This is a genomic window from Baaleninema sp. (genome assembly GCF_049974805.1).
Taxonomy (GTDB): Bacteria; Cyanobacteriota; Cyanobacteriia; order Cyanobacteriales; family Geitlerinemataceae; genus Baaleninema.
Window position 1 is genome coordinate 1 of record NZ_JBNGCO010000006.1, and the last position, 57671, is coordinate 57671.

At 50.6% G+C, this 57671-nt stretch carries 48 protein-coding genes (1 of these 48 running past the window's edge); 26 read left to right on the forward strand and 22 right to left on the reverse strand.

The window, feature by feature from the left end; all coding sequences use genetic code 11:
- Nucleotides 1-553: 553 nt before the first annotated feature.
- The 3 genes from ACP5D4_RS02310 to ACP5D4_RS02320 form a co-directional block, all read right to left on the reverse strand.
- A complete protein-coding gene (locus ACP5D4_RS02310) occupies nucleotides 554-955 on the reverse strand; it encodes a DUF1622 domain-containing protein (protein WP_428010006.1) in 402 nt (133 codons plus the stop codon).
- Nucleotides 946-4218, reverse strand: a complete 3273-nt coding sequence (locus ACP5D4_RS02315) for an efflux RND transporter permease subunit (RefSeq protein ID WP_428010007.1) — start codon at nucleotides 4216-4218, stop codon at nucleotides 946-948. The genes ACP5D4_RS02310 and ACP5D4_RS02315 overlap by 10 nt, the downstream gene beginning before the upstream one ends.
- Before the next feature lie 100 nt (nucleotides 4219-4318).
- Nucleotides 4319-5581 (reverse strand): efflux RND transporter periplasmic adaptor subunit, encoded by a 1263-nt coding sequence (locus tag ACP5D4_RS02320; protein ID WP_428010008.1) that lies wholly within the window; start codon nucleotides 5579-5581, stop codon nucleotides 4319-4321.
- 367 nt (nucleotides 5582-5948) lie between these two features.
- Between ACP5D4_RS02320 and ACP5D4_RS02325 the strand changes: the two genes are divergently transcribed.
- The 4 genes from ACP5D4_RS02325 to leuD all read left to right on the forward strand — a co-directional run bounded on the left by ACP5D4_RS02325 (nucleotide 5949) and on the right by leuD (nucleotide 10705).
- Nucleotides 5949-7250 carry a serine/threonine protein kinase gene (locus tag ACP5D4_RS02325; protein ID WP_428010009.1) on the forward strand — a complete coding sequence of 434 codons (1302 nt, stop codon included), beginning with the start codon at nucleotides 5949-5951 and terminating at the stop codon, nucleotides 7248-7250.
- Nucleotides 7251-7263: 13 nt separating this feature from the next.
- Nucleotides 7264-7794: a hypothetical protein gene (locus ACP5D4_RS02330; RefSeq protein WP_428010010.1), complete on the forward strand. Its 531-nt coding sequence runs from the start codon at nucleotides 7264-7266 to the stop codon at nucleotides 7792-7794.
- 827 nt (nucleotides 7795-8621) lie between these two features.
- The gene (leuC, locus tag ACP5D4_RS02335; RefSeq protein ID WP_428010011.1) at nucleotides 8622-10025 is read left to right on the forward strand and encodes a 3-isopropylmalate dehydratase large subunit; all 1404 of its coding nucleotides are present in this window, start codon (nucleotides 8622-8624) and stop codon (nucleotides 10023-10025) included.
- 89 nt (nucleotides 10026-10114) lie between these two features.
- On the forward strand, nucleotides 10115-10705 hold the full coding sequence (leuD, locus tag ACP5D4_RS02340; RefSeq protein WP_428010012.1) for a 3-isopropylmalate dehydratase small subunit: 591 nt from the start codon (nucleotides 10115-10117) through the stop codon (nucleotides 10703-10705).
- Between the two features lie 184 nt (nucleotides 10706-10889).
- Here leuD and ACP5D4_RS02345 read toward each other — a convergent pair whose 3' ends face one another.
- Nucleotides 10890-11786 carry a hypothetical protein gene (locus tag ACP5D4_RS02345; protein WP_428010013.1) on the reverse strand — a complete coding sequence of 299 codons (897 nt, stop codon included), beginning with the start codon at nucleotides 11784-11786 and terminating at the stop codon, nucleotides 10890-10892.
- Nucleotides 11787-12150: 364 nt separating this feature from the next.
- Here ACP5D4_RS02345 and ACP5D4_RS02350 point away from each other — a divergent pair, with 364 nt between their 5' ends.
- Both ACP5D4_RS02350 and ACP5D4_RS02355 read left to right on the forward strand, forming a co-directional pair.
- Nucleotides 12151-12957: an HAD-IIB family hydrolase gene (locus tag ACP5D4_RS02350; RefSeq protein ID WP_428010014.1), complete on the forward strand. Its 807-nt coding sequence runs from the start codon at nucleotides 12151-12153 to the stop codon at nucleotides 12955-12957.
- A 94-nt stretch (nucleotides 12958-13051) separates the two neighbouring features.
- A complete protein-coding gene (locus tag ACP5D4_RS02355; RefSeq protein WP_428010015.1) occupies nucleotides 13052-13606 on the forward strand; it encodes a cofactor assembly of complex C subunit B in 555 nt (184 codons plus the stop codon).
- Nucleotides 13607-13689: 83 nt separating this feature from the next.
- Here ACP5D4_RS02355 and ACP5D4_RS02360 read toward each other — a convergent pair whose 3' ends face one another.
- Nucleotides 13690-14004, reverse strand: coding sequence for a DUF3155 domain-containing protein (locus tag ACP5D4_RS02360; protein WP_026097869.1), 315 nt, complete (start codon nucleotides 14002-14004; stop codon nucleotides 13690-13692).
- 261 nt (nucleotides 14005-14265) lie between these two features.
- Here ACP5D4_RS02360 and ACP5D4_RS02365 point away from each other — a divergent pair, with 261 nt between their 5' ends.
- Nucleotides 14266-15612 (forward strand): GAF domain-containing sensor histidine kinase, encoded by a 1347-nt coding sequence (locus ACP5D4_RS02365; protein WP_428010016.1) that lies wholly within the window; start codon nucleotides 14266-14268, stop codon nucleotides 15610-15612.
- Here ACP5D4_RS02365 and ACP5D4_RS02370 read toward each other — a convergent pair.
- The 4 genes from ACP5D4_RS02370 to ACP5D4_RS02385 all read right to left on the reverse strand — a co-directional run bounded on the left by ACP5D4_RS02370 (nucleotide 15602) and on the right by ACP5D4_RS02385 (nucleotide 20561).
- Nucleotides 15602-16732: a CO2 hydration protein gene (locus tag ACP5D4_RS02370; RefSeq protein ID WP_428010017.1), complete on the reverse strand. Its 1131-nt coding sequence runs from the start codon at nucleotides 16730-16732 to the stop codon at nucleotides 15602-15604. The two genes, ACP5D4_RS02365 and ACP5D4_RS02370, sit on opposite strands and share 11 nt — an antisense overlap.
- Nucleotides 16733-16813: 81 nt before the next feature.
- The gene (locus ACP5D4_RS02375; protein WP_428010018.1) at nucleotides 16814-18331 is read right to left on the reverse strand and encodes an NADH-quinone oxidoreductase subunit M; all 1518 of its coding nucleotides are present in this window, start codon (nucleotides 18329-18331) and stop codon (nucleotides 16814-16816) included.
- A 188-nt stretch (nucleotides 18332-18519) separates the two neighbouring features.
- A complete protein-coding gene (locus tag ACP5D4_RS02380) occupies nucleotides 18520-20379 on the reverse strand; it encodes an NAD(P)H-quinone oxidoreductase subunit F (protein ID WP_428010019.1) in 1860 nt (619 codons plus the stop codon).
- 29 nt (nucleotides 20380-20408) lie between these two features.
- Nucleotides 20409-20561, reverse strand: coding sequence for a hypothetical protein (locus ACP5D4_RS02385; RefSeq protein ID WP_428010020.1), 153 nt, complete (start codon nucleotides 20559-20561; stop codon nucleotides 20409-20411).
- Nucleotides 20562-21002: 441 nt separating this feature from the next.
- Between ACP5D4_RS02385 and ACP5D4_RS02390 the strand changes: the two genes are divergently transcribed.
- From ACP5D4_RS02390 to ACP5D4_RS02440, 11 genes are all read left to right on the forward strand, one after another.
- A complete protein-coding gene (locus tag ACP5D4_RS02390; RefSeq protein WP_017662623.1) occupies nucleotides 21003-21314 on the forward strand; it encodes a carbon dioxide-concentrating mechanism protein CcmK in 312 nt (103 codons plus the stop codon).
- Nucleotides 21315-21448: 134 nt separating this feature from the next.
- Nucleotides 21449-21787 carry a carbon dioxide-concentrating mechanism protein CcmK gene (locus ACP5D4_RS02395; protein ID WP_428010021.1) on the forward strand — a complete coding sequence of 113 codons (339 nt, stop codon included), beginning with the start codon at nucleotides 21449-21451 and terminating at the stop codon, nucleotides 21785-21787.
- 16 nt (nucleotides 21788-21803) lie between these two features.
- The gene (locus ACP5D4_RS02400; RefSeq protein ID WP_428010022.1) at nucleotides 21804-22103 is read left to right on the forward strand and encodes a EutN/CcmL family microcompartment protein; all 300 of its coding nucleotides are present in this window, start codon (nucleotides 21804-21806) and stop codon (nucleotides 22101-22103) included.
- Between the two features lie 92 nt (nucleotides 22104-22195).
- Entirely contained in the window at nucleotides 22196-24208 is a 2013-nt protein-coding gene (locus tag ACP5D4_RS02405) for a ribulose bisphosphate carboxylase small subunit (protein WP_428010023.1), read from the forward strand.
- A gap of 136 nt (nucleotides 24209-24344) precedes the next feature.
- Nucleotides 24345-25103, forward strand: a complete 759-nt coding sequence (locus ACP5D4_RS02410; RefSeq protein WP_428010024.1) for a hypothetical protein — start codon at nucleotides 24345-24347, stop codon at nucleotides 25101-25103.
- A gap of 763 nt (nucleotides 25104-25866) precedes the next feature.
- The gene (locus ACP5D4_RS02415) at nucleotides 25867-27282 is read left to right on the forward strand and encodes a form I ribulose bisphosphate carboxylase large subunit (RefSeq protein WP_428010025.1); all 1416 of its coding nucleotides are present in this window, start codon (nucleotides 25867-25869) and stop codon (nucleotides 27280-27282) included.
- Nucleotides 27283-27381: 99 nt separating this feature from the next.
- Nucleotides 27382-27786, forward strand: a complete 405-nt coding sequence (gene rcbX, locus ACP5D4_RS02420) for a RuBisCO chaperone RbcX (RefSeq protein ID WP_428010026.1) — start codon at nucleotides 27382-27384, stop codon at nucleotides 27784-27786.
- A 31-nt stretch (nucleotides 27787-27817) separates the two neighbouring features.
- Nucleotides 27818-28159: a ribulose bisphosphate carboxylase small subunit gene (locus tag ACP5D4_RS02425; RefSeq protein WP_017662630.1), complete on the forward strand. Its 342-nt coding sequence runs from the start codon at nucleotides 27818-27820 to the stop codon at nucleotides 28157-28159.
- A 307-nt stretch (nucleotides 28160-28466) separates the two neighbouring features.
- Nucleotides 28467-29006: a filamentous hemagglutinin N-terminal domain-containing protein gene (locus ACP5D4_RS02430; RefSeq protein ID WP_428010027.1), complete on the forward strand. Its 540-nt coding sequence runs from the start codon at nucleotides 28467-28469 to the stop codon at nucleotides 29004-29006.
- A 69-nt stretch (nucleotides 29007-29075) separates the two neighbouring features.
- Nucleotides 29076-32294, forward strand: coding sequence for a beta strand repeat-containing protein (locus ACP5D4_RS02435; RefSeq protein ID WP_428010028.1), 3219 nt, complete (start codon nucleotides 29076-29078; stop codon nucleotides 32292-32294).
- A 46-nt stretch (nucleotides 32295-32340) separates the two neighbouring features.
- Entirely contained in the window at nucleotides 32341-34149 is a 1809-nt protein-coding gene (locus ACP5D4_RS02440) for a ShlB/FhaC/HecB family hemolysin secretion/activation protein (RefSeq protein ID WP_428010029.1), read from the forward strand.
- Between the two features lie 114 nt (nucleotides 34150-34263).
- On the opposite strand, the gene ACP5D4_RS02445 is transcribed toward ACP5D4_RS02440, so the two are convergent.
- Nucleotides 34264-34530, reverse strand: a complete 267-nt coding sequence (locus ACP5D4_RS02445) for a hypothetical protein (protein WP_063714508.1) — start codon at nucleotides 34528-34530, stop codon at nucleotides 34264-34266.
- Nucleotides 34531-35094: 564 nt separating this feature from the next.
- On the opposite strand from ACP5D4_RS02445, the gene ACP5D4_RS02450 reads away from it, so the two are divergent.
- Nucleotides 35095-37860: a CHAT domain-containing protein gene (locus tag ACP5D4_RS02450; protein WP_428010030.1), complete on the forward strand. Its 2766-nt coding sequence runs from the start codon at nucleotides 35095-35097 to the stop codon at nucleotides 37858-37860.
- Nucleotides 37861-37862: 2 nt separating this feature from the next.
- Here the strand turns inward: ACP5D4_RS02450 and ACP5D4_RS02455 are convergent, their stop codons facing one another.
- From ACP5D4_RS02455 to ACP5D4_RS02500, 10 genes are all read right to left on the reverse strand, one after another.
- Nucleotides 37863-38663, reverse strand: coding sequence for a DUF928 domain-containing protein (locus ACP5D4_RS02455; protein WP_428010031.1), 801 nt, complete (start codon nucleotides 38661-38663; stop codon nucleotides 37863-37865).
- A 39-nt stretch (nucleotides 38664-38702) separates the two neighbouring features.
- Nucleotides 38703-41192: a CHASE2 domain-containing protein gene (locus ACP5D4_RS02460; RefSeq protein WP_428010032.1), complete on the reverse strand. Its 2490-nt coding sequence runs from the start codon at nucleotides 41190-41192 to the stop codon at nucleotides 38703-38705.
- Nucleotides 41193-41258: 66 nt separating this feature from the next.
- On the reverse strand, nucleotides 41259-42710 hold the full coding sequence (locus ACP5D4_RS02465) for a DUF1822 family protein (RefSeq protein WP_428010033.1): 1452 nt from the start codon (nucleotides 42708-42710) through the stop codon (nucleotides 41259-41261).
- 45 nt (nucleotides 42711-42755) lie between these two features.
- Complete coding sequence (locus tag ACP5D4_RS02470) at nucleotides 42756-44567, reverse strand: hypothetical protein (protein ID WP_428010034.1); 1812 nt, start codon at nucleotides 44565-44567, stop codon at nucleotides 42756-42758.
- Nucleotides 44568-44786: 219 nt separating this feature from the next.
- Nucleotides 44787-45089 (reverse strand): glutaredoxin 3, encoded by a 303-nt coding sequence (gene grxC, locus ACP5D4_RS02475; RefSeq protein WP_428010035.1) that lies wholly within the window; start codon nucleotides 45087-45089, stop codon nucleotides 44787-44789.
- Between the two features lie 297 nt (nucleotides 45090-45386).
- Nucleotides 45387-46649, reverse strand: coding sequence for a SufS family cysteine desulfurase (locus ACP5D4_RS02480; protein WP_428010036.1), 1263 nt, complete (start codon nucleotides 46647-46649; stop codon nucleotides 45387-45389).
- 107 nt (nucleotides 46650-46756) lie between these two features.
- Nucleotides 46757-48091 carry a Fe-S cluster assembly protein SufD gene (gene sufD / locus ACP5D4_RS02485; RefSeq protein ID WP_428010037.1) on the reverse strand — a complete coding sequence of 445 codons (1335 nt, stop codon included), beginning with the start codon at nucleotides 48089-48091 and terminating at the stop codon, nucleotides 46757-46759.
- Nucleotides 48092-48877 carry a Fe-S cluster assembly ATPase SufC gene (gene sufC, locus ACP5D4_RS02490; RefSeq protein WP_428010038.1) on the reverse strand — a complete coding sequence of 262 codons (786 nt, stop codon included), beginning with the start codon at nucleotides 48875-48877 and terminating at the stop codon, nucleotides 48092-48094.
- A gap of 415 nt (nucleotides 48878-49292) precedes the next feature.
- Nucleotides 49293-50735, reverse strand: coding sequence for a Fe-S cluster assembly protein SufB (gene sufB / locus ACP5D4_RS02495; protein ID WP_428010039.1), 1443 nt, complete (start codon nucleotides 50733-50735; stop codon nucleotides 49293-49295).
- A gap of 147 nt (nucleotides 50736-50882) precedes the next feature.
- The gene (locus tag ACP5D4_RS02500) at nucleotides 50883-51251 is read right to left on the reverse strand and encodes a ferredoxin thioredoxin reductase catalytic beta subunit (protein WP_428010040.1); all 369 of its coding nucleotides are present in this window, start codon (nucleotides 51249-51251) and stop codon (nucleotides 50883-50885) included.
- 160 nt (nucleotides 51252-51411) lie between these two features.
- Between ACP5D4_RS02500 and sufR the strand changes: the two genes are divergently transcribed.
- Complete coding sequence (gene sufR / locus ACP5D4_RS02505; protein ID WP_428010041.1) at nucleotides 51412-52113, forward strand: iron-sulfur cluster biosynthesis transcriptional regulator SufR; 702 nt, start codon at nucleotides 51412-51414, stop codon at nucleotides 52111-52113.
- 111 nt (nucleotides 52114-52224) lie between these two features.
- On the opposite strand, the gene ACP5D4_RS02510 is transcribed toward sufR, so the two are convergent.
- Both ACP5D4_RS02510 and ACP5D4_RS02515 read right to left on the reverse strand, forming a co-directional pair.
- Nucleotides 52225-52461 (reverse strand): hypothetical protein, encoded by a 237-nt coding sequence (locus ACP5D4_RS02510; protein ID WP_428010042.1) that lies wholly within the window; start codon nucleotides 52459-52461, stop codon nucleotides 52225-52227.
- A gap of 76 nt (nucleotides 52462-52537) precedes the next feature.
- Complete coding sequence (locus ACP5D4_RS02515) at nucleotides 52538-52771, reverse strand: hypothetical protein (RefSeq protein WP_428010043.1); 234 nt, start codon at nucleotides 52769-52771, stop codon at nucleotides 52538-52540.
- A gap of 419 nt (nucleotides 52772-53190) precedes the next feature.
- Here ACP5D4_RS02515 and ACP5D4_RS02520 point away from each other — a divergent pair, with 419 nt between their 5' ends.
- The 6 genes from ACP5D4_RS02520 to ACP5D4_RS02545 all read left to right on the forward strand — a co-directional run.
- Nucleotides 53191-53583: a hypothetical protein gene (locus ACP5D4_RS02520; RefSeq protein WP_428010044.1), complete on the forward strand. Its 393-nt coding sequence runs from the start codon at nucleotides 53191-53193 to the stop codon at nucleotides 53581-53583.
- Nucleotides 53584-53821: 238 nt separating this feature from the next.
- Complete coding sequence (locus tag ACP5D4_RS02525; RefSeq protein ID WP_428010045.1) at nucleotides 53822-54901, forward strand: Fe(3+) ABC transporter substrate-binding protein; 1080 nt, start codon at nucleotides 53822-53824, stop codon at nucleotides 54899-54901.
- A 203-nt stretch (nucleotides 54902-55104) separates the two neighbouring features.
- Nucleotides 55105-56067, forward strand: coding sequence for a Sll0314/Alr1548 family TPR repeat-containing protein (locus tag ACP5D4_RS02530; RefSeq protein WP_428010046.1), 963 nt, complete (start codon nucleotides 55105-55107; stop codon nucleotides 56065-56067).
- Nucleotides 56068-56105: 38 nt separating this feature from the next.
- On the forward strand, nucleotides 56106-56555 hold the full coding sequence (locus ACP5D4_RS02535) for a DUF3531 family protein (RefSeq protein WP_428010069.1): 450 nt from the start codon (nucleotides 56106-56108) through the stop codon (nucleotides 56553-56555).
- Nucleotides 56556-56681: 126 nt separating this feature from the next.
- Complete coding sequence (locus ACP5D4_RS02540; protein ID WP_428010047.1) at nucleotides 56682-57110, forward strand: NUDIX hydrolase; 429 nt, start codon at nucleotides 56682-56684, stop codon at nucleotides 57108-57110.
- Nucleotides 57111-57413: 303 nt separating this feature from the next.
- Nucleotides 57414-57671 carry the beginning of an MFS transporter gene (locus ACP5D4_RS02545; protein ID WP_428010048.1) on the forward strand. The gene runs 960 nt beyond the window's last position, so only the first 258 of its 1218 coding nucleotides appear in the window; it begins with the start codon at nucleotides 57414-57416; its stop codon lies off the right edge, out of view.

Sequence of the window (57671 nt, forward strand, 5' to 3'; positions counted from 1 at the left end):
TCCTCTAAGCCTTACGCCGTAAGCTTTTCACTTCTTTTCAGCAAGCCCTATTTATGGAAGCTCGAACTATAGTCGATGCGCCTGGATTTGTAAACCCGTCGGTGTTGCATTGCATTTTTGAATCGACGGTTGTTATTCAACTTTAGTATAAGTCTGTAGCCTAGGATAAAAATAAATGACATTCGGATTCCCGACTTACTATGAAAGATATATTCTATTAGATAGAAAGCTCGAATTTCACGATCTTGTCAGGATACTGGAAGAGAGATTTTATGAGCTAAACCTGTCATTCTGCGGTAAATATAAAAACAAGCTAAAAGCAAAGAATGGTTTTAACACATGGTCTTTTGGAGAAAAAATAGAAGTCTCAATAATCGATACAAATAAATTGCATATTCGCAGCCAATGTGGGTTGGTAACACAGTGTTTTGACTGGGTAAAAAATGAAAAGAACGTTAACAGATTAACGCAAAAAATAAGGAGTAAACTGCGTTGATATAGTTCGACATAAATCACAAAAAATAAATTTATATCTGTTGATTATTTTCACAAATCAAATAGAATTGCTATATGACTGCGCCACCGACGCACTCACATCAGACTTCGACCGATCGATCGCCTGTAACAAAAGATAATTCAACAACGTCCGCACCGCAATAATCGCCGCCAAACGCGCGATGTCATCCCAACGACTCGAAATCATTGTCTTCAAAATCGTTGCGCCAATCAAAAAACTCAACGCCAAGGAAAACGAATATCCCATCACCAAACGGCTACGCTGAAACGCATCGGAAGTTTGAGGGCGAAACAAGGCATCTTTGAGGAAAATTGTCAAGGCTTTCGTCACGCCAATCGCAATCACAAACAACGCCAACAACTGACAAAAACTCGTCAAAATGCCGTTCAGCGAAATGACAAATTCTGAAATTTTGACCCCAACGACATCTAACGCCATCTTCTGAAAAATCCTCTCTCATCTCCCGTTCCCGTAGAAATCGCTTTTTCAACTCTCGAATTATCCCAACTTCGACGGGGAAAATTAGGCGTTCGCGGACGTTGGGAACGATGCAACAAGGTATAAAAACAGGGAACGATAAATAAAGTTAAAAATGTTGACAGTGACAAGCCCGAAAATACCACGATTCCCAACGGTTGTAAAAACTCCGAACCTTCGCCAACTTCCAACGCCAACGGTAACAGCCCCAACACCGTCGTCACTGTCGTCATCAAAATCGGACGCAACCGTTGCGGGGCGGCTTGTAACATGGCTTCGTAGGGACTCAACCGCTGCTTATCGCGAATTTGGTTGGCTAACTCGACTAATAAAATGGCGTTGTTTACCACAATTCCCACGAGTAAAACTGCCCCCACGATGGCTGTTGCACCGACGGCGGTATTGGTGACGTACAGCCCTAAAATCCCCCCAGCTAAGGCTAAAGGAACCGTCAAAATAATCGCCAACGGATCGAGAAGTGAGTTGTATTGAACGGCCATGACTACGAATACCAAAAACGTGGCTAAACCGCCGAGTATTTGCAGCGATCGCTGTAACTGTTCGTTGGTTTTCGCCACAGAACTGGGAATCCGCGTCACCCCTTCAGGAAGTTGCAACTCAGCCAAAATGGTATCCACTTCTTCGAGGGCGGCACTCAAACTCGCGCCTTCTACCAAACTGCCTTCAATTAAAACGATTTGACGCTGGTTGATTCGTTGAATTTCTCCGGGGGCGATTCCCGGTTCGATGTTGGCAATATCTCCTAATTTGATACGTTCGTTACCGTCGCCGAACAAGGGGATCGATCGCAACTGACTTTTTTGTTGTACCGTACCGATGGGTAAGCGCAACCGCACGTCAACCAAACGATCGTCCCGTTGCAGTTGCGTCACCACCGTTCCGTCTAACGCCGTCTGTACCGTATCCCCAATCGCTTGGGCAGATAGCCCCAAATCCGCCACCCGTTCCCAATCCGGACGAATTTGAACTTCCGGTTGCGGTTCGGCGGCGTCGGGTTGATAGCGGGCGAGGATAGCCCGTTCTTCCAACGCCTGTAACACCATGCGCCCCGCTTCCTCTAGCTTTTCCGTATCGGTTCCCTGTAACATCACGTCGATGTCGTCGCGGGTGGGAGAGTTGCTGAGAATTAAGCCCCGCACGGATTCCGGACGCATTCGGATGGAGGTATCCACCAACGGAATCTCTCGCTGAATCTGCTGGTTGACACGATCGACATACCCCGAAACGTTACTTCCGGGCCATAACGCAATGGTACTCGAGGCTCGCAGGGCGTTGGCACTGGTGGAACTGCCGAAAAGAAAGCCCCCAGCAGTACTGAAGGCGTATTGGGTTTCCGGTTGCGCCAAAAGAATTTCGTCGATGGCAGACATCACCCGGCGGTTGTCTTGCAACGGGGTACCGGGGGGAAACTGCGCCACCAGTCGCGCTTGTCCCGTGTCGATGCGGGGTAAAATCTCCTGGGGCAGTCGCGCCGCCATCCAAATGCTACTCCCGCCGAGGACGATGACGGCGAGGGCGATCGTCAGCAGGCGAACCCGCAACACCCCCGCCAGAACTTGCCGATAGAGGAGGGTGAGAAGCCGCACGAAGCGTCCGAACAGCCAAATTGGTGGAAAACGGTCAAAACGACTCGAGACCGGAATCGCGAGCAATTGGGCAGCTAAGGCGGGAACCACCGTCAGAGCGATCGCCATCGATGCGGCAACGGCGAAGCTAATCGTCAAAATCAGTTCGTTGAACAGCAGGGAAATAAAGCCCCCTAACATCAAAAACGGCAACACCGCCACCAAGTTGGTACTCGTGGAGGCTAACAACGCCGATTCCAACTCGCGGGCGGAGGTTTCCGCCTGTTCTCGTACCCGTCGGGCGAACTGTTGCTTTCGACTCGGTTTTGGAGGCGTTCCCGACGACGCCACCTCAGCGGTTTCGACGCCCTGGGCGATGTTCTCCAACATGACGATGGCGTTGTCTACCACAATCCCCACCCCCAACGCCAAACCGCCCAAGCTGAAGACGTTTAGCGACAGCCCGAACGATCCCATTAAAATCGTCGCCGTCAGGGTGGCCAGGGGAATCGCCAAGACGACGATGAGGGTTTGACGCAGAGACCCCAAAAACAGTAAAACGGCGATCGCCGCCAATCCCGAACCCGACAATCCCGCCGTCACCACGTTGCGAATGGAATTTTGAATAAATCGCGATTCGTCCAAGGTGGTTTCTAGCTGCATATCCTCCGAAATCAGCCCCGACGCCCGCAACGCCTCCAGTTTGGCCACGACGCCCTCGACGACTTCCACCGTATTGGCGTCCGGTTGTTTCTGAACGCTGACTTTGACGGCGGGTTGTCCGTTGAGGGTGACGAAAATGCGTTGTTCTTCCGTTCCGTCCACCACTTGGGCGACGTTTTCCACGTAGAGTTTACCCGTCGAACGGGTATCGTTGCGATCGCCGTCGTCGATGGCAACTCGCCGAATTTCTCCCACCTCCCGAAACCGTCCCGCCACCCGCGTTAACGCCTCGGACTCGCCACCGCGAATCAAGCCGCCAGAGGTGTCTTGGTTCCGTTCCCGCAGGGCGTCCCCCACATCGGAGACGTTCAGCCCCACCGCTTGCAACCGTTCCAAATCCAGGTTCACCCGCACTTCTTCTCGCACGCCCCCGGATACGTCCACGTTGGCGACGCCGGGAACCCGCGTCAGTTCTCGGGCGAGTTCTTCATCGGCGAAAATACGCAAATCCACCGGACGCAACGCCGTTGAGGTGAGGGCGATTTCGTAAACCGGGAGTTGGGAGGGGTCGAATTTGAACAGACGGGGGGTGTTCAGATTGTCGGGAAGGCGATCGCGGGCGCGGTTTAAGGCGGCGGTGGCGTCGTTAAGGGCGCGATCGATATCGTCGCCGGGACGAAAGAACAAGTCGATACTCAGTCGCCCTTCTCGGGTTTGCGAGAAAATCTGCACCACTCCTTCTGTGGCGGCGAGGGCTTCTTCCAAGGGGCGGGTAATGTCGTTGACGGCGACTTCGGGGACGATTCCCGGCGCGTCAACCCGCAAGCCAATGCGAGGATAGGTAATGCTGGGCAGCAAATCCACGGGCATTCGCGCCACGACGAACCCCCCCAAGACGATAACCGCCACGGTGAGAACCAGGGTTCCGATATGTCGCCGGATGGCGAGGGTGCTGAGGCTGAGGGGGGTTTGCATGAGGAGATGAGGAGATGATGAGGTGATGAGGTGATGAGGTGGGGAGATAAGGAGATGAGGGGGTGAGGAGAGAATTTCACATCATCCCATCATCACATCATCACTCTTCGCTGAGAAAACTTGGGCGCACCGTTTGTTCGTCGCGGAGGGGGCGATCGCTGCGAACTACGAATCGATCGCCCGGAACTAAGCCTTCGAGAATTTCCACTTTCCCGTCTTTGCGATCGCCAATTTGAACAGAACGGGCGCGAACGGCGGTTTCGGGTTGGCGATCGCCGATAATAAATAAGGTATTTTCCCCCTCCGCACTCACGTCTAAGGCACTGTCGGGAATCCAAACCGTCGATTTTGGCGGTGCGTTGAGGGTGACGCGGGCGAGAAGTCCGCTACCGATGGGTTCGTTGCCGAGTTCGGCGCTGCTGAGGACGATTTTCACGGGGATGAGTCGGGCGACGGGATCGGCGATGGGGAAAATCTGCGAGACTCGTCCGCTGAAGCTGCGACTGGGGAAGGCGTCGAGTTTGACTTCGACGGATTGTCCCAGGGAAATTCGTTCGCGATCGCGATCGGGGATTTCGATGCGAACTTCGATTTCGCTGAAATCTCCCAATTCGAGAATTGCGTCCCCAGTTTGTACGATGTCGCCCGGTTCGAGGAGGCGATCGAGGACGATTCCGCCAAACGGTGCTAAAACCTCAGTATAGGCGAGTCGTTGTTCGATGCCGTTGACGAGGGCTTGTTGGGCGTTGACGCGCTGTTGGGCTGCATCGATGGTTCGATCGCGAATTCGCACTTGTTCTTCGGCGGCGAGAAGCTGTTGTTCTAGGGTGCGAACGGTGGTTCGGGCAATTTCGGCGTCTTGTTGGGGAATCGCCCCTTCTGCGGCGAGACGGCTGAAACGGCGGGCGTCCGCTCTCGCCTGTTCCAATTCGGCGCGTATTTCTTCGACTCGCACTCGCGCCTCGCTGCTTTGGCTGCGGTAGACTTCCACTTCGGCTTGTCTCGCCCCCACTTCCGCTTCTGCGGCGGCGAGTTCCGACAGCAGCAGCGCATCTTCAATTTGGGCTAAAACCTGTCCTTGGAAAACGGGATCGCCTTCTTCGACGGTGAGATCGAGTAACTGTCCGTCGCTGCGGGCGCGAAGGGAGACGCCACGGGCGGGTTGCGTGGTTCCGCTATAGGTGAGTTCGTCGGTTTGCTGTTGCGCCTCCGCCACCGCCACATCGACGGTGACGGTGCGATCGCCCCGGCTGCGTTGGGGTTGGGCTTGGGCGGTTTCTTCGCGATCGGCGGCGCATCCCATAACGAGATACAAGCTACTGACGAGGAGCGCGATCGCCCCGGCTTTTTGAAGTCGTATCATCGGCTGTTAGTCTCGCTGGAGGAACGAACACGATCGAACGGCGAAGGTTGATTCGGGACGAGACTTGCCACGATTTCCCGATCCCTCGAGTCCTCTACATCTTAAAGATTCATAAAAAAAATCGCTACTGATTCAATAGAGATGGTAATAACAACCGCTTTGAGGGAGCGATCGAACCGAAGGGGAGATCGGGACTTTGCGGTAAAAAAAAGAATTTCGATCGCATTTTCGATCGTTTAAATCATGACAACTCGAGTCAAAAATACATTCAAAAACGCGATCGCTCCCAAATCTCCCAGTTTTCGCCCTTCCCGCCGTTCCCGATTGGAAAATGTCACAATAAAACCTAAGCACTCGTCTCCTCGTCATGAACCCGTTTCCCGACTTCCAGCCTCGCGGATACCGCATCCAACGCGAACTCGGCAGCAACCGCAGCGGCGGCCGCATCACCTACCTCGCCACAGAACTCGACACCCAACAGTCCGTGGTGTTGAAACAATTCCAATTCGCCTCAACCGCCGGATGGTCGGTTTACGACGCCTACCAACGGGAAATTCAAGTCTTGCGGGGACTCAACCACCCCGGAATCCCCCGCTATCTCGACTCCTTTGAAACCGACGACGGCTTCTGTCTGGTTCAAGAGTACAAAAACGCCCCCTCTCTCGCCGAACCTCGCAGTTTCGACCCGGAAGATGTCAAACAAATCGCCGTTTCCCTCCTCTCCATCCTCGTTTACCTACAAAACCGCATCCCCCCCGTCATCCACCGCGACATCAAACCGGAAAACGTCCTCGTCTCCGACGACTTACAAGTATATTTAGTGGATTTCGGCTTTGCCCGCATCGGCGACGGCGAAGTGGCGATGAGTAGCGTCGTCAAAGGAACCCTGGGATTTATGCCCCCAGAACAACTCTTCAACCGCCAACTGACAGAAGCCTCGGATTTATACGGCGTGGGGGCAACCCTGATTTGTCTGCTAACCGCAACGAAATCGGCAGATATCGGCGAGTTGATGGACGACAACTATCGCATCGACTTCAAATCTCGGATTCCCAAAGTCAGTTTGCCCTGGATGGCGTGGCTGGAAAAAATGGTACAACCGGTTCCCGCCAAACGCTACGCCAACGCCAGCGACGCCCTCGAAGCGTTGAAACCCATTTACGTCAACCGCGTTCCCACCGTCACCGCCAAACCCGAAACTCTGGAATTAGAGGCGACGAAGTTGGGGGAAACTCTGACGGCGACAGTGATGTTGAGTAATCGCGTCCCCGATACGGTGTTGGTGGGGCGTTGGGAGTTCGTTTCCCATCCCAAGGATTTGCCCAGCAAGCCGGAAAAACACCATTGGATTCGCATCAAACCCGATCGCATCGAGGGCAATCGCAGCCTATGTAAAATTAAAGTAGATACGGGAAAGTTACGGGCTAACGCCGTCTATCACCGTCAACTGAAGTTTTGCAGCAACGCCGAACCCGAAACCGTAACCGTCGATTTAACGGTGAAAACTGCCCCCGTCCCGATTCGCCTTCCCGTTCCCCCCTTGCGTCGGTTGTTGGTGTTGTTTGCGATGGCGACTCTGTTATCGTTCGGCGTGGATACCTGGTGGGGAACGACGCTGTTTGTAGCGCGATCGATCGCCCGTTCGATCGATAATCTTTGGTCGATGTAACCGCGAGGAACCGATGAAAACACCGCTTCCCCCCAAATCTCCCAACTCAGACAATTCCGATTTACAAAAATCCGAATCGCGAGAATTTCAACCGTTTCGCGACAAACAGCTTTGGCTGACGGTGGCGGTTCTGGTGGTAACGCCGATTGTCGTTACGGTTTTGGCGTTTAAATTTATCACCATCGCCCACATTCTCTTTAATTTCGCCCTTAAAGTTATGGCGTTTATCTTTCTCCTCGCCCTCATTGGCGTGGTGTTGCTGTTCGTTCCAGCCGTCTGTCTTTGGGGAATTGTCGAAACCTTTCGTTTTATGCACAAACGCGGCTTTAGCGACTTAGTGGCGACGGCGATGCCCTTGTCTGCGATCGCCTTTGGTATTGGGGTGGGTTCGCTGTTACGAGATGGGAGTTTTTACCCCGTCTGGCTGGCGGTTACGGGCGTCACGGCGGTGCCGCTGGTGGTGATGTTAGTCTATCAACCGATTCAGCGATCGCGACAGTTGAAAGAGTACCGAAAATCGGAACAAAATTTGATTCAACCCTAGGTGTTTAAGGTTTCGGGAATAGAGAGAATACGAATTGAAAATCAACGGTATTATACAAAATCTTGTTCTAATGAGGTTTGATTAGTGAGTCTTAACCACAGCGACACAGATCGGTTTTTGCTGCGTTCAAAGAAACCGCTGTTTTAGGATTAGTGCCATTTTTAAAATAGTTTAAATTCAATTTAAATTGATAATTTAAACCTCAAATTTTCCGAATAATTTAAACAATCGGTTCAATTCAATAAAATTTTGGACGTCGGGTTTCACTCCGTTTCACCCGACCTACAATTTATATTTTTATACTAACTTTTTCTATAATCTTTAATATTGAAATTCCCTCGTAGGTTGGGTGGAACGGAGTGGAACCCAACAGAGATAATTTTGTCTGAAAACAATGAATTCATAATTCACATTGAAGAATCCAAAATTTCAAATCCTTAAAATTAAAATATCAGTTTTAATTTTGTCTGAAAACAATGAATTCATAATTCACATTGAAGAATCCAAAATTTCAAATCCTTAAAATTAAAAATCAGCTTTGTATTTTGGGTGGAACGGAGTGAAACCTAACAGAAATAATTTCAAATCAAAACGCTAAATTAATGATTTTCAAACAGTTCATAAAAAATCAAAAAATTAATCAAAATAGAGTCTTATAACGGATTATTTTACCACAAAAATACTAAAACCGAGAACCGTTTGGGCGTTAAATTTCGTCCCTCAACCCCACCCACAAATTTACTCATCTCACCCATCAAAAATCCCATCCCTCAAATCTCCCCTCTCGCGATAAAATAGAAGACTACGCTAAACCAAGTCTGTGCGCGATGAGTAAGGGAACATTATTCGATAAAGTCTGGGAAGCCCATAGCGTGGGAACGCTGCCTTCCGGTCAAACGCAACTGTTTATCGGGTTGCACCTCATCCACGAAGTCACCAGCCCTCAAGCATTCGCCATGCTGCGGGAACGGGGTCTGAAAGTCCCCTATCCCCAACGAACCGTGGCCACCGTCGATCACATCGTCCCCACGGAAAACCAAGCCCGTCCCTTCGCCGATACCCTCGCCGAAGAGATGATTCAAGCCCTGGAAAACAACTGCAAAGAACACGGCATTCGCTTCTATAACGTCGGTTCCGGCCGTCAGGGAATCGTCCACGTCATCGCGCCGGAACAAGGACTGACCCTGCCGGGAACGACGATCGCGTGCGGTGACAGCCACACCTCCACCCACGGCGCGTTCGGCGCGATCGCCTTCGGTATCGGCACCAGCCAAGTACGGGACGTTCTGGCCTCCCAAACCCTGGCCATGAACAAACTCAAAGTTCGCCGCATCGAGGTAAACGGCGATTTGCGACCCGGTGTCTACGCTAAAGATGTCATCCTTCATATCATCCGCAAACTGGGCGTTAAAGGCGGCGTGGGCTATGCCTACGAGTACGCTGGCACCACCTTCGAGAAGATGTCGATGGAAGAACGGATGACCGTTTGCAATATGTCCATCGAAGGGGGCGCCCGCTGCGGTTACATCAACCCCGACGCCACCACTTACGATTACATCCAAGGTCGCGAATTCGCCCCCAAAGGCGAAGATTGGGAAAAAGCCGTTGCTTGGTGGAACAGTATTCGCAGCGACGCCAATGCGGAATACGACGATGTGGTGGTGTTCGATGCGGCGGACATCTCCCCGACGGTGACTTGGGGAATTACGCCGGGACAAGGGATCGGGATTGATGAATCGGTGCCGACGCCGGACAGTTTACCGGAGGGCGATCGATCCATTGCCGAGGAAGCCTACAAATATATGCAGCTGTCCCCCGGAACCCCTCTCAAAGGCACGAAAGTGGATGTCTGCTTCATCGGAAGTTGCACCAACGGACGCATCAGCGACTTGCGGGAAGCGGCGAAATTCGCCAAAGGTCATAAAGTCGCCGATGGGGTGAAAGCTTTTGTCGTCCCCGGTTCGGAAGAAGTGAAGAAACAAGCCGAAGCCGAAGGTTTGGATAAAGTCTTCCTCGAAGCCGGGTTTGAATGGCGCAACGCGGGCTGTTCCATGTGTTTGGCCATGAACCCGGATAAGTTGCAAGGGGATCAAATCAGCGCCTCGTCCTCCAACCGCAACTTTAAAGGCCGTCAAGGGTCTTCTTCGGGACGCACGCTGTTGATGAGTCCGGCGATGGTGGTGGCGGCTGCGGTGAACGGTTCTGTCGCCGACGTGCGCGAGTTGCTGTAGTCGCACCCACAACCTCCGTATTCCGGGCATCTTGCCGGTCTCTGAACCTGTTAGAGGGTTCGTAAGCCTACAACTCCAGTTTAGTCACCATGAGCCAAATCAAAAACATTTCTGGACGAGGTATTCCCCTCGCTGGCGACGATATCGATACCGATCGCATCATTCCCGCCCGTTATCTCCGTTGCGTCACCTTCGACGGCCTCGGCGAACATGCTTTTAAAGACGATCGCGTTCAAACTAACGGCGAACATCCGTTCGATCGATCCGAATACCAAGGTGCCAACGTCCTCGTCGTCAACGCCAACTTCGGCTGCGGTTCGAGTCGCGAACACGCCCCTCAAGCCATCCGTCGTTGGGGTATCGAAGCCCTCGTCGGCGAAAGCTTTGCCGAAATCTTCTTTGGAAACTGCGTGGCGATGGGCGTTCCCTGCGTCACCGCCGACGCCGACTCTGTAGAAAAACTGCAAGCGGCGATCGCTGCAAATCCCCAAACCCCCGTCTCGGTGGATTTGGAAAACATGGAAGTGCGCTGCGGCGATTTAACCCTGTCTGTATCCATGCCCGAAGGAGCGCGTCAGAGCTTCCTCAACGGCGTTTGGGACAGTTGCGGGCAGTTGGTCAACCAACTCGACGCCGTGCGCGAAACGGCGGCAAAACTCCCCTATCTGGCTTGGACTTAAAGTCCTCTGCGTAGCGGTGTTGTATGCAGCGTGTCAGGCAACGCCGCTACCGGATTTCCGTCCGGGGCTTCGATCTCCCCCAACCCTCTGTGTCCTCTGTGCCTCTGTGGTGCATCAACCACGAGAAAAAGACGCGGGTTGAAGCGCTCCGCGTCTTTTGCCATGCCTGCTATCCGTATCGCCCCTATTGCGACTTCGTGCGACTCGATCGACGAACCCGGCTTTTTCCCTTCGCCGTTCGCGATGCAGGCGATCGCGTCGTGGACGTGCGCGTTCTCGACTTCGATTTCGTCGTCGGCGTTTGCGTGCGCGGTACCGAACTCGTCGGCATACTACCAGCAGCATTTCCGCGCGTCGTGCGGAAGGTGACGTTGACCCCTTCGTTGCTTTGTTCGAGAACCAATAACGGCGTCGGTTTGGCGCTTTGGTCCCAGTGGATGTACGCCACGCGACCCTGTAAAGCCGGTTGCCAGGTGTCGTTGTCTCCCGCCGGACTCAGATAAGTTTCGATACAGTCGATAATTTGACTGATCGTGGCGCTTGTCGGCTGCGTCGGGAGTTTGGTCAGTTTGATTTGGATGCGGAACAACACCCGTTTTTTGATGTTGGCACCGGAACCGGTTTCGTATTCCACATCGAAGATTTCGTTGACTTGACGGCCGGTTCCTCGGTTTTCTGCCGTCGGACGCAACGCCACGGAAATCTTGCTTTTGACCTTGACTTTGATTTGGTTGACTATGCCGAAGTGGAAGGTTTCTTCTTCCATCCGCATCCGCAGGTAGTCGAGGTTAAATTCCCGCGAGTGGATTAAGTCCGGGTTGCGCTCCATTTTACTAATCGTGTCGATGGCGCGTTTGTATTTTTTCTGAAGTTCCCGGTTTTTAAACTCTTCGGTGCGAATTTTCTTTTTGAGTTGCTCGGTCGTCATTTTGTAGACAACGCCGAGGGCGATCGTTGCAACGAGGAGCAATCCCGAGGCGCCCATCCAAATGGCAGAGGGAGCCGACGCCCCTTCAGAGGAGGCAGGCTGGGCAGGTGCTTGTGCCAACGTCGGTTTGACGAGGATGGCGGGAGTTGACATGGTCGATAACTCCATGGGTACTTGACGGCTTCAGCAGGCAGATCGACGGGCGTCTCCCATCTTAGGATGCCCGTTCGACTGAGTTTCGATATCAGTCGTCCTTGAAAACGCTCGCTTTGGCACACCGACGCCACCCCGAGTTGACCCGCAAGCTGGGACAATGGACTTTGGTGAAGCCGACTGTATTTCACTAGGGACTAATCTAGTGGCTGGCTTGCAAGCGCCGTTCTCTCGACAGAGCGAATGAGAGAATCGCCGAAAGGTTGAGGTTTACCTTTCGTGATTTGGACGAGCATCGATCGAAGATTCGATCGTACTCTAAATCGCTCGTGATTCGATCGATCTATATTCAATTGTATTCTCTATGCCGTTTCTTGCACTATCTGAGTCCGTCGCCGCAGGATTTTCTACGACAGTCCGTCTCGTCGCTACCGATATGGACGGGACGTTAACTCGTCGGGGAACTTTTTCCGCGTCGTTGTTGCAAGCTTTGGAAAACCTCGCTGAGGCGGGAATTTCGGTTCTCATCGTCACGGGACGTTCGGCGGGTTGGGTGGCCGGTTTGGCGACTTATCTCCCCGTTGGCGGCGCGATCGCGGAAAACGGCGGCCTGTTTTACACCGACGGCGACAAACCCCCCGTTCCCCTGGTTCCCATCGCTAATTTCACGGAACACCGTCGGGAACTGGCGCAGGTGTTTCGTGCGTTACAGTCGGACTTTCCTCAACTGTGCGAAGCTGAGGACAATCGCTTTCGTTTGACGGATTGGGCGTTCGATTTGTCGCAACTTTCGCCGCAAGAGTTAGAGCAAATCGCCGCCTGGTGCGACGATCGCGGCTGGGGTTTCACTTACAGTTCGATTCAGGGACATTTGAAACTGCCGATGCAGGATAAAGCCAAAGGCGTCTTGCAGGTTTTGGGCGATCGCTTTCCACAACTTTCCCCCCACAACGTCGTCACCGTCGGCGACAGTCCTAACGATGCCAGTTTGTTCGATGCGTCGGTGTTTCCCCACTCCGTCGGCGTAGCCAACATCGCCCAATATCGCGATCGCTTGCCCTATCTCCCCCAATACATTACCCAAGCCGAAGAGGGAGAAGGATTTTGCCAACTGGCGCACTTTCTGCGATCGACCGCGAACGGCGATCGCCAAAATCTTTCTCTGCAATGACACGGAAAATGTCCGTTAAATTGTAAAATTATGTAAAGAAGTTTGCGAGAACAGGTTCTCGGAGACTCGAACCTTTCGCTCAGATACGGTACTCATGTCCAATTCGATCGCCGTTTCGATCGCGATTCCCACCCTCTTACTCGCCGTGGGATTAGTCTTTTTCATCCGTGCCGCGTCCAAAGACCGCACCGAAGAAGTCCGTCTCGCCAGCGATCGATCCCCCGAGGACTTATCCTCGTCTCTCAAAACCCATTTTACCCAACGGGCTTATCGCCCCGTAGACTTCCAACCCGACACGAAGCAAGTCGTCTTTGAAGGACAAGTTCGCGCCAGTTGGTTCCTGGCCGTCTTTCTCAGCCTTCTCGCCGCCATCGGACTGCTCTGTGTCGCCCTCGTTTTTTCGACGTTATTTCCAAAAATTTCAGGCCTTGCACCCCTAATCGTGGTAGGATATCCCATTGCTGGATGGTTGTACTGGCAAAGTGCCAACCGCCGCGAAACGGTGGCTGTAAAAGTCGAGGCAGCCCCCGACGGCAACGCCGCCGAAGGCAGCCGTGCGACTGTAATCGCTCACCGCGACGAACTGATCGCGTTGCAACAAGCCTTACCCGACTTACGCAACGCGGAGGCGATCGCAGAGTCGAAGTAGATCCAAAGATGTAGATCCCAAGATCGAAATCGAAATGCTAAATCGCCGAGTTCGCACGAGGTGGCGGCGATGAATGGGAGCGGTTACTTACCGCTGGCCGTCTGCGTCCGCTCTTGCTGCTCGATGACTAATCGCAAGCTGGGAAATAGGAAATGGTTTTCCTCAACGTACTGGGCGCCAAAGAGACCTTTTTCAGCCCAAAAGTAGCGATCGGTCGTATGTTCGTTTCGCTTGACGAGGAGCAGAGCAGGCGGCGCAATTTGCGCGGATTTGATATACTTACGTGCAGCAGTAACTGGTTTGTCTTCCCCGCTTTCAATACTGTACTGAGGCACGTGTTCTAGGATTCTTCGTCCTTCTTGACGGCGACGGCTTTTTCTTTTGCGTCTTCTTGCCAAGGTTGTCTACCTCCTCTTGTTGCCGACGGGTTGTAGTGATAGCTACCAAAACCGAGCAAAATATATCAGATCTTGACAATAATTTCAACTGCTTTTTCGGAATTCGATAAGTTATTTAAAATAGTCAAGAGACGATCGCCCCATTCCTCACCGGGCATTTCGGCCTCTCCCTAACAGTTGTCGAATCTGGGGAAGTCTTCCTGGGCGGGCGGTGTCCTCCCTCGAAATCGATCGAAAAGACCTGGCTCGAGCTAATGTTTTATGACAATTACTGTCAGTAACGAATTCCGAACCCTTTGCCGGGAACAAGTGACGCTCCTCGAACGCAACTTAGGAGCGTCGCCGATCGTGGTATATCTCGCCGAACAGGCCCTCGGTGGTACAGATGGAAAATTAATCCCCGTCGTGGCCGAACCCGAAACCCCAAGCAACCGGGAAAGCGTCGAAATTCCCTTGCTGTTAGACGACCCAAACCGTCGCGATCGACAGTTACGTTCGGCGCTTCCCTCCTCCCCAGCACCGCTCCTGTTCGACCCCGGCGACGCCGCAACCTTCAAAGAAGACCGCAGCGCCAGCGAAGGCGAGACATCCCCCCAATCCCATCAACTCGTCCTACCCCTGATGCACGACAACGTCGTGGTGGGACTGCTCGTGACGGCGCGTCCCGGCCGTCCCTGGAGCGATGGCGATCGCGAAACCGTCGAACGCACCGCCCACACCATCGCCATCGCCTGTCTGCTCGAACAACGAGGTCAGTGGGCCGAACGCAACTATCGCCAACAGCAACAACTTCAAACCCAACAGCACAACCTCCTCCACGACTGGCTGCACCAATTCCGAAATCCCCTCAGCGCCCTCCGCATTTTCGGAAAACTCCTCACCAAACGGCTCAATCCCGACGACGAACGGCGACAGTACGCCGACAACATCGTTCGCGAAAGCGATCGCCTGCAAGACTTACTGCAAGACTTCCGCGACGCCATCGATACCGAACCCTTCGTCCTCCCCACAACCGTCGATTTCGAGACCGACGCCGACGAAGTACCCAAACCCTTACCCTTACTGCCCTACCGGGACGATCGCCGCCAATCCGTCGATTTACACGAGGTTATCGCCCCTTTAGCCCTATCCGCTCGCGCCATCGCCAGCGATCGACACATCGACTTTCACGGCAGCATTCCCGACGATCTCCCCAACACCCAAGGCGATCGAAAAGCCCTAGTCGAAGTGGTCAACAACCTCATCGACAACGCCATCAAATACACCCCAGAAGGGGGACGAATCCGCCTCGACGCAGGACTCTTCCACCACGATCGCCTCGGAGAGGGCGTTGCCATCGCCATCAGCGACACCGGACTCGGCATTCCGCCCCAAGACCTAGAACATCTCTTCGAGCGCCGATTTCGGGGCGTACAAGCCGATAGCGACATCCCCGGCACCGGCCTCGGACTGGCGATCGCACGGGATCTCGTCCGCCAAATGCACGGCGACATCGAAGTATTCAGCCCGCCCCAACATCCCTGGAACAGCTTCGAGCCATCAGACACCGGAACGACTTTCTTAGTTTGGCTCCCGTTGTACTATCGAACACCGGATCTCACTGGTTGACGATTTCCAAGCGGGAAGTGACAAACCGATTCATCCACTGTTCCAAAAAAGCGCGATTGGCTTGGCGCTGTTCGATATCCGTCGTATTCAGAGGATGGGGTGCCAACCCCTGAAGCGCAGCCGTGGTTACGCAAAACATCGACTTTTGGAAACTTTGGCAAATTTGCACCCGCAAATCGTCTTCCTGTCGCTTTCCTTTTCGATACACTTCGTGCAAGTAATCCGGCAAAAAGTGACGCATATCTTGCATCAGTTGCGTCGGTGGAATTCCCGCACCTCCAATCGGCAACGGATCGGCGTAAAGCGCCCCGTAAGTAAAATCGCTCTGTTCGGCGGGAATTTGGAACGCTTGAGCGTTATAAGATACCGTACCGGGGAAAGGAGCGCCTCGGAAGAAAATCGATTCTACATAGGGAACCGCCGTGTCTACGAGAAAGGTTAATCCGACCGATTTGGGAATAATATCGTAGGTTTCGCCGTCAATTTCTACGCTGAAGGTAATGGGGCGGTTGGCGTCGGCGACCAAGCCATCGAGGATATGTTGGACGACTTGCGGAATCGACTTAATTTCGCCGCGATCGTAGCGATCGGATAAGGCGATAAACATATCGCTCATCACCCGCCAAAATTGCCCTAAGCCGCTGTAATAACAGGACTGGCGAACTTGCTCGGGTAGGAAATCGGGAAACAGCGCGTTTAACCCTTGCATGAATGGATTTCCTCGCACTTTAGCACGAATAGCACGATCGGCGCGGTCTTTAAATTCGTCGGTGTCGAGGTATTCGTCTAAACCGTTTCCTCCATGCCATAGCATCGATCGCATCGTGTATTCTGCATATTCGTAATTGATGCGATCGTGCCACCAAAATTTCAACAGTTTCGAGAGCGTTACGTCACCGTTGAAATATTTAAAAAAGGGAAACAGCTTTAAAAATTGATGTTCGGCAAAATAAATTAAATTGCGGGAATAGGCATCGAGAACTACACCGTAACTTTTTAAAATTCCGACAACTTCAACTACGTTTTCAGGCGTATCTTTCAATAACGCCTGACCGCTTTCGAGGCGGTGAACGTATTCAGCCAGGGGATGGCTCGACGGAGCCAGAGGTGTGCTAACCATAACGAGAAATTAGATTCAGGTAAGCCAAGAGATAGGCGATCGAGGACTTAAAACTCTTTCAAAAAAACGCAACTCGCGAGTTTAAAACACTTCGTTTGACGGTGGGATTTCAGCGGACGAGGTCTGCGTCACTTCAACGATCGAATAACCCGGTACTAACGTCGCCGCTTCAGCATCGCTCCAACGGACGAGCCAGTTCGGTTGTAAGCCAAAGACGACGAGTAACAACGCCAACACGATCGCCGGAACGCGATCGCCCCACTGCACGGGGGGTAAATCGATAACAATATCGGACAAACGACCGAAAAATACTCGGTTGACCATCAGCAGGAAATACACCGCCGTCAACCCCGTTCCCACCAAACACAGTAACGTCGCGATGGGGAACACGGGGAAACTACCGCGAAACACCATAAACTCGGCGATGAAGCCCACCATACCGGGAATTCCCGCACTGGCCATCACCCCGACAATGGTCAAACTTCCCACGAGGGGCAGACCCCGTTCTGGATTGAGCAACCCCCGCAATTTGTCGATATCGCGAGTTCCAGTCTTTTTACCCACCACGCCCACGAGTAAGAACAGCATGGCAGAAATCAAACCGTGGCTGACGGATTGGGCGATGGCGGCTAACAGGCTCAAATGGGTGGCCGCCGCAGCCGCCAAAAGAATGTATCCCATATGGGCGATCGACGAATAGGCCACCATTTTCTTCATATCCTGTTGGGAAATCGCCGTCAGCGCCCCGTACAACACGCTAACCGACGCCCAAATCGCCAGCGTCGGCGCAGCGACCGACCAACCCTCGGGAAACAAGCCCACGCAGAACCGCAACAAACCGTAAGTTCCCAGTTTCAGCAACACCCCCGCCAACAAAACTGATACGGGGGTCGAAGCTTCCACGTGAGCGTCGGGAAGCCAAGTGTGAAACGGGAAAATGGGGATTTTGATACCGAAGCCGACGAGCAATCCGGCTAAGAGAATCAGTTGCGTCGTCACCGGAAGACTTGCTGTCAAATTCGGGTTGTAATCGAAGTTTTCCGCCCCCGTCAGCCACACCCATCCCAGGAACGACGCCAGGATGAAAATACCCGATACGGCTGTATAGAGTAAAAATTTCGTCGCTGCGTAGCCTCTGCGTTTTCCGCCCCAGATCGCAATCAAGAAATACAGGGGAATCAGTTCGATTTCGTAGAACAGGAAAAACAGCAGTAAGTCTTGGGCGAGGAACGCCCCCGAAACGCCAGCGTTGAGCAGTAACAGCAGAGAATAGTAAAACCGGGGACGTTCGAGATTCGGCCCGCTGGCGAAGACGGCGATGAGGGTCAAACCGGCGTTGAGAACCAGTAGCGGTAAAGAGATACCGTCAACGCCTAAGTGATAGTTCAATCCCAACCACTCCACCCAGGGAAGGCGTTCGGTGAATTGCATCCCGGTTTGGGTCAGGTCGAACTGTGCGGCGAGGGCGAGCGTCCACAGCAGCAGTCCGGTAAGGGGAACGAGGGTGAGGCTGCGAAATCGCGACGAGGGAAGCGTCGCGGGGAATAGAAAAATGAGAGCCGCCCCGAGAACGGGAACGAGAATTAACGCACTGAGCATTCGTCTTTTTCAGAATTGAGCATTGACAATCGACTGTTGATAACGGAGCCGTAGGGTGCGTGACGCGGCTTGAAAATGTTGTATTTTGACCGTAACTTGAGATTTTCCGCGTCACGCACCGCCCTCAACCGCTAGATGAGAAGATTTCACACCATCCCATCATCCGGTCATTCCATCATCTCCCCATCTCAAAACGGCCAGGTCAAGGCCAGAAAGACGAGAACGCCGGTTCCGACGAGAATCGTCAGGACGTAAAACTGAGATTGACCGGAAACGCTGTATTTGAGGGCTTGACCGCTGAAAATAGCCGCCCATCCGACGAGGTTCACGGCGCCATCGACGATGTAGCGATCGAACCCGGCGGCCAGACGAGAAAATAACGCCACTAACGCCACGACGGTGACTCGATAGATGCGATCGATATAGAAGTCGTAAGCGAGCAAGTCTTGCCAAAAGCGCACGAGAATGCGGCGCGATCGCGCCCCAGTCCGCTCGAGGGGAATGAGACTTCCCGCCATGACGCCGAGGAAGCCGCTGAACACCAGCAAGGGAACGCCGAACTGAACCAGGGGATTGTGGGAATATTCCCAAGGCCCCGCCCAGGTTAACAGCAGTTGCCAACGTTGCAAAATCAGCGGAACCAACAGCGTCACCACGATGAGAGAGACCATCGGAACGGCCATCGGCCAGGGAGCTTCGGGAGCGCGACGGGTTTTCGGTTGAACCGGCCCCAAGAAGATCGATCGAAACACTCGGGTCAAACTCAAGGCGCTCAATGCGTTCACGACTAGCAAAATCGACACCAGCCACCAAGGGATATCTTGAAAGCCGTTGACCCAACGGCGAAGCGTCCAGAACCCGCCTAGGGGAAGCAAGGCGACGAGTCCGGCGGAACCGACGACGAAGGACGTGGTGGTGGCGGGCATTCGCGACCACAGACCGCCCATTTCGGTAATGTTTTGGCTGTTTGTGGCCAGAATCAAGGAGCCGACGCTAGTAAACAGCAACGCTTTGGCAATGGAGTGGGTAAATAGCAGCAACAGGGCGATATCCACTTGTCCGAGACCGACGGCGATAAACACTAAACCCATGTAGGCGCTGGTGGAGTGGGAGAGAGTCCGTTTGATATCGATTTGAGCGATCGACATCAGGGAGGCGCCGATGGCGGTAATCGTACCGATGACGATGAGGCTGTCAGCGACGACGGGAGATAGGGTAAAGACCGGTTGCAGGCGAATGAGAACGTAGGCGCCGGCCGAGACGACGACGGAGTTCCGCAAAATCGAGGCGGGACTCGGACCTTCCATCGCTTCGTCCAACCAAAGGTTGAGGGGGAATTGAGCGCATTTACCAATCGGCCCGGCAATGAGTGCCAGTCCCAGCCAAGTGGCCGTCCAAAAGGGCAGCGGGTTGGATTCCGCCCAGGCTTCCAGTTCGCTGAAGGTTAATCCGGTGCCGTAACTCGACAGGGCGACCAACCCCATTAGCAGCAAGATATCGCCGACGCGCTTGGTGAGGAAGGCGTCTCGCGCCGCCGTTACCACTAGGGGTTGGGCGTACCAGAACCCCACCAGGAGATAGGTCGACAGGGTGAGCATTTCGAGCAAGCCGTAGCTGAGAAATAGGGAATCGCTCAGGGCAATTCCGCTCAAGGCGGCTTCAAAGAAACCCATCATGCCGAAGAACCGTGCCAGAGACCAGTCTTTTTCCAGGTAGCCCAGGGCGTAGAGTTGGGCGACGAGGCTGATTCCCGTCACCAGTTCCATGGCCCCGAGGCTGACTTGGGAGATTTCGATCGCCAGCGACAAGTCCAAGTCTGCGGCTTGCAGCCAAGAAAATATGAGTTGTTGGGGTTCGCGATTCCAGGTTTGGAAATAGGCGATCGAACCGTGGGCGAAGGCCGCCAGTGTCATCAATAGGTTGAGGTAGGCCGCCGGACGCTGTCCAGTACGCTGCACGATGCCGAGAGACCACGGTAACGTTAAAATCGCACCGAGCAGCCCGTAAATGGGGACGAACCAACAGGTCTCCAAAAGAAAACGAGTCATTATAAAAAAATCTGTAAAACGGACAACCATTACCAACGCACGCCGCGATCGAGTCCAACTGCACCGATCGCCCGCTTCGGGACTCTCCCGCGCGGAAGATGCGGTTGTTGTCGGTTTCGCAAACGATCGGTTCGGGTGTCGGTTCGATCGATCGAACGCAGCAAATTTATCGCCGCTGCCATGGCTGGCAGGGGCGAAAGTCACTCGATCGATGAAAGGATAAAGAAATTATAAGGCAGTTCAGAACGGCCAACTGAGAATCCTCGCGATCTCGAGAACCTTGCTCGGGAAATTCGGCCGTTAACTTTTATTAAACCATCCGATTTAAAAATATCATCTTGATTTATATTGTCAAAGGTGCCAAAGTTTCCTACCCTTTGTATTGGGATTGAATAATTTCGCCTTCCCCGTCCAAAAATTGCTGGGTTACTCGTTTTCGGTACTCTGAGAGGACTCGACTCGCCTGTGAAAGAAGCCAACAGTTGTGTCCGAGACACAGCCACAGGGAGGACGAGACCGAACCGTCGAACAGAGCCGAAACGTATTAACCGGGCTGTTTTTGCATCGATTGTATTTTGTCCGCGTTTTTCGATCGGGCTTCAGGAATATTAAGGAGCGTCAATATGTCAATTGCGGTAGGAATGGTTGAAACGCTGGGATTCCCAGCGGTGGTTGAAGCGGCTGACTCCATGGTCAAAGCGGCTCGCGTGACCTTGGTGGGATACGAAAAAATCGGTTCGGGTCGCGTGACGGTGATCGTGCGCGGCGACGTTTCGGAAGTTCAAGCCTCCGTGGCCGCTGGAATCGATGCAGCCAACCGCGTCAACGGCGGTCAAGTGCTATCGACGCACATTATCGCCCGTCCTCACGAGAACTTGGAATACGTTCTGCCGATTCGTTATACCGAGGAAGTCGATCAATTCCGCACCTATTAAGTTCGCGTCGCCTGACTGGTGGTCTGCGCTCGCAGCTCGAACGACCGTTTGATGGCTGAGGTTTGCATCACAGGCCAACAGAAACGCGATCGAATTTGAGAGGAAATCAGAAATTTCAGGAGTTTGAAAGCATTATGTCGATTGCAGTAGGAATGATCGAAACCCTCGGGTTTCCAGCGGTGGTGGAAGCCGCCGACGCGATGGTGAAAGCCGCTCGCGTGACCTTGGTGGGATACGAAAAAATCGGTTCCGGTCGCGTAACGGTAATCGTGCGCGGCGACGTTTCGGAAGTCCAAGCCTCCGTCGGAGCTGGCGTCGATAACGTCAAGCGCGTTAACGGCGGCGAAGTCCTCTCGACCCACATCATCGCCCGCCCCCACGAAAACTTGGAATACGTGCTGCCGATTCGCTATACCGAAGCGGTCGAACAGTTCCGTGAAAGCGTCGGTTCGCCGCGCACCATCCGCCGTTAGACGGAAGACTTAGCGAATGCAGATTGCAAAAGTATGCGGCACCGTGGTCAGCACCCAAAAGCTCGATAGCATGAGGGGTTTGAAGTTGTTGGTGTTGCAAACGATCGACAGCGACGGCCGACCCCAACCTCAATACGAAGTGGCGGCGGATTTAGTCGGCGCTGGGGTAGGGGAGTGGGTTCTCGTCAGTCGCGGCAGCGCGGCGCGAGTGGAATCGGGTCGCGAAGATTGTCCGATCGACGCTTTGGCTATCGGCATCATCGACACCGTCAGTGTGGAGAACGGGCAGCTCTATAACAAAAAAGACCAATACTAAATGACGTGACGGTATCCCCGTCAAAACTTGACCCGAACCGCCTGTAAGGGGCTCGAGTCGAACAGGTTGAATCTGGGAGGATCGAAATAGTTATGGTTGTTCGCAAGCGCGCGGCTCCACCGCCATCGCGGTCGCGGGAGCTTGGCGAACCGAAAATTCATGAAACGGCTTACGTCCACTCCTTTGCAAATCTCATCGGAGACGTGACCGTCGGCGAAGGTGTCGTTATCGCTCCAGGCACGTCGATTCGGGCTGATGAGGGGTCTCCATTTTATATCGGAGACCGCAGCAACATCCAAGACGGTGTCGTCATCCACGGATTAGACGGCTCTAAAGTCCTCGGCGACCGACAGAAAGAATATTCGGTTTGGATCGGTCGAGACACCTGCATCGCTCACATGGCCTTGATTCACGGCCCGGCTTACGTGGGAGACGACTGTTTTATCGGATTCCGATCGACCGTCTTCAACGCGCGAGTCGGGAAAGGCTGCATCGTCATGATGCACGCTTTGATTCAAGACGTGGCGATTCCACCGGGCAAATACGTCCCTTCGGGGGCAACGGTAACGACGCAGGCTCAAGCCGATCGCTTGCCGGACGTGCGAGATGTCGATCGCGCCTTTGCCGCTCGCCTCTTGGAAATTAACGCGGCACTGCGCGAGGAAGCCCAGCGATTCGACAGCAAGAGCGAAACCTCGCCTGTGCGAGATCTTAAAAGTGACGAGCTTCGACGAGCTGTATCCAGCGATACGTCAGTAGGGAAGATGACTTTCAATCGAGAAACGACCGAGCAGGTCAGAAGACTGCTTCAACAAGGATATCGAATCGGTATCGAACACGCCAACGCCCGTCGGTTCAAAACCAAATCCTGGCTGACGGCCGGAACGCTATCGAGCCATCGCGCCGATAGCGCCCTATCGGAACTGAAAGGCGTTTTAGCCGAGTACGAAGGCGAATACGTGCGCGTGGTGGGGATCGACCCCGATGCTAAACGCCGCGTGGCTGAAATTATCGTGCAACGGCCGGGAGAATCTGCCCCCACGGGGAACGGATATTCCGGTGGCTCTTCTTATCGGGCTAGCCGTCCGGCTGCTGCCAGCGTCGGACGCGGGGGTAGCGTTGACTTGGATGGCGACGCGGCCGAACAGGTGCGATCGCTCTTGCGAGCCGGTTATCAAATCGGCGTGGAACGCGCGAACGCCCGTCGCTTCAAAACCAAGTCTTGGTTGACCGTCGGTACCCTGGAAAGCCGTCGGGAAGCGGACGCCATCGCCGAACTGAACGAGATTTTGGCGCAGTTCCCGGGCGAATATGTGCGCGTTATCGGTATTGACGAGGGCGCCAAACGCCGCGTCGTCGAAACCATCGTGCAACGCCCCGACGGGTCTTCGACACCTACGAAAACCGCTGCGACGAAAGTGGCTGCGGTGACGGGAAGCCATAGCGCCACCTCCTATGGCGGTGGAAGCACGGGTCTGAGTCCGGAAACGGTCGACCAGGTGCGATCGCTGCTGTCTCAGGGCTACCGCATCGGTACGGAACACGCCACGCCGCGACGCTTTAAAACCAAGTCTTGGAAGAGCTGCGCTCCCATTCAAGCGACGCAAGAACGGGAAGTGCTGCGGGAACTCGAAGCCTGCATGGCCGACCACGCTGGGGAATACGTGCAGCTAATCGGCATCGACCCCGGCGCCAAACGCCGCGTGTTGGAAACGATTATTCAACGCCCCGACGACAAACCCGCACCGTCGAGCGGTTCGCGAACGGCTGCCAGTTCCACAGCTCAAGGGTTCGGCGCTAGTGCTGCCAGCTACCAAGCCTCGAAAAACGGTGCGTCGAGCGATCGCCTCGATGGCGAAACCCTCGACCAGATTCGATCGCTGTTGGCGCAGGGTTGCAAAATCGGCACGGAACACGCGACGCCCCGTCGGTTTAAAACTAAATCTTGGCAAAGCTGTTCCCCCATCGACAGCACTCGCCTGTCGGATGTGGTTCCCGCCCTCGAAGCCTGCTTGCAGGAACATGATGGCGAATACGTGCGGCTGATCGGTATCGACCCTAATGCCAAGCGTCGGGTGACTGAAACGATTATCCAACGTCCGTAACACCGCGACTCGTTCAGTTCGAGGGGAGAAATCGACGCGGACGCAACGCCACGACAGAACGGGAGGCAACTGCCATCCCTCGATTTCTCCTGCCCGAACGCGAGATGCCTTGGTAAACTTCTGACCGATTACCCGAATGCAACGGCTACCGATATCTAGTTTCGATCGCGTCAGCGGAGCGGAATTCTCTCGCGACGATCTCTATGTTTCTGGGGAGGTCACGATTCATCCGAGTGCCGCCATCGCGACGGGCGTGGTTTTGCAAGCTGGTGCCAACAGTCGGATTTCGATCGCGGCGGGGGTTTGTATTGGGTTGGGAACGGTGATTCACGCCCACAACGGATCGATCGACATCGAAACCGGGGCGAATTTAGGGGCGGGCGTGCTGTTGGTGGGCGCGTGTAAAATCGGCGCTCATGCCTGTGTGGGGGCGGCGTCTACGGTTATCGATCGCGATATCGCAGCCAATTGCATTTTGCCCACGGCCTCCATCGTCGGCGATCGCAGCCGCCCCGTGGTTGGGGAAACCTTCGTCGAGGACGAGACTGCCGAACCTTCTCCTTCCCCGGAGGGCGATCGAACGGAGTCGATGGATATCCCTCCGGACAACACCGAACCGCAACCGGAACCTGAGACGCCCTCGGAATCCGAGACCGAACCGGAGGACTACTGGCAAGACTCCCCGGAAAAGACTGAATCTTTGGAAAATACGGCGCCAACCGATCGATCCGACCCGTCGATCGAGGAGATTTCTGAATCTGAAAATTCCTCAGAGACTCCCGCTGAGGTGAGCCACACGCGAATTGTCTACGGCGAAGTCCATCTGAATCGGATTTTAACGACGTTATTTCCCTATGCCAATCGTTCTGAGTCCCAGAACGAAGAAAATCCGTAAGGGGCGGAAACTTTACCGTCCCCCGGCGGTTTTTCTCCTGCCCTTGACCCCAAAATTGTAAATATTTTTTGCAAGAGTTGCAGTAACACCCTAACTTTCATTTCTAAATGTAAAAAAAGTCCTTGAGTCTCCCAGGCTCTCAGAGAAGCCCGATCGGAGGCTGGGGGAGTTAATTTCAAAATCAGAGGTTTTTTCGTCCGTTCTTCCTGGCGATCGGACAGGTTTTTCTATGTTTGCATTCTTTACCTTTTGTGATATTCCGTTACAGGTAGATTTGCATTAGTTAAACTAATCCGAATGAGAAAAAAAAGAAATCCAGATATCCTAATAAAGGCGAGATTTTTTTAAGAAAAAATCCCGACCCGTGTTAAGATATGTCTCGGTAAGGAAACATTCAATCCAAACTGTTGGCTTCAAGAACTTCTCGAATCTCGATCGCTTTTCGAGCGATGCGTTCGCGGCAATGAAATTCCGTAAAAAAGCGGTAACGGAGAGCGCAAAAAGTTTTGACCAGTCAAGCGGTTCGCTGGGGACGGGTTTTGACCCGGAAAGACTGTCGAGACCGAGAAGCAAACAGGCTTAGCCTGTACAGTGCGACCAGACAAAGCCAGTCCCGATTCCTGGCGCTCGTGCCGAACGGCGGTCGGCACGCCTCTGACATCCGCAGCGATGGAAGAGCAGACAGCGGGACAGACGCTTACGACGGTCAACGGTCGCGTTCTGTCGATATTGAACCTCTGATATTAAGGAGATAGCTGAGGAAATGGTACAAGCGAAATCAGCCGGGTTTGAGGCAGGCGTTAAGGACTATCGCCTGACGTACTACACCCCCGACTACACCCCCAAAGACACCGACCTGCTGGCGTGCTTCCGCATGACTCCGCAGCCTGGCGTTCCCGCCGAAGAAGCGGGTGCAGCGGTAGCCGCTGAATCCTCCACCGGAACCTGGACGACGGTGTGGACGGACGGACTGACCGACCTCGATCGCTACAAAGGTCGTTGCTACGACATCGAAGCCGTCCCCGGCGAAGACAACCAATACTTCTGCTTCGTCGCCTATCCGCTCGATCTGTTCGAGGAAGGTTCGGTCACGAACATCCTGACCTCGATCGTGGGGAACGTTTTCGGATTTAAAGCCCTCAAAGCCCTGCGCCTCGAAGATATCCGCTTCCCGGTCGCCCTCGTCAAAACCTTCCAAGGGCCGCCGCACGGCATTACCGTCGAACGAGACAAACTGAACAAATACGGTCGTCCCCTCCTCGGTTGCACCATCAAACCGAAACTGGGTCTGTCTGCGAAGAACTACGGTCGCGCCGTCTACGAATGTCTGCGCGGCGGTCTGGACTTCACCAAAGACGACGAAAACATCAACTCTCAGCCCTTCATGCGCTGGCGCGATCGCTTCTTGTTCGTCCAAGAAGCCATCGAAAAAGCTCAGGCTGAAACCAACGAAATCAAAGGTCACTACCTCAACGTGACCGCGCCTACGTGCGAGCAAATGATGCAGCGCGCCGAATTCGCCAAAGAAATCGGCACCCCCATCATCATGCACGACTACCTCACCGGTGGTTTCACCGCCAACACCACTCTGGCTCGTTGGTGCCGCGACAACGGCGTTCTGCTGCACATTCACCGTGCCATGCACGCTGTGATTGACCGTCAGAAAATCCACGGTATCCACTTCCGCGTCCTCGCCAAGTGCTTGCGCCTCTCCGGTGGCGACCACCTGCACTCCGGTACCGTCGTCGGTAAGCTCGAAGGTGAAAAAGGTATCACCATGGGCTTCGTCGATCTGATGCGCGAAGACTTCGTCGAAGAAGATCGCTCTCGCGGTATCTTCTTCACCCAAGACTGGGCTTCCCTGCCCGGCGTCATGCCTGTGGCGTCCGGTGGTATCCACGTGTGGCACATGCCCGCACTGCTGGACATCTTCGGCGATGACTCTTGCTTGCAGTTCGGTGGTGGAACCCTCGGACACCCCTGGGGTAACGCTCCCGGTGCAACCGCCAACCGCGTGGCGCTCGAAGCTTGCGTCCAAGCTCGTAACGAAGGCCGCAACCTCATGCGCGAAGGTGGCGACATCATCCGCGAAGCTGCTAAATGGTCTCCCGAACTGGCCGTGGCTTGCGAACTGTGGAAAGAAATCAAGTTCGAGTATGAAGCGGTTGATACCCTCTAATCGCTGAAAAGCTGCTAGTGGTTGTAACGAGCGTTTGTATCGCGAGCGTTATGACGACTAGCACCGCAAGGCGAGGCGGTTGAGGGAGGGTTAGGTTCGATGTATCCGAAAAAAGTCGCAAACCAGACCGCCGAGGTCTTACAAAGTTATTTGACCTATCAGGCGGTTCGGACGATTATCGACCAGTTATCGGAGACGAACCCGTCTCAGGCAATTTGGCTCAGTCAGCGTTCGGCGGGAAACCGCATCCAAAAGGGCGAAGTTTTCCTGCAAGAATTGATGCAGGAAAATAAAGAGATGGTGTTGCGAATTTTGACCGTTCGCGCCCACTTAGCCGAGGAAATCTTGGATTTTCTTCCGGAGATGGTTCGATCGAACATCTCGAACTCGAATACTGACTGTCGCCGCCAAATTCTAGAGCGTTTGACCCAAACCGCTGACTCGTCCTTAGAGTCTTCTACGGAAACTCATCCGGAAATTGAGTCTAACGACTCTCAAGATTGAATTCCGACACGACCTTTAGGAGTTATTTGAGATGAAAACGCTGCCGAAAGAGCGCCGCTACGAAACGCTGTCTTACTTGCCCCCGCTGACCGACCAGCAAATCGCTGCTCAAATCCAATATATGTTGGATCAAGGGTTCATCCCGGCGGTGGAATTTGAAGCCGATCCCCTCCCCGGCGACCACCACTGGACGCTGTGGAAGTTGCCCCTCTTCGACGCTCGCACCCCCCAAGACGTTCTCAACGAAGTCCGCGAGTGCCGTTCTGAGTACTCCAACTGCTACATCCGCGTCGTCGGTTTCGACAACATCAAGCAGTGCCAAACGGTGAGCTTCATCGTTTACAAACCCGGTCAAGGTATCGGCCGTTACTAAGGTTCTCGCGAATCTTTAACGCTGGTATTTTAGGCTAGTGAAACCCCATCGATCGCTTTATGAAGTGCGATCGATGGGTTTTGTTTTGGGATGTTAATTTTAATTAAAAAGACTTGACAAGTATCGATAGTTGTATTGCCGTAATGCAGTTTCTCCTTTCTCTGCCATAACCTCTCTGTGTCCTCTGTGTCTCTGTGGTGAAGAATTATTGAAACCCACCATATCGGAAAAGGATGGAGTATACCCTAAGATAAAATCAATCAATCGAAAATATTGCGTCTGAGGCGAAGACCGAGTAAGAAGGCAGATGACTCAAACTCTTCGATTTTCCATCCGAGAAGCGGCAACAGTTGTGTTGGCAATGTGGAACGTTGCGGGTTCCGTGGCAGCGCAAGTGGTTCCCGATGCGACGTTACCCAGTAATTCGGTGGTGAGTCTTGATGACAATACGTTTGTTATCGAGGGGGGAACGGCGGTTAACGGGAATTTGTTTCACAGTTTCGAGCAGTTTTCGATTCCCACAGATGGCGGAGCGTTATTTAATAATGGGGTGGGAATTGAGAATATTTTCAGTCGCGTGACGGGAAGTTCGATTTCGGAAATCGATGGGGTTTTAGGGGCAAACGGGACGGCGAATCTGTTTTTTTTGAATCCTAACGGGATTGTTTTCGGTCCGAACGCGCGGTTAGAGTTAGGCGGTTCTTTTGTGGCGTCGACGGCGGACAGTGTGGTGTTTGAAAATGGGGTGGAGTTTAGTGCGAGTTCGCCTCAAATGGAGTCGTTGTTGGTGGTGGATATTCCGGTGGGGTTGCGGTTGAGAGATAATCCTGGGAGTATTGTGAATTGATCGAGGGCTGAAAGTAGCGATGGTTCTGGGTTTGGTTTACAGGTTCCGTCGGGAGAAACGTTAGCTTTAGTGGGTGGGGATATCGCACTCGATAGTGGAAAGTTAGAATCTTTTGGGGGAAATATTATTTTAGGCGGGTTGCGAGAGTCGGGATCGATCGAACTCAATTCAGATATTTCATTAATTTTCCCAGAAACATTAAAATATTCAGATATTCAAATCCAAGAATTTGCAGGTGTTGATGTTCGAGGTGCTGGCGGCGGCAATATTTCAATTTATGGAAACAATATTAATATTTTAGAAAGTAGTTTTCTCTCGGCTGGTATTGCTGCTGGTTCTGGGTCTACTGAAAGCCATTCTGGAGATATTTCAATTGAAGCACAAGGAACAGTGGTGTTAGATAATGAAAGCTTAATTAACCACGAAATTGAAATTGAAGGAGTTGGTCAAAGTGGGAATATTAAAATTAACGCCAACCAAATTCAACTCACCAATGGTTCTCAAATCACAAACAAAACTTCAGGAGAGGGAAATGCCGGACAAGTTTTACTCAGCGCCGATCGATCGATATTACTCGATGGATTAGGTAGTCGGTCTGAATTCCCAAGTGCGATTTTCAACTATGTTGGAGAAACGGGTGTTGGCAATGCTGGAAATATTTATCTGACTGCCAATGATATTCGACTAACCCACGGTGCATTTCTCAACAGTACAACTCAGGGGCAAGGAAATGGTGGGAATATAAGACTTGAAGCCAATGGAGAAATATTTTTTGGAGAATCGATATTAGATACTCCCTATTCTTATGTTTCTTCTATTATCAGTTTTTCACTTCAAGATACTATCGGTGATACCGGAAATATAGAGCTAATCGGAGATCGAGTCCATCTGTCAGACGGCGCAATCGTGTCGTCTGAAATACGAGGTGTTGGTAATGCTGGAGATATTAGGATTGAAGCTAGAGAAGTCAACATCGAACAAACGAGCTTAAGAACGTTTACGCAAAGTGCTGAATTTGAATTTTTAGACGATATAATTCGAGACTTAGTTTTTCATGAAGGAGCGATTGGCGACGCTGGAAATATTCAAATTGAAGCAGATTCTATTTTTCTAAGAAATGCTGAACTAAATGTTTCGAGTGGAAGTCAGGGTAATGCAGGAAGTGTCATCATAAATGGAGGAGAATTAATTTCGATTGAAGAGAGTTTAATTCTCAGCAGCTTGGGAAGCCGCGATACTTTGATAGTTACTCCGGTGGACGGAGCAGAAATGCTACCTATACCAATCGGTAATGCTGGAGAAATTAATTTAAGCGCCAATAATATATTTTTAAATCAGAGTTCGCTTCAATCATTGACTTTGGGAGAAGGAAGTGCCGCAAATATTAATTTAACTGCACAGGACACCGTTTCAATATCGGGAATTGTTGGATTAAACAATCAAATTGGAAATATCGTGACAACGGTAGGACAAGATTCCACAGGACAGGGTGGCAATGTTGTTATTGAAGCTGGAACAATTTTATTTGACGATCGCGGACAGATTAGCACTTTTTCAAGAGGTATAGGTGATGCGGGCAGTGTCACCTTAGATGCTCAATTTGATATTATTATGAGAGGCAATCCAATTATTTCTTCAGTTTTTTGGGGTGCAGAAGGTCTAGGTGGCGACATTTCTTTCTTGGCGGGTAATTTAATTGTTTTAGATGGAGTAAAAATTGGAACTAGTGTTAATGAAAATCGAACTATAGAGGAAATAATAAGTAATACAGATGGAATAATTTCAATAACGGAAAGAATAGTTCCCTCTCGTGGAAATGGTGGCAACATCACTATATCTGCACGAGAGCTAGAAATTTTAAATGGGTCGAATCTTAATACTTCTACAAATTCAATTGGAAATTCTGGGGTAATTTTTTTTGATATTGAAAATCTAATTACAATTGCAGGTACAGATTTAGAAGGTTTTCCGAGTCGGGTATCAAGTAGTGTTGGGGAAACTGCAAGCGGAAATTCCACCTTTATTCAAATTGATACTGAAGACATGATAATTGCGAATGGTGGAGAGATTATAACCAGCACTTTCGGTCAGGGAAATGCAGGAAAAATAAATATTAATATTTCAGATTTATTAACTGTAAATGGTTTAACTATTCCGATCGTGCCGGAATCGACTTCCGAATCCATAATAGCTACTCCTATCAATGTAAATAATGTTGCTGAAAGTATTGGTGGTATTCGAGATGTTGAAGATTCTATTTATATTACTACAGTCGAATCTAATTTAAGTGGTTCGATCGAAGCCTTGCCGAGTCGAATTGTCAGTCAAGTTGAACCTGAAGCGAGCGGACAAGGAGGAAGGATTGATGTTGTAGCAAATCGTTTATTTTTGCACAATACAGGTCAAATTAGTACGAGTAGTGAGGGAGATGGAGGAGCGGGAGACATTAGTATTCGATCCGAATCTCTTCGGATGGATGAAGAAGCACTTCTGAGTTCGGAAACGATTTTTGGTAATAGTTTAGAAGAAGGAAATGGCGCAATCGAGATTGACTCACAAGACTTAGTTCTACGCGATCGCACTCGCATTACCACCAATGCTTTTAACAACGCCACCGGAGGCGATATCAACATCGATACCGGAGTTCTCGTAGCCATCGACAACAGCGATATTACCACGAATGCCGATGCCGGAAACGCGGGAATTATTACCATTACTGCCGACGGAATTCTCGGTTCGCAATTGCGAACTCGCGACGAACTCATCGAAGCATTAGGCGAAAATCTCACCGTAGAAAGTCCCAGCGAACTCTTAACCAGCGACATTACCGCCATTTCCGTCCGAGACGCGGAACTCAACGGACAAACTCTGTTTAATACTCCCGATGTTGACAGTACTCAAGGCATTGCCGAACTTCCCGAAACTGTCGTTGACCCGGACGAATTACTCTCACAAAATCCCTGCGTTCAGGGTCAAAGCAGCGAATTTACCGACATCGGACGGGGAGGATTTTCAGCCAGTCCCGACGAACTTCCTAACACCATCGAACTTGAAGCGGATTGGATTGAAGTGGTGACAGAGGAATCCTCAAATTCAGCGATTTCCACTTCGCCACCGGACACTTCTGAATCCGCCGAAACCCTCGTTCCCGCTAGGGGATGGAGACTCGACGAAACGGGACGAGTGGTGTTGACTGCTGACGATCGATCTCAAAATCATGTAGAGTCTTCTTTCTCCTCCATCTCGATCGATCGAACGCAATTTAGCCATCGCTGTTCACCAAATTAACACTTTCAGGAATAATAAGAAAGTCTGACGTTGCTCTGTCAAAATTGTGCATCGCTTTCTCACCGTCCTCGGCTCTTCCTTCACCCTTCTCGTTACCTTCTTAAATTCCGCAACCGCTCAGTTACCTAACCCCAATACACCGCCACTTCCCACGCCGCTTCCTAGCGAAATTCCCGAGGAGGTCGAGCCGCCTCTGGATACGGAAATCCCGCCGCCTCCCGCCGTTCCCGAGGAAACGGAGGAAAGGCTTCAATTGGAAATTCGCGGTTTTGATTTCCAGGGAAGTACGGTGTTTGATGAAGAAGATTGGAGGCTTTTAAACGAGGCGTTACAAGGTACTTTAATCGGCGTTCCTATTGGATTTGAGAGACTTATTGAAATTGAAGCGATCGTTGGCGAACTCTATCGAGCCGGATGCGATTTTTCTATCGATTCTTCGAGCCGCGATGATATGGCGGAGGTCGAGCGTTCTACAACTCGCAACTTAGAAGACGTTTTGCGGGAACTGAATCCCGATGGCTGTTATCTCAATTCAGGAGCTGTTTTAGTAGCCGGAGATGGATTTGATGTCGAGGCGGCTATCGTTCCTGTGCGAATTGTTGAAGGTCGCGTTGAAAATGAAGACCTGATTATCGATATTGAAGGTTTAAATGAAAGTTATATTCGCGGTCGCTTGCAGTCGGCGTTAAATCCGCTCGATCGCAACGCTTTACTCGAAGCTTTACAACTGTTACAACTCGACCCCCATATCGATCGCATTTCCGCACAACTGTCTGAAGGGGGACGTGCCGATCTCGCCGTTCTCAACGTCGGTGTTTTGGTGGCGGATAGTTTCGATTTGCGCCTGTTTTCGGATAACGGACGGGCCCCCACCGTCGGGACGTTTCGCCGAGGGATACAACTGTCCGACAACAATTTATTGGGAATTGGCGATCGCGTGAATCTTGCCTATACGAATACCGATGGCAGTCACGCCGCCGATCTCAGTTATACGTTCCCGCTGAATCCTCGAAATGGAACGCTAGAAATTGCAGGCGGACTGACGGATACGAACGTCATCGAAGAACCGTTCGATCGCGTCGATATTGAAGGAAACTCTCGCTATTTTGAGTTAAGATTGCGGCAACCGTTGCTGTTAACGCCGACGACAGAATTCGCCTTGGGACTGACGGCTTCTCGCCAAGAAAGCGAAAGCGAACTGTTAGGAGAACGGTTTCCCCTTTCGGCGGGAGCCAACGAAGACGGGGAAACGCGAATTTCGGCGTTACGCTTTTTTCAAGATTTTACGCATCGAGGTGGAGAATCGGTTTTTGCGTTCCGTTCTCAGTTAAGTTTGGGGTTGGGAGCATTCGATGCGACGGTGAATAACGATCGACCGGACAGTGAGTTTTTCGCATGGCGGGGACAGGCGCAATACGTCCGTCGTTTGTCGCGAGATACGCTCTTGTTTCTGCGATCGGATTTGCAGTTTGCCAACGATGCCTTGATGCCTTTAGAACAGTTTGGTATGGGTGGATTTCGCAGCGTTCGCGGCTATCGACAGGATTCTTTGTTGGTCGATAATGGCGTTTTTACGTCGGCAGAAATCCGAATTCCGGTGTTGCGGGTGTCTGAGGTAGATGGACTTTTACAAGTAGTGCCGTTTGTGGATTTTGGTTGGGGTTGGAACAGTGGAGACCGCGAAGATCCCGACCCAAATACATTAGTGGGTTTGGGGTTGGGGTTGCAGTGGCAAATGGGAGAGCGTTTTTTGTTGCGATTGGATTGGGGAATTCCGCTGACGGATGTTGAGTCGAGCGATCGAACCTTGCAGGAAGATGGGTTGTATTTCTCGGTGGAGTACAACCCTTTTTAGTGGGTTGAGGAATTTTTGGGTTAAAATGCGGTTGAAGCGATATCTGAAGCCAGATCCCCGGCATCTTGGAGATGCCGGGGATCTTGTGCGATCTGGTGCCGATCTTGCGATCGATTAGTTGTTCTGGGGGGTTCCCATCAAGGCCGATAAAATTGTGGTTCCGACGGCGAGGAGTCCCATCGATCGAGTCGTTCCCACAGTCGAATCGGCGACAATGTTGCCGTCGGTATCGATGACCATGCCTTGTACTTCGCCTACACCTTGGTAATACAAGATGAAACCATCTTCCAACTCGTCATAACCGACATAGGAGGCAAAGGGATGGTATTCCTCGATGAGGCTTTGAAACATTTGGTGCATTAGTGTGATGGAAGCAGACATTGCTCATCTCCTTAACACTAGGGTTCGATCGAGCCAAGGTTCGCGAAGCGTTTTGGCTTGTACTCTTATATCGGGAAGACTTGTGGAAATTATGCAGGTGACATGACGCGATGGATTGAGTGTGCCTCAAGGTTTCTAGATACCCGGCATCTTGGAGATGCCGGAGATCTGAGACAAGACTCGAAATTTATGTAAATTTAAAGAAACGTAAAGGATATCGATCAACCGATTTCTTGTAAAATCCAAACAACTTCCTCAAAACTCGATCGATCGTCCCGGCGAGGGGATGGAGGTTGATGGAAAACGGCCGGGTGGAGTTTATCACTGAGGCTACGACGACTCAGCTTTTGAGAAGTCAACCCCCACGATCGACTCCTCAAAATTGCACTTTCCCTTAAGCCTTTTCTGAGATTTACCGCGATTACCCGCAAACCGATCGATAGGATAACTCTCGTGACTCAACCGCAAAGATTTTCCAAGTTTATCCGAAAATTTCGCCAATTTCACAGACGTTTTTTACCATTCTGTTTGGCGTTTTTATTTGCAATGTCGTGGGTGGGAGTTATGGTAACTTCTGCGGCGATCGCGCGAATTCCCAACGGTTCTGCGTTGCTGTACAGCCAAAACAATGGGATAGATTTAGTCGATCGCGCGAGTCAACTCTATGGAAACGGACAACTCGAAGACGCGGCGGCGTTACTCGAACAGTCGATCGCGATGTTTGAATCCCAAGGCGACACTCTCAATCAGGCGATCGCATTGGCAAATCTCTCTCTCGTCGAACAACAACAGGCGCAGTGGGAAGCGGCTAAAATCTCGATCTCTCGAAGTCTAGAACTGCTTAAATTATACCATAATAATAGTGAAAATAACAGTGTAATTTTAGCGCGATCGCTCGACATTCAAGCACAGTTACAACTGGCGATCGGACGCTCGGAGTTGGCTTTAGAAAGTTGGCAAAGATCCAGTCAAATTTATACAGAACACAACCAACCGGGAAATGCCCTCGCCAGCCAAATTAATCGCGCCACGGCGATGCAAAACTTAGGCTTACATCCCCGCGCCTGTCAAACGTTACTGACGGCGTTAGACATTCGCGATTTGGAAAGCGAACCGGCCATCGATATCGATTTATCTCGGAAGTGGGAATGTGCGTTACAACCTGGGGAACTAGAGGCTTTAAAAAAACGGTTCGATCGTCAGTTGGAAACGGAACCAATTTCTGAATATTTGAGAATTCAAATGCGAGGCTTGCGGAGTTTGGCGGACGTTTTTCGTGCCGTGGGAACGTTGGAGCGAGAAAAACGCAACGATATCACGACAGATATTGAAGTGGATGGCTCGAAAGAACTACTCGATTGGCTGTTTGAGTTGGTTAAAACAATCGATTATCTTCCTGAAGAACGCGCCGCCATTGCACTCAGTTTAGCCGATACCGAACGCGCTTTAGCGCGTCGTTATCGCGTCCGCAAGATAGAGAAAAGCAAAATTGAGAATTTGGTTCAAAATGCCAAATCTCATTATCAAGAGGCGATGAATTCTCCGAAGCAAATTCACCGCGTCCGCGCAGTCGTTAACGCATTGGTGTTGTGGGTAAATTTTGAAGAGTTCGACCCCGATATGACGACAGAAATTTCGACACATTGGACTGAATTACAAACGCAATTTCGCCAGCTTCCAGCGAGTCAAGATAGTATTTACACGCAATTGCATCTGGTTCGTCAGTATTTTCGCACCTCTCAACAACGCGGCGATGAAGCGAATCCTTATGGGTTTATGAGGGAGGCGGAAATTGAGGAAATTCTCGATCGAACAGAACGTCAGGCGGAAACGATCGAAAGCGATCGCGCCAAAGCCTATGTGTTGGGATATCGGGGACAGTTGGAGGAAGATCGATCGCAGTGGGAAAACGCCGAACAATTAACTCGTCAAGCGATTGCGTTAGCGAGGCGAGATACGGCGAACGATGCGGCTCCGGAAATTAACTATCGTTTGTTTTGGCAATTGGGACGTATTTATAAGGCTCAGCAACGAACGGAGCGATCGATTTCTGCCTATTCTCAGGCGTTTGATGCGCTCAAATCGATTCGCCGCGATTTAATTGCGATCGCCACTGAAAGTCAGTTCAATTTCCGCGATAGTGTCGAACCGCTGTATCGTCAATTTGTCGATTTGTTGCTCGATCGGCAGTCGGAACCCACGGTTGAAAAACTCCAGAAGGCGCGAGAGGCGATCGAAGCGTTACAGTTGGCCGAGTTAGACGATTATTTTCAGGATGCCTGTTCGGAAATTCAAGCGACCAATTTAGATAAAATTGTGGACGAATCGACGGAGCGGACGGCGGTTTTTTACGCGATTCTCTTGAGCGATCGCTTGGAGATTATTCTCAAACTTCCCAATCGAGAATTGCAGCATTATTTTACAGAACTTGAAGATATTCGATCCTTTAAAACTGAAATTGAGGAATTTTACGAATCGGTTTCCGATAAAGCTTCGGAAGGGACTCGGCTTCAATCGTATGACATATACCAAAAGCTCATTCAACCCGTTCGAGACAACTTAGAATCTAGTCAGATTGAAACACTTGTTTTTGTGTTAGATGGCGAACTGCGAAATATTCCAATGTCAGCCTTGTACGATGGTAAAGATTATTTAATTGAAACCTATGCGATCGTGTTGAATCCAGGTTTACAATTGTTGCCTCCTGAGTCTTTGAATCAGACTGAATATAAAGCTCTGACGGGAGGAATGAAAACGCCACCTGACGAGATTGAAGGAACGGGATTCGATCCCCTCCCGAATGTTGGCACAGAACTCTCAGGTATTCGCGATCGACTTTCCGTCGTCGAAGAACTATTAGACAATCGCTTCACCGATCTAAATCTCAGTGAAGCCGTGAAAAACTCTAACTTCTCAATTCTACATTTAGCCACTCACGGACAGTTTAGTTCTAACCCTGAAAACACCTATATTGCACTTTATAATAACCTCCTCAATACGAACGAGTTTAGTAATTTACTACGCAGTTCCCCGCAAACCATTGAACTTTTAGCATTGAGTGCCTGTCAAACTGCAAAAGGGGATAATCGAGCGGCGTTAGGACTTGCAGGAATCGCAGTGCGATCGGGAGCAAAAGCAACCCTCGCCACGCTATGGAAAGTATCCGATCGATCGACCCGTAAATTTGTCAGTTACTTTTATACAGAACTGAAGGAGCATCCCGAAAAGAGTAAGGCTAAAGTCTTTCAAGAGGCACAAAAACTCACCCTAAATGACTATGACGATCCTTACTACTGGGCACCTTTTGTTATAATTGGAAATTGGTTTTAGAGTCAAGGAGATTCGGAGATTGGAACACAGCAAGGCAACAACTCAAATTCAGTGGCATCGATGAGATCGACCTCGCTATCGCTCTCGTTGATGTCGATCGCATTGAGATTGCCATCGATAAGCAACTGATTCCAACTTTCTCGGAAGCCTGGATTGTTCAAATCAGACATCAGTTGTTCTGCTCTTTTATTCAAAAGATCGTACCAAATTTGATTGTCTGGATAATCCCCTGGATTAACGCGGAAAATTACACCATTGACAGAAGTACTCGATGGTCGAGATTCTTCCCCCGGTAAACAGGACATTTTTAAATACCACCGATATGTCCGATTTATTTTCAAAGCATAGTCTTCTGTTTCGGGAAGTTCAACTTGGATGATTCCAGGTCGATCGGGTAAAGCGACTTCCACCCGATAAACATCTGGATTGAGATCTTCAGTATCTGCATCCCTTAACACAAACTCAGCAGTTTGAATACCTTCGGGTAAGTTGGAAATGACAAAAAAGAAACGCGGATGGGAAAGCGTTGTCAATTCCCAAACTCCATCACTTCTAACGATTGGAATTAAAGCGATCGACGTTGGACAAATATCTTCGTTTTCTCCCCCTCGTTCGCCTCCATCGACAATATCACCATCAGGGTTTTCACCCGTGGGATTATTCGCTGGAGGTTCGTAGTGAATCAAGCTAAAATCTTGCAAATTTTCAGAAAATTCTAGTGTGTTGGACTGTGAATAGATAGCCAAAGCACTGGAAGAGATAGACAAAATAAATATCGTCAATGCTAAACTTTTAAGATTCATGGTTTTTGGGATTCGATCTAAAAATTTACCGAGTTTAGATTATTGGCGAATCCACTTTGATTTTAGCCGAATCAAGAGGGGTGTCAATACTAAGGTCAATACTGAAGGGACTAGCGGAATCCAGACACTCAATTGAAAAAAGGCTGCGTAAACGATTCCTAATCCGAACACCGCAAGTCCAATAATTCGGAGTTGAGACTTTTTTAAAAAGGTTGCATAAATTTGGAGTACAACACCCACCCATGACCAGAGACTAATCCAGGATAATTCTAACCAGAGCGGCCAAACTTTAATTAAAGGTCGATCATCGAGAACTGCACTTAAAATTTGACTCACCATCTGTGCTTGTAAATAAACGCTGGAAATTTCATTGGATTTTTCAAAATTACTATAAGGCGTAATAAAAGTTTTTTGTATTCCACCAATTATAACGATTTTATTTTTGACTAACTCAGGTCTAACCTTATTTTCTAAAAAACTTTTAAGATGTAAAGATTCAAACACTTCACTCAGAGATTCAGAACGATAGTATCTTCGATAGTTAAGCATAATTTGATAAGCACCTGCATTTTTGATGTCTTGATAGGCAGCGATAGGGATGTTAAGTGGAGATATTGTTGTTGAGTTAAATTGTAAAGGTTCAACTGAACTGACTTTGAGATGCTGGCGCGGTAAAAGTTTCCAATGAACCCCTTTTTTATACAAGTAATGTAATGCCAGATTCGTAGACAAGCTATATTCAGCTAAGCAATTTGAATTTTTCGGGTTGATAATTTCAACAAATTGGCGGCGAACGATCTTATCTTTATCTCTTAAAATATTAATAGTGCCAATCCGGTGACTCGATATTGGAATTTCAGGGGGTGGATCGATTGCTATATTTTCACTGATATTGGCATTACAAATAAAAAATAAATTTTGAGTATTTTTTATGGCTTCAGCAAGTTCGGAATACTCAGGAGAAGTGGAAAAATCTCGGTAAATGTTTAAACCGATTGTTGTGGCGTTATGCTGCTTCAAATATTTTAAAAGTCGTTCGAGTGCTTCTTCTGACAAAGAACCATTACCCTGCATATTATGTTCTTGCTGATATTGAATATCTTCGTCATTGATTTCTACAACAAGGATACGATCGTCCTTTTGCATCTGCATAGGTTCAATTCGCCACTGCATCGCTAAATCGTAAGCTTTCAGTTCCCAGGTTTCCAGCCAACCTAAACTGCGAATGCCAATCACAAAAAGACTGACAAATAAAGGAATAACAACATAGTTAATCAAACGTTGTTTTCGAGATTGTATCCTCGAACCTCTCCGACTCGGCGGACTTCGCAAGTCAGGGGTCAGTTCGCTTTCTTCAAATGCGGAAACTGCACTCACTTCCGTTGAAACCGCCGAGTCACCGGAGGTATTTTGAAAATCTCGCCACAGCGGTAAATCCAAACTCGGATTTCTGAAAATCGTGGGGAGCCAAGTGGCACTCGGCCAGTCGAATTCTTCGTCTTCGAGTTGTTCCCTGGCTCGACGAACCGCTACGGGTAAAGATGCGCCTTCTCGATACACTCTTAAGAACGCTCTTAAAAAATGTTGCGCGATACGATCGCTCACAGGTTCCCGCATGACCACTATCGCAGGAACTTGTAAATCTACTAAGTTTCGCGCAATTCCTAACCCCTGACAGGAGTTAAACAGTGCCAGTTGCAATCCGTTGGAAGCAGCTTCTCTAACGGAGTTTTTAAATTGCTCGATCGAAATACTTTGATGTTCGTCAATGAAAATTCGACCGTCGATATTTTCCGTCGTACTATGACCGATAAACACCAAAATATCCCATCCCTGAGACTCCCGTAGGGAGGGAAAAAACTCTCGGACTTGATGTTTTTCCAGAAAACGTAAATCCGCTAATCCCAATGTTTGTAATTGCAACAATTCTGCGCGATCGCGGGTATAGTCAATTCCCGTGTCGTCCCCCATCATCGCCAGAATTCTCGGCTTATCTCGGTCTCGGGGTCGATCGACCTTAATGGTACGCTGGTAATCTAAGGGTGCAAACGTGACTTCAATCCCTCGCCGCTCTTGCAAAATATCCCAAACGTGCCACGGTAACTTATATAAAAGGAGATTATCAGTTTTAATGACAAAATCTTGACAATCGTTCAAAGATTCGATTAACGATTCGCGGATTTTTATCCAATTGAATTTCCACGGATCGAGCCAAGTTTTGACCTCGGTTTCGAGTTGTCGTTTTAAGCCTTGACAAAGTTGCCAGTAGGCCTCTCGATTTTGAGAGGTTTTGCGGCTCACGGGTAAGGTTTCATCGAATTCAAGAGCAGAACGCCAAAATCCTGTATCTCTAGAAATACGAACGAGTTGAGTTAAGTTAACTTGTAATTCTCGATACAGCGAAGGAATCTCAGGACGAGGCGGTAACTTACCAGAACATGCTCGATAGGGAGTTTCGATCGACACATCAAATCCCGATTCAAAGTCACCCTGATAAATATTTAAAACAATTCGATCGCTGACATTCACAATTTGAATGAAGCTCGTCTATATTTTTATTTTCTCATGTAAATCATGCAAAATCAAGTCAGTTTATTAAATCAAAAAACTATATTCCGTGACTCGATTTTCTCCCAAGGACACCGCCACTTGAAACCGCGTTCCAACCTCACCTTGAAATCGCAGTTGAAGCAGTTCGCTTGTCTCTCCCTCCGCACCATGACACTGTGCCGTTTTCGTCTGTCCCGATTCAGAAGAAATCGTCAAGCATAACCCCGCAGGAAGTCGATCGTTGAGGTCGATCGATCGGACTTGAAGCCAAACCCCCACGCGATTATTTTCTCGAGACATCAAACATATAATTAACGCCACCGTTCGACGAGAAAATTGTATTGTTAACTCGATGGTTTTCGCGCGTCGGACACTCGCAGCCGGATGGTTGGGAGCAATTCGTTCTAAACTAAATGCAGCTTCCCATCGGGTATTCTCATCTTTCGCCGTTCGAACAATCTGACTCAATAATTCGATCGCCTCAACACTTTTCGATCCCATTTCCCCCAAAACGCGAATCGCATTTTGACAGCTGTCTTCTTCCCCCGGTTTATCCAACGTATTTTGAATATGTTGGCTTAAATCGACCACCGTTTCAGGATGGAGTTTCAACGGTTGAAATCTTGGAGAACTTCGCACGCCAACTAAGCCAATATGCTGATTTTGGCTTAGGGATTCTAAAGTTTGCCACCCTTCAGCCATACGCTCGGACAACCACTGAGATAACCGAATTGCGAACTTTTTTTGAGTTGATTTTCTCTGCCTTTCAATTCGTTTGTGATATAAGCGGTTAACCCGATCAAAATCAGAAAAGAAACGACCCCATTGTTCGAACGAAACATCTAGCCGAGGCGAAGCCTCACGATTTTCACAAAGTATTTCCAGTAATCGATCGATTTCCCTCGCAGAGAGCTGGGGTAAAGGTGAAAGTTGCGGTAACGGTTCGGGACAAAGTTCGAGAGCAACCCACAGAGAAATGATATTCTCAATCACGAAATCGCGATCGATCCGATACGTTCGATCGCTCTCGTTATAGTCCCCATTTTCTTTCAAAATCTCGCGAGTGGTAAATCCCCAAATCCGAAGAATTTCATGATCCGGTAAAACTTGAACGGCGACATAATAATTCGCAGCAAGTTCGGGAATATCCACCCATTCTTGGGGAACGTAAAACGCTTCTGTATCGATGGTCATACTGGGAATTAAAGCAATACGACAATCGCTAAGTTCCACAACACTGCCATTGACAAATTCCCACAACAATGCTGTATTTTCTTCCCCGAGCCACACAGAAGGCGCTTCGTCTAAGTCCGAATCCTCTCCACTGAATTCCTCTACAAACCGTCTCAGCGTTAATCGGTTGATATAAGCATTCCAGCGAGCCAGATTATTGGAATAAAATTGAGAATCGTTCCAAGCGATTTTACAATCGAATTCATCAATTTCAATACATAGGTTATTTGGGTAACTGAGTTGTAATTCTCCAATAAATTTCATGGCAACCTCCTTTTTTCTTCCAGCCTTTAATAATTGAACTTTAACTTACATCAGATCCATCGAATACAATCGAGTATTTAAAATCCAGTATTTTACGAGCTTTTGAAAAGATTTTTTTGTCGATGGCAGCGTTTTTAAATCGCACAAAAATCCCTCATTTTTAATGTAGCCTTGATAAACCTCAACCAGGTCTAAATAAAGCTGTTGTTCGATTTTATCTAACCGTTGTCGCACCCGGGTTTCCTCCTCAGAAAACTCTTTCGCAATCGCGGCGATCGCCTCTCGTTCTCGACCCCCACATTCCCACAATACCGTATCCCAACGTTTGAGCCAGGTTAACTCCGAAAAAAAGTTCGCCTGAAACCGTCTTTCCAAATGATTCCAAACTTCAGATTTCAAGTAATTTTCCAAAGTTGACTCAAACAGGTCGTATAACTCCCGTCCGAGAGTTTGCGTATTCAATGGAATCTCAAATTCCTCACTCAGATGAACCGCAATATTTTGCAGAATCCTCTTTTTCACCTTTTGATTTTTTCGAGTCACTTGAGACTGTCCCAGGTTCAAAATAGACCCCACATCCGCTAAATTGAGTCCCAACCCCATCGAGAATTGAATCGCCAAGCGATCGATCGGATTTTGAGCCTTCAACAGTCGATCGATCTCCCGCAAAACTCGTTGAGATGGGGAACTGACTTCATCCCAACCCAAAATCTCTTCCCCACTCTCCCCAGAAACCTGAATCTGTTCGAGTCCCGCCGGAAACTTCAACGAATCGTCCGTTGACTCTATTCGTAACATATCTCTTTGACGTAACGCGCGATCGCAAAGTTCCAAATATTCCCGAACCTGACTTCCATTCATTGGCGGAAAAATAGCCGGATAAGGACGCTGCTGGTTGTAAATATCCGCAATTTCTTGAAGTTCCCAATTCTCTGGCGGCCAAGGATAACGTTTTACAGTTGGGGGATTCGCTTCAGAAAACTCCAACCATCGATTTTTATAAATCTTCCACAACAGCACATAATGGAAGTGTATCGAACTTCGCTCTAAAATATCGTGACAAGACTGCAATATACTTCGCATTTCTTCGGGATCGTTCGATATAGTCCCTAGATTATTATAACATTCATGAATTAAATTTATCGTTTTTTTGTTTATTTTTTGAATGCGATTGAATCCAGCAACAGGCTGTCCGGCTAAAACTTGTTTATAACAGCGTAATGCCTGAAAATATTCTTGATTTTTTCTAGAATTATCCGAAACATTTAAAATGATTTTACGGAAATGAACCTCACTCACTTTCCATAAATCTAGCCTTAGAATTCCCGAAAATTCTAAGGCATCTTCTAACGCCTTTTGACTGGTAGTTTTTAACAATCCAGCAACCGTATATTTAACCTTTTCTTTACCCTGGCGTAACCGCTCTTTAACCAAATTCTCTAGCTTATAAGCCAGCCAATTATTAAGCCGACTTTCTTTTGAATTATAAACTTTCAAAATTAAAAATAACTCTTCCCACAAAAATTCATTGACCATCGAAAAAATCTGTCCGTATTGCAGTTCGGGATATAAAACTCTAAACCACGGCGCAGCATTGATTTTAGACGCCACTCCACTGCAAACATCTTGAAAATAAGAAAGTAAGTGCAACTTCGTCAAGCGATTCTCGGGATTCTCCAGCAAATCTCGACAAAATATCGAGAACCACTCCCTTTCATTTCCCTCAGAATTTTGCCTTAAAAGTTGCTGAAAATGCCGTTGCGCTTCCCGATCGATCGACCAGCGCACCGACTCTCGACTATCCGTAACAATAAACGCCGAAAACTTCTCTAACAACGTTCGCGATCGCAGTTTCATGAATCCTTACCCTGGGTGAATTTGAATACAAACCCTGTGGGGAGTTCCACCTCTAGCCGAGACTGGGTTATTTACGAACGGGCTTCTCCCCATCCAATCTATTAATCTATCGGGATCGCTGTCAAAATTATGCACCCGAAACAAAACCCCCAGCATCTCGCAGATACCGGGGGTCTCCCGCCGCCTCAACACCCAAGATGGCGTATCACATCCGTCATATCACGCCAACATCGGATCCAGTTTCCCCTGACTGTCTAACTCATAAAGATCGTCACAACCGCCAATATGCTCGTTGTTAATAAAAATCTGCGGCACCGAACGGCGTCCGTTCGCACGTTCCGCCATTTTCGCGCGAGCCTCCTCATTACCGTCGATTTTATACTCCGTAAACTTCACCCCTTTCCACCACAGCAGCAACTTCGCGCGAATACAAAACGGACAAGTCTGCCAAGTATAAATTTCAACATCCGCGTTGACGCGCTCCGGATGGCGTCCCAACAGAGAATTCAACCAATCAAACATCAGCGTATCTCCCAGAAATTCTGTGTTTTAACTCTAGCGAAATCATTCCGGACAGACAACTCGTCAAATCTAGACAACTCAGCGACAGGGCTTATACTCCATCCTCATCTCAAACAGCAGTTTTTCCCAACCCTACAATCCCCCCAACCCCCCTTAGAAAGGGGGGTTAAGGTGGGATGTGTCTCTGTGGTGAGAAATTTCCCCAACCGATGAAGTACGCCATCCTTTTCCAACAAAAAAAGGTAGGCAATATCGCCTACCCTTTGAACGTAACGAACATCTGAATCGCTGGCAGTTCTAACCCATGATGTTCTTGAAAAACTCGATCGTCTCCTTCAACGCCGCCACAAACCCATCGATTTCCTCACGAGTATTATAAAAATACAAACTCGCCCGCGCCGTCGAAGACTGCCCTAAAATCTTATGCAACGGCTGCGTACAATGATGCCCCGTGCGGATGGCGATACCCGCCTCGTCCAACAGCGTCGAAAGATCGTTGGCGTGAACGTCCGCCGACGTAAACGACGCTAACGCCGCCCGTCCGCTGCCGTCCGCTTTCGGTTGCGGACCGTACACCGTAATCCCCGGAACCGTCGAGAGTTTATCGAACAAATACCGACATAACTCATGTTCGTACTCCGCGACTTTATCCATCCCGAGAGTCATCAAATAATCCACCGCCGCCCCCAGCGCGATCGCCTCCCCAATCGCCGGAGTTCCCGCCTCAAACTTGTGAGGCAGTTCAGCATAAGTCGATGCTTCCAACTCCACATCAGCAATCATCTCGCCGCCGCCCAAAAACGGAGGCATCGCTTCGAGAATCTCCAACTTGCCATACAAAAACCCGATTCCCGTCGGCGCACACATCTTATGTCCCGACGCCACCAGCCAATCACAACCGATTTCCCGCACGTCGATGGGCATATGCGGAATGCTTTGGCAGGCGTCGATTAACACCTTCGCCCCCCGTTGGTGCGCCAGTTCGGTAATCTCGCGAACCGGATTGATGCAGCCGAGGGTATTCGAGACGTGAACCACAGCGACGAGTTTCGTTTTCTCCGACAACAGCCTTTGATACTGCTCGAAATCAAACTCTTGCGTTTCCGTCATTTCGACGAATTTCAACACCGCCCCAGTGCGCTGCGCCACCAACTGCCAAGGCACCAGGTTGCTGTGGTGTTCCATCACCGAGAGGATAATTTCGTCTCCCGGTTGCAGCCTGTTCGCCCCCCAGGAATAGGCTACCAAGTTGATGGCTTCGCTGGCGTTGCGGGTAAAAACGATTTCGTTGCGAGAAGTGGCGTTGACGAAAGCTGCCACCTTATCGCGGGCGGCTTCGTAGTTCTCCGTGGCGCGGGCGCTGAGGGCGTGGACGCCTCGATGAACGTTGGAGTTATCGAATTTGTAATAGTGTTCTAGGGCGTCGAGAACCGCGTTCGGCTTCTGGGATGTCGCCGCGTTATCCAGGTACACCAGGGGTTTCCCGTGAACCTGCTGGTGCAAAATCGGGAATTCCTGCCGCACGCGATCGGCTAAGGTTTTTTCGGTAGCAAGAGTCATGTTGGGGCTTCAGCGTTCAGACGTTCGCTCGGTATACTGCTAGATAGTTCTAGATTAACGATTAACGAGTCGTTGGAGAACCCAGACTTCGAGATTACAACTCGACATTACAACTCGACGCGACAAGCGACGCATTGGGCGATGGTTTTCTGCAAGGATGCCAAAGGAACCTCTTGCAGAATTTCCGCCGCAAACGCATCCACGAGGAGATTTTCGCTAGTGATTTTGTCCAAACCGCGACTTTGCAGATAAAACACCTCGTCCGCTTCGAGTTGACTCACCGTCGCGCCGTGGCTGCACTTGACGTTATCGGCGACGATTTCCAACTGCGGTTTCGTGTGGACTCGCGCCTTCGGCGACAGCAACAGGTTGCGGTTGAGTTGGCTGGCGTTGGTCATCTGCGCCGCTTGGGGGACGACGATACGCCCGTTGAAGACGGCGTGGGCTTTATCGCCGACAATGCACTTGTGCAGTTGGTTCGCCGTTCCGTTGGGATAGTTGTAAGCAACAGTGCTGTGGGTATCGGCGGTTTGCGTTTTGCCGATGAGGGTCAACCCGTTTAACGTGGTGGTCGTCCCTTCCCCGGTTTGGTTGACTTCGATGTTATGTCGCGAAAGCTGCGCCCCCAGCGTCAAAGCGTGGCAGTGATAGCGACTGTCGCGGGCTTGGGTGACGGCGGTGGTACCGATGTGGAACGCCGAACCGTTGTCCCGTTCGAGGCGCACGTGGTTCACTTCCGCGTTTTCGTGCAGCCACACTTCCGTGACGGCGTTGTTGAAATAGGCGACGCCTTGGGAATCGGGACAGCCTTCAGTGGTGGAAACGTACTCTTCAACCAGCGTCAGGCTGCTGTTGCTTTCCGCCACCACCAGACAGCGGGGTTGCGTCAGCATCGCTTTATCCGTCGGAGACGCTACAAATATCAGTTGCAGCGGCGTTTCGACGATTTTTCCGCGCGGAACCCAGACGATCGCCAAATCGGTAAAGCTGGCGGAGTTCAACGCGGTAAAGACTTCACCGTGGTTCGGATGTTGGGCGATATAGTCGCCCAATTTCTCTTGTTTCTCGGGGGGAAGTGCGCTGACGTTCCCCGCCCAAACACCCTCTGGCAACGCCCGAACGTCCGATAGACTTTCGGTATAGGTACCGTTGACGAAAACGAGCCGACTTTGCGGCGCTTCCGGAAGCAGACAAGTTTCGATGCGCGATCGATTTACCTCTACCGACGGCGCGGTGTTGAATTCCACGTTCAGCAGCGGCGACAAATCGGTAAAGCGCCATTCTTCATCGCGCGTCGTGGGAATCGCCAGTTCTCGCACCCAGGCTTCCGATCGATCTCGCAGAGTTTTCAGCGCCGTCACCTCTGTAGCGAGGGGTTCTCGCAGGTTCAGCAGTTGGGTGAGCGACGAAACTTGTTGTTTAGTAATCGTTTCAGGACTCATTTATACCCCCACCGTTGCAAATTGTTCGATCGCCCAATCGTAACCCTGCTCTTCCAGTTTCAGGGCTAAATCTTTATCGCCGCTGGTGATAATCCGTCCGTCGTACATCACGTGAACGAAATCCGGAACGATGTAGTCCAGCAACCGCTGATAGTGAGTAATCATCAGCGTGCAATTGTCTTCTGTGGCCAGTTGGTTCACCCCGTTGGCGACGATTTTCAGCGCGTCGATATCCAACCCGGAATCCGTTTCGTCGAGAATGGAAAGGGTGGGTTCGAGGAGCGCCATTTGCAAAATCTCGTTGCGTTTTTTCTCCCCACCGGAAAAGCCTTCGTTGACACTGCGGTTGAGGAACTCGGCTCTCATTTTCACGACGTCGAGTTTTTCTTCAACGAGATCTTCAAAATCGAAGGTGTCGAGTTCTTCTAAACCTTGCGCTTTGCGGTGGGAGTTGTAGGCGACGCGGAGAAAGTCCAGGTTGCTGACACCGGGGATTTCAATCGGGTATTGGAAGGCGAGAAAAACGCCTGCGGTGGCGCGTTCGTCGGCTTCGAGTTCGAGGAGGTTTTGTCCTTTGTAAATGACTTCGCCCCCCGTTACTTCGTAGTCAGGATGTCCGGCGAGAATTTTGGAGAAGGTGCTTTTTCCGGAACCATTCGGCCCCATAATGGCGTGAATTTCTCCGGCTTTGATTTCCAGGTTCAAGCCTTTGAGGATTTGAGTTCCCTCGACGTTGGCGGTGAGGTTTTTGACGGATAGAATGGTGGGTGCGTTTTCGACAATCATGGGTTTAGAAATCGACAGGAATTGAAATCTTTTTGGATGTTGTTTTCGGTAGGGTGCGTGACGGCGGTGCAACCCGTTTCGCTGAATTCTCAAAAAATTAATTCCGCCGTCACGCACCGATGGTTGGATTTTTCCGACACATCAATACATCAATTGAACGGAATTGAACGGAATTGAATTTGGTGACGCCGTTATGTTTCTGATTTGGGGGGCGGTGCGTGACGGCGGAAATTCCATTTTTCGGAGATTCCCGAAGCTTCTTCGCCACCGTCACGCACCCTACGGGAATTCGTTACATGATTTGTTGGTTATACCCGAAAGTTTTGCGCCGTCGCGTACCTCACCGATCGAATCGGAGAGAATAATTCGGAGAGAAGAATCAGGTGGGCTGCAACACCCACCTGATGCAATTGAATTAACCGACGGTTCCTTCGAGTTTCAAGCTCAGCAATTTATCGGCTTCCGCCGCAAATTCCATCGGTAACTCGTTGAAGACATCTTTACAGAATCCGCTGATAATCATGGACACTGCGTCTTCTTCCGAAATCCCCCGCTGTGCGAAGTAGAACAACTGATCCTCACCAATTTTGGAGGTGGAAGCTTCGTGTTCGACTCGCGCCTCGTTGTGGCTGACGTCGATGTAGGGGAACGTATTCGCTTCCGCGTTGTCCCCAATTAACATCGAGTCACATTGGGAGTAGTTCCGGGAACCGGAGGCTTTCGGCCCCATTTTCACTAAGCCGCGATAGCTGTTTTTCGACTTCCCAGCCGAAATCCCTTTCGAGATAATGGTGCTTTTGGTGTTTTTGCCGATATGCACCATTTTCGTCCCGGTGTCGGCTTGCTGGCGGTTGTTGGTGAGGGCGACGGAGTAAAACTCACCCACGGAGTTATCGCCGACTAAGACGCAACTGGGATATTTCCAGGTGATGGCGGAACCGGTTTCTACTTGCGTCCAGGAGATTTTGGAGTTCTTGCCTTTGCACAACCCCCGTTTGGTGACGAAGTTGTAAATTCCACCTTTGCCTTCTTCGTCTCCGGCGAACCAGTTTTGTACCGTGGAGTACTTGATTTCGGCGTCGTCGAGTGCCACCAGTTCCACAACTGCTGCGTGAAGCTGGTTGGTGTCGAACATGGGAGCGGTGCAGCCTTCAAGGTAGGTGACGGATGCCCCTTCTTCGGCGACGATGAGGGTACGCTCGAACTGTCCCGATTCGCCGTTGTTGATGCGGAAGTACGTCGACAAGTCCATCGGACATTTCACGCCTTTGGGAATGAAGACGAAGGAACCGTCGGTGAAGACGGCGGAGTTCAAGGCGGCGAAGTAGTTATCGCCGACTGGAACCACGCTTCCGATGTATTTTTTCACCAGTTCGGGGTGTTCTTGCAGGGCTTCTGAAATCGAACAGAAGATGACCCCGGCTTCGGCGAGTTTTTCTTTGAACGTCGTCGCCACCGATACGCTGTCGAAAATGGCATCGACGGCGACGTTGGCGAGGCGTTTTTGCTCGGACAGGGGAATTCCCAGTTTCTCGAAGGTGTCGAGAAGGGCGGGATCGACTTCGTCGAGGCTTTGTTTTTTCTGGTCGCCTTTTACTTTCGGAGCGGAGTAATAGACGATATCTTGATAGTTGATGGGGGGATAGCTGGCGTGTTGCCAGTTGGGTTCTTCCATCTTCAGCCATTGGCGATAGGCTTTGAGACGGAATTCCAACATGAATTCCGGTTCGTTTTTCTTGGCGGAAATGGCACGGATGACGTCTTCGTTTAATCCGGGCGGTACACTTTCGGTTTCGATATCGGTTACGAAACCGTATTTGTAGGGCTGGTTGACTAGGGTTTTGACGGTCGCACTCATCGATCGATCTCTCTCTTACGAACGGCGGTTGAGTGGAAAAGGTAAGGAAACGGTAGGATTTAAAGTGAAATTGAAGGGGGATTGAAAGGGGATCGAATAATTTAGCAGCTTCTGGCTAACCTCGAAGCCATAGGATTGAAAAAAGCGTTACGCGCTCATGCGATCGGTCGTCGCGCGGATTTCGTCGATGGTAATGTCTTGCTTGTCTCCGGCGAAGTCGTTATCTTCGGTCAAGAACAGCATACAGTGACATTCTTTGCGCTCTCGCATCGGCACGCAGGGACAGTTCCAATAGGTCGCTTTGACTTCGGCTTCTTTGTCTTCGTAGTGCCGGCAAGGACACAGCGGCGCACCTAACTCGTCTTTGTGCTTGGCTAACCCTTCGATGACCACGGCGGTGATGCTTAAGTCCGAACAGAAGTAGGTTCCGGTGCGCTTGGCGTACTGTTCGGAAAACTTCCGCATCGCTTCTAAATTCTTGTCGGTTGCCGGCTGGGGACTCGTCGGTGCGTTCATATGACACTTGATTCAAACAACTTCTGTCTATAATGGAGTGTAAAGCAACACGGGTGTTGTTTTACTCCTTACATTAAGGTTACTTTAGCAACACCCTTGTTGTCAAAGTCGAAATCGATAATTCTTATAATACGTTGCTGCAATGGGTTTGGGCATAACCATGACGAGGGCGACCACTCAGCATAGTTCCACGAAAGGCGACATTCTGCAATACTTGCTCAAATACGGGCAAGCGAAAGCGCAGACCTTGGCCGAGGCGTTGAAAATCAGCCCGCAGGCCATTCGCCGCCATCTGAAGGATTTAGAAGGAGAAAACCTGATTCAACATCGTTCGGTGCAGGCGGGGATGGGACGCCCGCAGCACGTTTACGAACTCACGAGTGCTGGACGCGAACGCTTTCCCAATCATTACGACGAGTTCGCGGTGTCTTTGCTCGATACGCTGGCTGAAACGGTCGGTCAAGACGAGATGGGCAAGGTTCTCGGGAAGCAATGGAAACGCAAGGCGGAGTTCTATCGTCAGAAACTCGGTCGAGCGCCGCTTCGGGAACGGGTGGAAAATTTGGTGGAACTCCGCCGTGTGGAAGGTTATATGGCGGAATTGGTGGAACTGGAGGCGGAGGAGGACAACGCTGCGCCGCAATTTGTGGTTGCTGAGTATAATTGTGCGATCTCTAATGTGGCGGAGTCGTTTCCGAGCGTGTGCGGCTATGAGTTAGATATGTTCGCGCGGGCGTTACCGGACTGTCACGTGCGACGCACGCACTGGATGATTAAGGGTGAGAACCGCTGCGGCTATTTGATTCAGTTGAAGGAGGATGAAGACGAGGGTGAGGTGAGTCCGAGAAACGGTAACAGCTGAGGGTAAAATCTCGTCTCTCGAACTCGCGATCGATCTTTTATCAATCTCTGGCTGAGAACTTTACGCGACGGTTAACGTCGGGTAACAGTTCTCGTGGCGCAGCCAGCGGTTTTACCGAGCGCCAACGGGTTGGAATGCGTTGCAGGACATGACGGGAGATTCGAGGGTGCCGTTGAGGGCGCAGGCTTTGTTGACACAATGAGCGCAGTTGGCGGTACGATAGCTGCTGCACAGGGTTACGGGAGAGTCAGCCGAACCACTCAGGGGGCAATTGAGGGTTAGGCAGTTTTGACAGTCCGCCGTTTGCAGTTGTTGCGGTTGGGTTTCGCGAACCGTAGTGGTAGCCATAATGCTTCTCCAAAAGTAGGCAATGAGGGTTTAGGGCAAATTACTTCACGAACAACTGGAGTTCGTTTTGTCTCGACTAAGCACCAACAGGTTGGAAACCGTCGCAGGACATGACGGGAGATTCCAGGGTGCCGTTGAGGGCGCAGGCTTTGTTGACGCAGAGGGCGCAGTTGGCGGTACGATAGCTGCTGCACATCGTTACGGGAGATTCAGCCGAACCGCTCAGGGGACAGTTGAGCGACAAGCAAGCTTGGCAGTCTGCGGTTTGCAGTTGTTGCGGTTGGACTTCCCGAACTGTAGTCGTAGCCATGATGCTTCTCCAAAAGTAGGCAGTGGGGACTAGGGAAAACTCAGTTGTCGATCGAGTCGGGTTGAAATCGCCAGTTTTGTCACGAGTTGCGATCGCCCGATCGCTTATCAAATCGACATTTGAACTTGTTGTTCCTCTAGCTGTCATCAGACTACCACTCTCAACTGAAGCTGTCTATTGACTGTCAATAAGTCAGTGTTGCTGCACGTTGTCGATAGTGTTCTTGCCAAACGGCTTTAATGGGAGAGTTGGTAAGATATTCGATCGCTGCGTCCCTTCCTGTGGCTTCTCAATTTTGCTGACACATCCTATCAAGTATTTTTTACAAAGCTTTACGATGGGTGGTTCTGGTTCTCTCTTCAACCCTGCGTTGAGAAGTCGATCGCGATAGGATAGTTGGAAACGCGCAATTCCTCATCATGACAGCCAATCGACCGATTACCGTTGAATTCCTCAACCCCGAAGAAGCTGCGAAAGTCGAAGCAGCGCTGCTCTCGTCTCAGGAGAAGTTTTTGGCGCGGGTGACGATTTACGCACTTCGATCGCTCGGTCAAATTTCCGCCGAACGGGGGATGGACATCGAAGAGATTACCCCCGATCTCGTGGCGGACTGGGTACAGCGCGATCGCAACATTCACCAACAGGTTGACATGGACGCCAGTTTCGTCACCTTTTTTAGCAATCTCATCGTGTCTTCCCTTAAACCTCTGCGTCAGATTTCCGCCGAAAGCGAAAAACCTATCGCCGAGATTACCATCGAACAAGTTCTCGAGTGGTTTGAACGAGAAGCTAAACGGCGCGTCGAGACCTAACGTTTAAAGGTCTCGCCGTTTGGCGTCGATAACCGGAAAATTCTGACTGAACATCCAGAAACCGGGTTTCTTTCACGAAACCCGGTTTCTCAACAGGATTTTTTAATTGAGATACTATTGCAATAGAAAAGCTAGAGCGATAAAGTATATTTCTGTTTCGAGCCTTTTTATCACTGTCGATCGACCGATCGATCCGTCTCGCAATTGAAAAAAATTCTAGACTAAAGCAGACCGAACCATGAAACGATTCAAATACTTTTGGCTGGGTTTGGCCAGTGCAGTGGTGGCGATCGTCGTCGGCTGCACCGCGCAACCCGACGCCCCCGACACTTCCTCAGCCGCTACCGGAACCGGAAACGGCGAACAAGTGGTCAACCTGTACTCGTCCCGCCACTACGACACCGATCGCAGCCTCTACGACAACTTCACCGAACAAACGGGAATTGAAGTGAACCTCGTAGAAGCCAAAGGGGACGAACTCATCGAACGCATCAAGAGCGAAGGCGCCAACAGCCCCGCAGACGTTTATATTACCGTCGATGCGGGGATGTTGTGGCGGGCGCAAGAAGCGGGAATCTTACAACCCGTCGAATCGGAAATCCTTGAAAGCAAAGTTCCCGAGAACCTGCGCGATCGAGAAGGTCACTGGTTCGGACTCTCCAAACGCGCTCGCGTCATCATTTATAACAAAGAGGCGGTCGATCCTAGCGAACTTTCGACTTATGAAGATTTAGCCGATCCTAAATGGAAAGGGAGACTGGTGATTCGATCGTCGAACAATATTTACAACCAATCCCTCGTGGGTTCGCTTTTAGCCGCCAACGGCGAAGAAGCCACGGAAGAATGGGTCAAAGGGGTGGTTGAAAACTTCGCCCGTCCCCCCGAAGGAAACGACACCGCTCAAATTCGCGCCGTGGCCGACGGTTTAGCTGATATCGCTGTGGCGAACAGCTACTACGTGGCGCGGTTGGCGAACTCGGACGATCCTGAAGATCGGGCGATCGCCGAAAAAATCGATATGTTCTTCCCGAACCAAGACGGACGGGGAACCCACGTGAACATCAGTGGGGCGGGAGTTGTGGCCAACGCACCCCATCCCGAGAATGCGGTCAAGTTTATCGAATATCTCGTGAGTCCCGAGGCGCAGACGGTGTTTGCGAAAGGAAATAACGAGTTTCCTGTGGTGGAAGAGGCGGAGTTAGACAATCCGTTTTTGGAAAAATACAGCGGGTTCAAAGAGGATTCTCTCAACGCGGGAATTTTCGGGAAAAACAACGCTGAAGCCCTCATGATTATGGATCGCGCGGGATGGAAGTGATGCGGGGATGAGGAGATGATGGGATGAGGGGATGATGGGATGAGGGGATGATGGGGCGGTGCGTGACGCGGTAACAGTCCATTGACCGGATTTCGGCGCCATTCTTCGGCCGCGTCACAGCACCCTACCCCTTTCTCTCCCCGGCTCTCCGCGTACAGAGTGGGCAATGCGGAAATCCCTGAACTATACTTACGGATGGAGTTGTGGGAGTTCCTGAAACCATGATGACGCAAGGGATTTTCGGAGGCGATCGACCCTCGGCTTCGGCGCGATCGATCCTCGTCGGCGGTGTCAGTGGGTTGATGCTGGCGGTGAGTTCGCTGGCGTCTGTGGCGATCGCAGGCGATCCGTTTCGCAGCGAAAATCCCCACGACATCGGCGACAAAACGGAAAAGGCGTTCGAGGCGTTTTTTAAAGACAGCCACTATCCCAACGCAGAAGCCTATTTAGATGACGCTCTCAATAGCGAAGCGGACGATCCCATCGTTCCGGCGATGAAAGCGTCGCTACTCTACCTCGAGGAACCGGACGAACTCGAGACGGAGTTTCAAGAGTACGCCGCTGCGACGATCGCCGCTGCTGAGGCTTTGCTGGAAAACGATCCCCTACGAGGAAATATTTATTTAGCGGTGGGTCACTTTTTAGAAGGGGGGTATATCCTCAAAACCGAAGGGGTGGTGCGCGGCGTTCCCAAGGCGTTGCAGAAGTTGCAGTTAGTGTTTCAACATCTCGATCGCGCCGCTGATGAAGACGCCACCGATCCCGAACTCAACATCATCAAGGGTTACATGGATTTGATGTTAGCGGTGTCGCTTCCCTTCGCCAATCCCGATCGCCCCATCGAACGGTTGCGAGAACACGCCGCCCCGGAATATTTGGCGCAACGGGGGTTAGCGGTGGGATATCGCGATTTGGAACGTCTCGAGGAGGCGATGGAAGCGGTCGATCGAACCTTGGAACTGACGCCGAACAATCCGGAAGTGATGTATCTCAAAGCTCAGATTTATGTGGAGAAAGGGGAACACGCGGAAAGTTTGGCGTGGTTCGATCGAGCTTTGGCGATGCGGGAACAGCTTCTTGAGGAGTTAGTCGAACAAATCGAACGGGAACGGAACAAAGCTCAGCGGGAAGTGGAGGAAAACGGTGACGCAGCCGAGGCGTCGTGAGGTATCCTAGGAAAGCTCAACTCGTGCGCCCGTCCAGTATGCAAGTTCAGTTTCGCGAATTCAATCCCTTCGACGTTTGGTTTTGGATCGAATTCAGCACCACGCCGTCGCCCCAGGAACAGCAGTATATTGAAGAACTTTTCGATTCTTGGTTTTTCTTGGGAAAACTGGGAGGTTTCAACGCCGAAAACCTGCAAATTCAAGAAGAAGGCTTAGAAATCAGCTATATGGACTATAGCGATCGCGTGGCGGACGATTCCATGTTGGCGTTGATGCACAATATGGGTGAGTTCGAGTATCAAGCCAATTGGGGACGCTGTTGGTTCGATTTGGGAACCAGCGATGCGATCGCCATCGATGTTTTGGCGAACGCCCTGCGCCAGTTGAGTCTCGATTACGTGGCGATCGAGCGGTTGATTATCGGCGGACAAAACGAAGACTGGCCGATTCCCGAGTCTCATGAAGCGCAGTTTGCGGATTATAATTAACGGTGGCTGAAAATCGATCGAGCCACGGAAACCCAACCGCGACAACGTTGGGTTTCGCGCCTCAATTGAACCGACAATAGAAGGTTGAGAACGTCGTTTCAGCTTGCAGTTCCCTTTCAGTTTTTCATGGGTAAATATAATTCGATTCGCGTCTTAGCCTTGGGATTAATTCGCGACGGCGATCGATTGTTTTTAGGAGAAGGATTCGATCCGGTCAAAAAAAAGACGTTTTATCGCGCTTTGGGAGGCGGCGTCGATTTCGGAGAACTGAGCATCGACGCCCTAGAACGAGAATTTCAAGAAGAAATTCAAGCGGATTTAAAAAATATTGAATATTTGGGATGCGTCGAGAATATCTTTAAATTTAAAGGGAAAACCGGACACGAACTCATTCAATTGTATCGCTGCGATTTTGCCGATCCGGAATTTTACAAAATCGATCGCATCCCTTTTTCTGAAGGAAAACGCAAAAAAGAAGCCCTGTGGATCGACATTGAAAAGTTTCGATCGAACGAACTAATTTTATACCCCGAAGGCTTTCTAAAATTCCTGTAATTCCCCAAAAGCGATCGCTTCTCCCTGTCGCCTTATACATAAAACTGCGAATTTGTCAAGGAAAAATAGGGAGGATTTTCGAGAGGTCGAAACGGGAACGAAACGCACAAAAAGCCCCCGTATCGTTAAGATACTGGGGTTCTTTTGATGCCGAACCACACACCCAGGCGGCGATTTTGATAACTAAATGGTAATATACCCAATCGCATCCTTGTCAGCGAACCGCTAACTGTCCACTGTCCACTGTCCACTGTCCACTGTCCACTGTCCACTGTTCACTGTGTCTCCCCCTCCAAGAGGCCAATGCCGAATTCAACCAAACTCGATCGCGTTCGACCGACAGAAAAACCCAGAATAACGGGCGTTTCCCCCGAACAAAAGCCCGTTTTAGCCGTGTTGATGGTGGCCGCTTGCATTACTACCCTGACGGGAGCGGCGATCGCGCCCGTATTTCCCGACATGGTAGACCAACTCGCCCTCGATGCCCGTTGGGCGGGACTGCTGGTGAGCGCCCCCAGATTGAGCATCGCCCTCGCCAGTCCGATTTTAGGCTTGCTGGCC

Bases quoted from the DNA above. Each gene is read 5' to 3' on its own strand.
- ACP5D4_RS02430 (WP_428010027.1), top strand. From the start codon at position 28,467: ATGACTCAAACTCTTCGATTTTCCATCCGAGAAGCGGCAACAGTTGTG.
- ACP5D4_RS02370 (WP_428010017.1), bottom strand. From the start codon at position 16,732: ATGGTTAGCACACCTCTGGCTCCGTCGAGCCATCCCCTGGCTGAATAC.
- ACP5D4_RS02310 (WP_428010006.1), bottom strand. From the start codon at position 955: ATGGCGTTAGATGTCGTTGGGGTCAAAATTTCAGAATTTGTCATTTCG.
- ACP5D4_RS02415 (WP_428010025.1), top strand. From the start codon at position 25,867: ATGGTACAAGCGAAATCAGCCGGGTTTGAGGCAGGCGTTAAGGACTAT.
- ACP5D4_RS02355 (WP_428010015.1), top strand. From the start codon at position 13,052: ATGTCCAATTCGATCGCCGTTTCGATCGCGATTCCCACCCTCTTACTC.
- ACP5D4_RS02350 (WP_428010014.1), top strand. From the start codon at position 12,151: ATGCCGTTTCTTGCACTATCTGAGTCCGTCGCCGCAGGATTTTCTACG.
- ACP5D4_RS02385 (WP_428010020.1), bottom strand. From the start codon at position 20,561: ATGGCAGCGGCGATAAATTTGCTGCGTTCGATCGATCGAACCGACACC.
- leuC (WP_428010011.1), top strand. From the start codon at position 8,622: ATGAGTAAGGGAACATTATTCGATAAAGTCTGGGAAGCCCATAGCGTG.
- ACP5D4_RS02390 (WP_017662623.1), top strand. From the start codon at position 21,003: ATGTCAATTGCGGTAGGAATGGTTGAAACGCTGGGATTCCCAGCGGTG.
- grxC (WP_428010035.1), bottom strand. From the start codon at position 45,089: ATGTTTGATTGGTTGAATTCTCTGTTGGGACGCCATCCGGAGCGCGTC.
- ACP5D4_RS02400 (WP_428010022.1), top strand. From the start codon at position 21,804: ATGCAGATTGCAAAAGTATGCGGCACCGTGGTCAGCACCCAAAAGCTC.
- ACP5D4_RS02395 (WP_428010021.1), top strand. From the start codon at position 21,449: ATGTCGATTGCAGTAGGAATGATCGAAACCCTCGGGTTTCCAGCGGTG.
- ACP5D4_RS02315 (WP_428010007.1), bottom strand. From the start codon at position 4,218: ATGCAAACCCCCCTCAGCCTCAGCACCCTCGCCATCCGGCGACATATC.
- ACP5D4_RS02510 (WP_428010042.1), bottom strand. From the start codon at position 52,461: ATGGCTACCACTACGGTTCGCGAAACCCAACCGCAACAACTGCAAACG.
- ACP5D4_RS02365 (WP_428010016.1), top strand. From the start codon at position 14,266: ATGACAATTACTGTCAGTAACGAATTCCGAACCCTTTGCCGGGAACAA.
- rcbX (WP_428010026.1), top strand. From the start codon at position 27,382: ATGTATCCGAAAAAAGTCGCAAACCAGACCGCCGAGGTCTTACAAAGT.
- ACP5D4_RS02535 (WP_428010069.1), top strand. From the start codon at position 56,106: ATGCAAGTTCAGTTTCGCGAATTCAATCCCTTCGACGTTTGGTTTTGG.
- sufB (WP_428010039.1), bottom strand. From the start codon at position 50,735: ATGAGTGCGACCGTCAAAACCCTAGTCAACCAGCCCTACAAATACGGT.
- ACP5D4_RS02540 (WP_428010047.1), top strand. From the start codon at position 56,682: ATGGGTAAATATAATTCGATTCGCGTCTTAGCCTTGGGATTAATTCGC.
- ACP5D4_RS02330 (WP_428010010.1), top strand. From the start codon at position 7,264: ATGAAAACACCGCTTCCCCCCAAATCTCCCAACTCAGACAATTCCGAT.
- ACP5D4_RS02445 (WP_063714508.1), bottom strand. From the start codon at position 34,530: ATGTCTGCTTCCATCACACTAATGCACCAAATGTTTCAAAGCCTCATC.
- ACP5D4_RS02375 (WP_428010018.1), bottom strand. From the start codon at position 18,331: ATGCTCAGTGCGTTAATTCTCGTTCCCGTTCTCGGGGCGGCTCTCATT.
- ACP5D4_RS02425 (WP_017662630.1), top strand. From the start codon at position 27,818: ATGAAAACGCTGCCGAAAGAGCGCCGCTACGAAACGCTGTCTTACTTG.
- ACP5D4_RS02410 (WP_428010024.1), top strand. From the start codon at position 24,345: ATGCAACGGCTACCGATATCTAGTTTCGATCGCGTCAGCGGAGCGGAA.
- ACP5D4_RS02500 (WP_428010040.1), bottom strand. From the start codon at position 51,251: ATGAACGCACCGACGAGTCCCCAGCCGGCAACCGACAAGAATTTAGAA.
- ACP5D4_RS02520 (WP_428010044.1), top strand. From the start codon at position 53,191: ATGACAGCCAATCGACCGATTACCGTTGAATTCCTCAACCCCGAAGAA.
- ACP5D4_RS02525 (WP_428010045.1), top strand. From the start codon at position 53,822: ATGAAACGATTCAAATACTTTTGGCTGGGTTTGGCCAGTGCAGTGGTG.
- ACP5D4_RS02470 (WP_428010034.1), bottom strand. From the start codon at position 44,567: ATGAAACTGCGATCGCGAACGTTGTTAGAGAAGTTTTCGGCGTTTATT.
- ACP5D4_RS02450 (WP_428010030.1), top strand. From the start codon at position 35,095: ATGGTAACTTCTGCGGCGATCGCGCGAATTCCCAACGGTTCTGCGTTG.
- ACP5D4_RS02405 (WP_428010023.1), top strand. From the start codon at position 22,196: ATGGTTGTTCGCAAGCGCGCGGCTCCACCGCCATCGCGGTCGCGGGAG.
- leuD (WP_428010012.1), top strand. From the start codon at position 10,115: ATGAGCCAAATCAAAAACATTTCTGGACGAGGTATTCCCCTCGCTGGC.
- sufD (WP_428010037.1), bottom strand. From the start codon at position 48,091: ATGAGTCCTGAAACGATTACTAAACAACAAGTTTCGTCGCTCACCCAA.
- sufR (WP_428010041.1), top strand. From the start codon at position 51,412: ATGACGAGGGCGACCACTCAGCATAGTTCCACGAAAGGCGACATTCTG.
- ACP5D4_RS02345 (WP_428010013.1), bottom strand. From the start codon at position 11,786: ATGTCAACTCCCGCCATCCTCGTCAAACCGACGTTGGCACAAGCACCT.
- ACP5D4_RS02455 (WP_428010031.1), bottom strand. From the start codon at position 38,663: ATGAATCTTAAAAGTTTAGCATTGACGATATTTATTTTGTCTATCTCT.
- ACP5D4_RS02325 (WP_428010009.1), top strand. From the start codon at position 5,949: ATGAACCCGTTTCCCGACTTCCAGCCTCGCGGATACCGCATCCAACGC.
- ACP5D4_RS02465 (WP_428010033.1), bottom strand. From the start codon at position 42,710: ATGAAATTTATTGGAGAATTACAACTCAGTTACCCAAATAACCTATGT.
- ACP5D4_RS02320 (WP_428010008.1), bottom strand. From the start codon at position 5,581: ATGATACGACTTCAAAAAGCCGGGGCGATCGCGCTCCTCGTCAGTAGC.
- ACP5D4_RS02380 (WP_428010019.1), bottom strand. From the start codon at position 20,379: ATGACTCGTTTTCTTTTGGAGACCTGTTGGTTCGTCCCCATTTACGGG.
- ACP5D4_RS02515 (WP_428010043.1), bottom strand. From the start codon at position 52,771: ATGGCTACGACTACAGTTCGGGAAGTCCAACCGCAACAACTGCAAACC.
- ACP5D4_RS02480 (WP_428010036.1), bottom strand. From the start codon at position 46,649: ATGACTCTTGCTACCGAAAAAACCTTAGCCGATCGCGTGCGGCAGGAA.
- sufC (WP_428010038.1), bottom strand. From the start codon at position 48,877: ATGATTGTCGAAAACGCACCCACCATTCTATCCGTCAAAAACCTCACC.